The 57671-nt window shown below is 52.7% G+C and carries 50 protein-coding genes and 1 pseudogene (1 of these 51 only partly in view); 22 read left to right on the top strand and 29 right to left on the bottom strand.

Annotated features, from left to right (window positions below; all coding sequences use genetic code 11):
- Positions 1-505, bottom strand: the 5' portion of a protein-coding gene (dsbB, locus tag ACLJQJ_RS07880; protein ID WP_000943475.1) for a disulfide bond formation protein DsbB. 26 nt of this gene lie to the left of the window's left edge; only the first 505 of its 531 coding nucleotides appear in the window; it begins with the start codon at positions 503-505; its stop codon lies off the left edge, out of view.
- A 141-nt stretch (positions 506-646) separates the two neighbouring features.
- Positions 647-2191, bottom strand: coding sequence for a Na(+)/H(+) antiporter NhaB (gene nhaB / locus ACLJQJ_RS07875; protein ID WP_063809176.1), 1545 nt, complete (start codon positions 2189-2191; stop codon positions 647-649).
- Positions 2192-2410: 219 nt separating this feature from the next.
- Between nhaB and fadR the strand changes: the two genes are divergently transcribed.
- A complete protein-coding gene (gene fadR / locus ACLJQJ_RS07870) occupies positions 2411-3130 on the top strand; it encodes a fatty acid metabolism transcriptional regulator FadR (protein ID WP_000234826.1) in 720 nt (239 codons plus the stop codon).
- A 46-nt stretch (positions 3131-3176) separates the two neighbouring features.
- On the opposite strand, the gene ACLJQJ_RS07865 is transcribed toward fadR, so the two are convergent.
- Positions 3177-4709 (bottom strand): SpoVR family protein, encoded by a 1533-nt coding sequence (locus tag ACLJQJ_RS07865; protein ID WP_000190831.1) that lies wholly within the window; start codon positions 4707-4709, stop codon positions 3177-3179.
- Positions 4710-5031: 322 nt separating this feature from the next.
- Between ACLJQJ_RS07865 and ACLJQJ_RS07860 the strand changes: the two genes are divergently transcribed.
- Together ACLJQJ_RS07860 and dadX are read left to right on the top strand one after the other, a co-directional pair.
- Complete coding sequence (locus ACLJQJ_RS07860) at positions 5032-6330, top strand: D-amino acid dehydrogenase (RefSeq protein ID WP_001266935.1); 1299 nt, start codon at positions 5032-5034, stop codon at positions 6328-6330.
- A 13-nt stretch (positions 6331-6343) separates the two neighbouring features.
- Positions 6344-7414: a catabolic alanine racemase DadX gene (dadX, locus tag ACLJQJ_RS07855; protein ID WP_000197903.1), complete on the top strand. Its 1071-nt coding sequence runs from the start codon at positions 6344-6346 to the stop codon at positions 7412-7414.
- Positions 7415-7475: 61 nt separating this feature from the next.
- On the opposite strand, the gene ACLJQJ_RS07850 is transcribed toward dadX, so the two are convergent.
- Positions 7476-9209, bottom strand: coding sequence for a potassium/proton antiporter (locus ACLJQJ_RS07850; protein WP_000338376.1), 1734 nt, complete (start codon positions 9207-9209; stop codon positions 7476-7478).
- A gap of 96 nt (positions 9210-9305) precedes the next feature.
- Positions 9306-10220 (bottom strand): muramoyltetrapeptide carboxypeptidase, encoded by a 915-nt coding sequence (gene ldcA / locus ACLJQJ_RS07845; protein WP_001728659.1) that lies wholly within the window; start codon positions 10218-10220, stop codon positions 9306-9308.
- Positions 10221-10390: 170 nt separating this feature from the next.
- On the opposite strand from ldcA, the gene emtA reads away from it, so the two are divergent.
- Positions 10391-11002 carry a membrane-bound lytic murein transglycosylase EmtA gene (emtA, locus tag ACLJQJ_RS07840; RefSeq protein ID WP_000776974.1) on the top strand — a complete coding sequence of 204 codons (612 nt, stop codon included), beginning with the start codon at positions 10391-10393 and terminating at the stop codon, positions 11000-11002.
- A 13-nt stretch (positions 11003-11015) separates the two neighbouring features.
- Here the strand turns inward: emtA and ycgR are convergent, their stop codons facing one another.
- Positions 11016-11750: a flagellar brake protein YcgR gene (gene ycgR, locus ACLJQJ_RS07835; RefSeq protein ID WP_000017418.1), complete on the bottom strand. Its 735-nt coding sequence runs from the start codon at positions 11748-11750 to the stop codon at positions 11016-11018.
- Between the two features lie 168 nt (positions 11751-11918).
- Between ycgR and ACLJQJ_RS07830 the strand changes: the two genes are divergently transcribed.
- Complete coding sequence (locus ACLJQJ_RS07830; protein ID WP_000511320.1) at positions 11919-12173, top strand: GlsB/YeaQ/YmgE family stress response membrane protein; 255 nt, start codon at positions 11919-11921, stop codon at positions 12171-12173.
- Positions 12174-12235: 62 nt separating this feature from the next.
- On the opposite strand, the gene ACLJQJ_RS07825 is transcribed toward ACLJQJ_RS07830, so the two are convergent.
- From ACLJQJ_RS07825 to hyaA, 11 genes are all read right to left on the bottom strand, one after another.
- Positions 12236-13948, bottom strand: a complete 1713-nt coding sequence (locus ACLJQJ_RS07825) for an alpha,alpha-trehalase (protein WP_000612829.1) — start codon at positions 13946-13948, stop codon at positions 12236-12238.
- A gap of 213 nt (positions 13949-14161) precedes the next feature.
- Complete coding sequence (locus tag ACLJQJ_RS07820; protein ID WP_001526439.1) at positions 14162-15436, bottom strand: Glu/Leu/Phe/Val family dehydrogenase; 1275 nt, start codon at positions 15434-15436, stop codon at positions 14162-14164.
- A 394-nt stretch (positions 15437-15830) separates the two neighbouring features.
- A complete protein-coding gene (gene cbdX, locus ACLJQJ_RS07815; protein WP_000270301.1) occupies positions 15831-15920 on the bottom strand; it encodes a cytochrome bd-II oxidase subunit CbdX in 90 nt (29 codons plus the stop codon).
- A 12-nt stretch (positions 15921-15932) separates the two neighbouring features.
- Positions 15933-17069, bottom strand: coding sequence for a cytochrome d ubiquinol oxidase subunit II (gene appB / locus ACLJQJ_RS07810; RefSeq protein WP_000888110.1), 1137 nt, complete (start codon positions 17067-17069; stop codon positions 15933-15935).
- An 11-nt stretch (positions 17070-17080) separates the two neighbouring features.
- Positions 17081-18625 (bottom strand): cytochrome bd-II oxidase subunit 1, encoded by a 1545-nt coding sequence (appC, locus tag ACLJQJ_RS07805; protein WP_000263613.1) that lies wholly within the window; start codon positions 18623-18625, stop codon positions 17081-17083.
- A gap of 74 nt (positions 18626-18699) precedes the next feature.
- Positions 18700-19548, bottom strand: a complete 849-nt coding sequence (locus ACLJQJ_RS07800) for a hydrogenase expression/formation protein (RefSeq protein WP_000063377.1) — start codon at positions 19546-19548, stop codon at positions 18700-18702.
- A complete protein-coding gene (gene hyaE / locus ACLJQJ_RS07795; RefSeq protein ID WP_001262580.1) occupies positions 19545-19949 on the bottom strand; it encodes a hydrogenase-1 operon protein HyaE in 405 nt (134 codons plus the stop codon). Before hyaE ends, ACLJQJ_RS07800 begins: the two co-directional genes overlap by 4 nt.
- Complete coding sequence (hyaD, locus tag ACLJQJ_RS07790) at positions 19939-20535, bottom strand: hydrogenase 1 maturation protease (RefSeq protein ID WP_063809178.1); 597 nt, start codon at positions 20533-20535, stop codon at positions 19939-19941. Before hyaD ends, hyaE begins: the two co-directional genes overlap by 11 nt.
- Entirely contained in the window at positions 20532-21263 is a 732-nt protein-coding gene (gene hyaC / locus ACLJQJ_RS07785) for a Ni/Fe-hydrogenase b-type cytochrome subunit (RefSeq protein WP_000147036.1), read from the bottom strand. The genes hyaD and hyaC overlap by 4 nt, the downstream gene beginning before the upstream one ends.
- Before the next feature lie 18 nt (positions 21264-21281).
- Positions 21282-23075, bottom strand: coding sequence for a Ni/Fe-hydrogenase large subunit (gene hyaB / locus ACLJQJ_RS07780; RefSeq protein ID WP_063809179.1), 1794 nt, complete (start codon positions 23073-23075; stop codon positions 21282-21284).
- On the bottom strand, positions 23072-24190 hold the full coding sequence (hyaA, locus tag ACLJQJ_RS07775; protein WP_001058311.1) for a hydrogenase 1 small subunit: 1119 nt from the start codon (positions 24188-24190) through the stop codon (positions 23072-23074). Before hyaA ends, hyaB begins: the two co-directional genes overlap by 4 nt.
- A gap of 494 nt (positions 24191-24684) precedes the next feature.
- Between hyaA and ACLJQJ_RS07770 the strand changes: the two genes are divergently transcribed.
- On the top strand, positions 24685-25950 hold the full coding sequence (locus ACLJQJ_RS07770; RefSeq protein ID WP_063809180.1) for a DUF4427 domain-containing protein: 1266 nt from the start codon (positions 24685-24687) through the stop codon (positions 25948-25950).
- Positions 25951-26433: 483 nt separating this feature from the next.
- On the opposite strand, the gene ACLJQJ_RS07765 is transcribed toward ACLJQJ_RS07770, so the two are convergent.
- The 4 genes from ACLJQJ_RS07765 to pth form a co-directional block, all read right to left on the bottom strand.
- On the bottom strand, positions 26434-26889 hold the full coding sequence (locus tag ACLJQJ_RS07765) for a hypothetical protein (RefSeq protein ID WP_023231892.1): 456 nt from the start codon (positions 26887-26889) through the stop codon (positions 26434-26436).
- 38 nt (positions 26890-26927) lie between these two features.
- Positions 26928-27548 (bottom strand): hypothetical protein, encoded by a 621-nt coding sequence (locus ACLJQJ_RS07760; RefSeq protein WP_024147397.1) that lies wholly within the window; start codon positions 27546-27548, stop codon positions 26928-26930.
- 758 nt (positions 27549-28306) lie between these two features.
- On the bottom strand, positions 28307-29398 hold the full coding sequence (gene ychF / locus ACLJQJ_RS07755; protein WP_000505850.1) for a redox-regulated ATPase YchF: 1092 nt from the start codon (positions 29396-29398) through the stop codon (positions 28307-28309).
- A 116-nt stretch (positions 29399-29514) separates the two neighbouring features.
- Entirely contained in the window at positions 29515-30099 is a 585-nt protein-coding gene (pth, locus tag ACLJQJ_RS07750) for an aminoacyl-tRNA hydrolase (RefSeq protein ID WP_000985595.1), read from the bottom strand.
- A 275-nt stretch (positions 30100-30374) separates the two neighbouring features.
- Between pth and ychH the strand changes: the two genes are divergently transcribed.
- The gene (gene ychH, locus ACLJQJ_RS07745; protein ID WP_000823878.1) at positions 30375-30653 is read left to right on the top strand and encodes a stress-induced protein YchH; all 279 of its coding nucleotides are present in this window, start codon (positions 30375-30377) and stop codon (positions 30651-30653) included.
- Between the two features lie 44 nt (positions 30654-30697).
- Here ychH and dauA read toward each other — a convergent pair whose 3' ends face one another.
- The 4 genes from dauA to lolB form a co-directional block, all read right to left on the bottom strand.
- Positions 30698-32383, bottom strand: a complete 1686-nt coding sequence (gene dauA, locus ACLJQJ_RS07740) for a C4-dicarboxylic acid transporter DauA (protein ID WP_001037181.1) — start codon at positions 32381-32383, stop codon at positions 30698-30700.
- A gap of 124 nt (positions 32384-32507) precedes the next feature.
- Complete coding sequence (gene prs, locus ACLJQJ_RS07735; protein WP_001518537.1) at positions 32508-33455, bottom strand: ribose-phosphate diphosphokinase; 948 nt, start codon at positions 33453-33455, stop codon at positions 32508-32510.
- Positions 33456-33720: 265 nt separating this feature from the next.
- Positions 33721-34572 carry a 4-(cytidine 5'-diphospho)-2-C-methyl-D-erythritol kinase gene (gene ispE, locus ACLJQJ_RS07730; RefSeq protein ID WP_000988253.1) on the bottom strand — a complete coding sequence of 284 codons (852 nt, stop codon included), beginning with the start codon at positions 34570-34572 and terminating at the stop codon, positions 33721-33723.
- Positions 34569-35192, bottom strand: a complete 624-nt coding sequence (lolB, locus tag ACLJQJ_RS07725) for a lipoprotein insertase outer membrane protein LolB (RefSeq protein WP_000174484.1) — start codon at positions 35190-35192, stop codon at positions 34569-34571. The genes ispE and lolB overlap by 4 nt, the downstream gene beginning before the upstream one ends.
- Positions 35193-35505: 313 nt before the next feature.
- On the opposite strand from lolB, the gene hemA reads away from it, so the two are divergent.
- From hemA to kdsA, 6 genes are read left to right on the top strand one after another with little or no spacing between them, the layout of a single operon-like run.
- On the top strand, positions 35506-36762 hold the full coding sequence (gene hemA, locus ACLJQJ_RS07720) for a glutamyl-tRNA reductase (RefSeq protein ID WP_000173208.1): 1257 nt from the start codon (positions 35506-35508) through the stop codon (positions 36760-36762).
- A gap of 40 nt (positions 36763-36802) precedes the next feature.
- Complete coding sequence (gene prfA, locus ACLJQJ_RS07715) at positions 36803-37885, top strand: peptide chain release factor 1 (RefSeq protein ID WP_000804703.1); 1083 nt, start codon at positions 36803-36805, stop codon at positions 37883-37885.
- Complete coding sequence (prmC, locus tag ACLJQJ_RS07710; RefSeq protein ID WP_023258912.1) at positions 37885-38718, top strand: peptide chain release factor N(5)-glutamine methyltransferase; 834 nt, start codon at positions 37885-37887, stop codon at positions 38716-38718. The genes prfA and prmC overlap by 1 nt, the downstream gene beginning before the upstream one ends.
- Positions 38715-39104: an invasion regulator SirB2 gene (gene sirB2, locus ACLJQJ_RS07705; RefSeq protein ID WP_063809706.1), complete on the top strand. Its 390-nt coding sequence runs from the start codon at positions 38715-38717 to the stop codon at positions 39102-39104. Before prmC ends, sirB2 begins: the two co-directional genes overlap by 4 nt.
- A 3-nt stretch (positions 39105-39107) precedes the next feature.
- Positions 39108-39917, top strand: coding sequence for an invasion regulator SirB1 (sirB1, locus tag ACLJQJ_RS07700; RefSeq protein ID WP_001257065.1), 810 nt, complete (start codon positions 39108-39110; stop codon positions 39915-39917).
- Positions 39918-39954: 37 nt separating this feature from the next.
- Complete coding sequence (gene kdsA / locus ACLJQJ_RS07695; protein ID WP_000811046.1) at positions 39955-40809, top strand: 3-deoxy-8-phosphooctulonate synthase; 855 nt, start codon at positions 39955-39957, stop codon at positions 40807-40809.
- A 53-nt stretch (positions 40810-40862) separates the two neighbouring features.
- Here kdsA and chaA read toward each other — a convergent pair whose 3' ends face one another.
- Positions 40863-41963: a sodium-potassium/proton antiporter ChaA gene (chaA, locus tag ACLJQJ_RS07690; protein WP_000148418.1), complete on the bottom strand. Its 1101-nt coding sequence runs from the start codon at positions 41961-41963 to the stop codon at positions 40863-40865.
- Between the two features lie 266 nt (positions 41964-42229).
- Between chaA and chaB the strand changes: the two genes are divergently transcribed.
- On the top strand, positions 42230-42460 hold the full coding sequence (chaB, locus tag ACLJQJ_RS07685) for a putative cation transport regulator ChaB (protein WP_001146392.1): 231 nt from the start codon (positions 42230-42232) through the stop codon (positions 42458-42460).
- Between the two features lie 79 nt (positions 42461-42539).
- On the opposite strand, the gene ACLJQJ_RS07680 is transcribed toward chaB, so the two are convergent.
- Positions 42540-42893: a DsrE/DsrF/TusD sulfur relay family protein gene (locus ACLJQJ_RS07680; protein WP_001179791.1), complete on the bottom strand. Its 354-nt coding sequence runs from the start codon at positions 42891-42893 to the stop codon at positions 42540-42542.
- A gap of 176 nt (positions 42894-43069) precedes the next feature.
- Between ACLJQJ_RS07680 and ACLJQJ_RS07675 the strand changes: the two genes are divergently transcribed.
- On the top strand, positions 43070-44494 hold the full coding sequence (locus ACLJQJ_RS07675) for a YchO/YchP family invasin (protein ID WP_001116352.1): 1425 nt from the start codon (positions 43070-43072) through the stop codon (positions 44492-44494).
- On the opposite strand, the gene narL is transcribed toward ACLJQJ_RS07675, so the two are convergent.
- Both narL and narX read right to left on the bottom strand, forming a co-directional pair.
- Positions 44495-45145, bottom strand: coding sequence for a two-component system response regulator NarL (narL, locus tag ACLJQJ_RS07670; protein ID WP_001064598.1), 651 nt, complete (start codon positions 45143-45145; stop codon positions 44495-44497).
- Entirely contained in the window at positions 45138-46934 is a 1797-nt protein-coding gene (narX, locus tag ACLJQJ_RS07665; protein ID WP_063809705.1) for a nitrate/nitrite two-component system sensor histidine kinase NarX, read from the bottom strand. The genes narL and narX overlap by 8 nt, the downstream gene beginning before the upstream one ends.
- A gap of 340 nt (positions 46935-47274) precedes the next feature.
- Here narX and narK point away from each other — a divergent pair, with 340 nt between their 5' ends.
- The 7 genes and pseudogenes from narK to ACLJQJ_RS07630 all read left to right on the top strand — a co-directional run.
- Entirely contained in the window at positions 47275-48672 is a 1398-nt protein-coding gene (narK, locus tag ACLJQJ_RS07660; protein WP_000019848.1) for a nitrate transporter NarK, read from the top strand.
- A gap of 387 nt (positions 48673-49059) precedes the next feature.
- Positions 49060-52803 (top strand): nitrate reductase subunit alpha, encoded by a 3744-nt coding sequence (locus ACLJQJ_RS07655; RefSeq protein WP_000032890.1) that lies wholly within the window; start codon positions 49060-49062, stop codon positions 52801-52803.
- Positions 52800-54335 (top strand): nitrate reductase subunit beta, encoded by a 1536-nt coding sequence (narH, locus tag ACLJQJ_RS07650; protein ID WP_063809704.1) that lies wholly within the window; start codon positions 52800-52802, stop codon positions 54333-54335. The genes ACLJQJ_RS07655 and narH overlap by 4 nt, the downstream gene beginning before the upstream one ends.
- Positions 54332-55042 carry a nitrate reductase molybdenum cofactor assembly chaperone gene (narJ, locus tag ACLJQJ_RS07645; RefSeq protein WP_000571668.1) on the top strand — a complete coding sequence of 237 codons (711 nt, stop codon included), beginning with the start codon at positions 54332-54334 and terminating at the stop codon, positions 55040-55042. Before narH ends, narJ begins: the two co-directional genes overlap by 4 nt.
- On the top strand, positions 55042-55719 hold the full coding sequence (gene narI, locus ACLJQJ_RS07640; protein ID WP_000545594.1) for a respiratory nitrate reductase subunit gamma: 678 nt from the start codon (positions 55042-55044) through the stop codon (positions 55717-55719). The genes narJ and narI overlap by 1 nt, the downstream gene beginning before the upstream one ends.
- Before the next feature lie 241 nt (positions 55720-55960).
- A complete protein-coding gene (locus ACLJQJ_RS07635) occupies positions 55961-57490 on the top strand; it encodes a tetratricopeptide repeat protein (protein WP_063809703.1) in 1530 nt (509 codons plus the stop codon).
- A gap of 101 nt (positions 57491-57591) precedes the next feature.
- Positions 57592-57671 (top strand): annotated as a pseudogene (locus ACLJQJ_RS07630) (hypothetical protein); the annotation flags it as partial.

Genomic DNA, 57671 nt, shown 5'->3' with positions numbered 1-57671 from the left:
TAGGCTTAAATGCCTGGGCTATGACGACGGCTATCGCCACCACAAGGTAAGCGGCAAAGATCCCCAACAGCCATTGCGGCATCTCCAGCGTTAAAAACGACCACTGGCGCTCGGCGCAATCACCGGATGCCACAAACACCTGCGGCAGCCATTTACCCAACGGCAACCAGTCTGGAAAGCGCGCCATAAAGTCACAGGTCATGAACGGCGAGGGATGCAACTGAATCATCGTATGTTCATACGCCAGTTGTAGACCCCGCCAGGCGCTGTAAATCCAGATAACCATTGCCACGTATCGCAGCGGCGTTTTCGGCGCTATAGCGCCGACCAGACCCGCGCCCATCACGCCAAACAGGGCGCAACGTTCGTAAATACATAGCACGCAAGGTTTAAGTAACATGACGTGCTGGAACCACAGCGCCACCATTTCCAGCGCCAGGGCGGTAAACGCCATCAGTAACCATGCGCCCCGACCCCGTGAGCACTGGTTTAAAAATCGCAACATAATAATTTCCCTGCAACATGCGTAGAGACCGCAGTGTAAACCAATTCAATTCGTGCGCCACTAGCGGGAAATGAAATAATGTGTAATTGGATAATTATCAGGCAAAAATCGGAGCCGGGCGGTGTATTGCCCGGCCAAACGTTACGAAAGCGTTGCTAACCATCCTGCCTGAGTCATCCATTCGGTGACCGGCGCAAGAGTGAATTCGACGCACAGTAGCCCTATCAGGGTCAGTACGATAGTGTACGGTAACGCCATCCAGACCATACGGCCATAGGAGAGACGGATTAACGGCGCCAGCGCGGAGGTCAGCAGGAATAAGAATGCCGCCTGACCATTTGGCGTCGCTACCGATGGCAGGTTAGTACCGGTATTGATGGCCACGGCTAATAGCTCAAACTGTTTTAAGCTGATAGCGCCGTTTTCCATTGCCGCCTTCGCTTCGTTGATATAAATGGTGCCGACAAAGACGTTATCCGAGATGGAAGACAACAGGCCGTTAAAGAGATAGAACAGCGTTAGCTGCGCGTGTTCAGAGGCTTGCAAGACAAACTGAATAATCGGCGCGAAAAGATGTTGATCGATAATAACCGCCACAATGGAGAAGAAAACGGTTAACAGCGCAGTAAACGGCAGCGACTCGGTAAACGCTTTGCCGATGGCGTGTTCATCGGTTACACCCGTTAACGCGGTGGCCAGAATAATAACCGACAGACCAATCAGCCCCACCTCCGCGAGATGGAGGGCGAGGGCGGTAACCAGCCAGACGCCAATAATTGCCTGGACTATTAGTTTAATTTTATCCTGGCGGGTGCGCTTCTTACGGCTTTGATCGTCGAATTGCTGCAAGACGTCGCGGACTTTTTCGGGCAACGTTTCGCCATAGCCAAACCAGCGCATTTTCTCGACCAGCATACAGGTTAACAGTCCACATATCAGTACCGGGACGGTGACAGGCGACATCCGTAAAAAGAAGTCGCCGAAATGCCAGCCAGCCGCTTTAGCGATGATCAGGTTTTGCGGCTCCCCGACCATGGTCATGACGCCGCCCAGCGCCGTCCCCACACCCGCATGCATCATCAGGCTGCGCAAGAATCCGCGGAATTGCTCCAGCACCGTTTTGTAATGCGGATCGATATGGCTATCGTCCAGCATATCGTTCTCTTCGCCGCGCGATGAGGCCACACGATGGTAAATCCCGTAAAAACCGACGGCGACGCTGATCACCACCGCAACGACGGTAAGCGCGTCAAGAAAAGCCGACAAGAACGCGGCGGCGACGCAAAAGGCCAGCGACAGAACCATCTTCGAGCGGATACTGAGTAACAGACGGGTAAAAATAAACAGCAATAACTGCTTCATAAAGTAGATGCCTGCCACCATAAACATCAGCAGCAGCAAGACTTCCAGGTTGGCGGCAACCTCTTCACGTACATGAGCGGCGCTGGTCATGCCGATGATGACGGCTTCGATGGCCAGTAACCCGCCGGGCAGCAGGGGGTAACACTTTAACGCCATCGCCAGAGTGAAGATAAACTCTGCCACCAGCAGCCAACCGGCAATAAAGGGATTAGCTAAGAAAATGAATGGGTTAACAATTAAAAAGACAAGTAGTGCCAGTTTGTACCAGTCGGGCGACTGGCCTAAAAAGTTGCGCCACATGGCGCGACCCCATGAGATCTCCATGAAATTTTTCCTTACCTAGAAAAATGAAATAGCGTTTTTATGTTTAAACACAGAGAGTAGCGAGCGCGACGAATGCAAGCAAGTCCTTAACGATATTGGCAGGCGATATCAGAAATGGTGCCTTGATCCCCTTTTTCTTCATTGCGTCCGCTATCAGGTGTTACGCCCGTCTGGTATGATGAGTACAACTATGTTTTGCTGTGTAATGGAAATCTCACTATGGTCATTAAGGCGCAGAGCCCGGCGGGTTTCGCGGAAGAGTATATTATTGAAAGTATCTGGAATAACCGCTTTCCTCCTGGCACGATCTTACCGGCAGAACGAGAACTCTCCGAACTGATCGGCGTAACGCGCACGACATTACGCGAGGTGTTACAGCGGCTGGCGCGAGATGGCTGGCTGACCATTCAGCATGGCAAACCGACAAAGGTTAATAATTTTTGGGAAACGTCAGGGCTGAATATCCTTGAAACGCTGGCCCGCCTTGATCATGAAAGCGTTCCGCAACTGATCGACAATTTGTTGTCGGTGCGTACCAATATTTCTACTATCTTTATTCGTACCGCATTGCGTCAACACCCGGATAAGGCGCAGGAAGTGCTGGCCACTGCCCACGAAGTGGCCGACCATGCCGATGCATTCGCCGATCTGGACTATAACATCTTTCGTGGTCTGGCATTTGCCTCCGGCAATCCTATTTACGGCTTGATCCTGAACGGCATGAAAGGGTTATACACCCGCATTGGTCGCCACTATTTCGCCAATCCGGAAGCGCGCAGTCTGGCACTGGGTTTCTATCATAAATTATCGTCGTTATGCGAGCAGGGCGCGCACGACCAGGTATATGAAACGGTGCGACGTTACGGGCATGACAGCGGCGAGATTTGGCATCGGATGCAGAAAAATCTGCCCGGCGATTTAGCGATTCAGGGACGATAATCCCGCGATGCCCGGTAAGCGCAAACACTACCGGGCAGCATCTCGATTACAGCATGTTCATGCGCGGCGGACAACGCTCCAGCAGTTCTACGCTGCCATCCTCATTTTGTTGCTCCAGCATCACATCAAAGCCCCATAACCGATGCACATGTTTCAGCACCTCTTTGCGGCCTTTATCCAGCGGCGCGCGGTTATGCGGGATATAACGCAACGTCAGCGATCTGTCGCCGCGTAAATCCACATTCCAGACCTGAATATTCGGCTCCAGGTTGCTCAGGTTATACTGTGACGACAGTTTTGATCGAATCTCCCGATAACCTTCTTCGTTATGAATGGCGGAGATCTCCAGATAATTATGCCTGTCATCATCAAGTACCGTGAAGAAACGGAAATCACGCATCACTTTTGGCGACAGGAACTGGCTGATAAAGCTTTCATCTTTAAAATCGCGCATGGCGAAGTGCAGCGTTTCCAGCCAGTCGGAACCGGCAATATCCGGAAACCAGTATTTATCTTCATCCGTGGGCGACTGACAAATACGTTTGATATCCTGGAACATGGCAAAGCCGAGCGCATAGGGGTTAATTCCGCTATACCAGGGGCTATTATAGGGCGGCTGAAATACGACATTGGTATGGCTGTGTAAAAACTCCAGCATAAAGCGTTCCGTCACTTTGCCTTCATCATACAGATGGTTCAGGATGGTGTAGTGCCAGAAGGTCGCCCAGCCCTCGTTCATGACCTGCGTCTGTTTCTGCGGATAAAAATACTGGCTGACTTTACGCACGATGCGCAGAATTTCGCGCTGCCACGGCTCGAGCAACGGGGCGTTTTTCTCCATAAAATAGAGCAGGTTTTCCTGCGGTTCAGCGGGAAAGCGGCGTGCTTCGGCGACAGTTTTTTCTTCCTCGCGTTTTGGCAGCGTGCGCCACAGCATATTCACCTGGCTTTGTAGATACTCTTCCCGGCTTTTTTGTCGCGCTTTCTCTTCCTGCAACGAGATTTTCTGCGGGCGCTTATAGCGATCGACGCCGTAATTCATCAGCGCGTGGCAGGAGTCGAGCAGTTTTTCTACTTCATCCACTCCGTAGCGTTCTTCACAGCGGGTAATGTAATTTCGGGCGAAAATCAGGTAGTCGACGATAGAGCTGGCATCCGTCCAGCTCCGGAAGAGATAATTATTTTTAAAAAAGGAGTTGTGGCCGTAACAGGCGTGCGCCATGACCAGCGCTTGCATGGTGATGGTGTTTTCTTCCATCAGGTAGGCAATGCAGGGATTAGAGTTGATCACAATTTCATAAGCCAGTCCTTGTTGACCATGCTTATACAGACGTTCCGTCTCAATGAACTTTTTGCCAAACGACCAGTGCGGATAGTTGATCGGCATCCCGACGCTGGAGTAGGCGTCCATCATCTGTTCGGAAGTGATGACTTCAATTTGGTGCGGGTAAGTATCCAGTTGGTAGAGTTTCGCCACGCGGTCTATCTCTGCCAGATAGACATCCAGCAGATCAAATGTCCAGTCGGGTCCATCGCTCAAACGTGTGGTGTCCTTGTTCATGGAATCAATCGTTGCCATTCGCGCACCCTCATTGTTGGCGACGCTCTCTGTATGGAGCGCCTCCTTTCAAGCATAGAACACCATGTTAAAAAACGACTTGATCGTGAAAACTTTTCTTTGCGATTTCCTCCACTCTGAACGGCAAAAAAACGGGTATTGGCATCATTTTATGCTGTATAGCCATGCCGCGTAGCAGGAGATCCCAAACCAGTGGGATCGCTTGTCTTTAGGGTATATGTGAAGCACGTCACCATAAAAAAGTCATATGTTGAATAATATTTTCATCTGGGTTATCAAGATGTAATCAGAAGATTGTTCTTTTACTATTAACGGAGTGGCTATGCGAGTTGTCATCCTGGGGAGTGGCGTAGTTGGCGTGACCAGCGCCTGGTACTTGAGTCAGGCGGGGCATGATGTCACCGTCATCGATCGCGAATCCGGCCCGGCGCAAGAAACCAGCGCGGCGAATGCCGGACAAATTTCACCGGGATATGCGGCGCCCTGGGCGGCCCCTGGCGTACCGCTGAAGGCGATAAAATGGATGTTCCAGCGCCATGCGCCGCTGGCGGTGCGTCTGGATGGCACCCCGTTTCAACTGAAGTGGATGTGGCAAATGCTGCGTAACTGCGATACCCGGCATTATATGGAAAATAAAGGCCGCATGGTGCGTCTGGCGGAATATAGTCGCGACTGTCTGAAAACGCTACGCGCCGCGACCGGTATCGAATATGAAGGTCGCCAGGGGGGAACGCTGCAACTCTTTCGCACCGCGCAACAGTATGAGAACGCCACCCGTGATATCGCCGTGCTGGAAGATGCCGGGGTGCCGTATCAGCTCCTGGAAGCCAGCCGACTGGCGGAAGTTGAACCCGCTCTGGCTGAGGTTGCGCATAAATTAACCGGCGGGCTGCGCTTACCGAATGATGAAACCGGGGACTGCCAGCTCTTTACCCAGCGTCTGGCGCGCATGGCGGAGCAGGCGGGCGTAACCTTTCGCTTTAATACTCCCGTGGAAAAATTACTGTACGAAAATGATCAGATTTACGGCGTGAAATGCGCCGATGAGATCATTAAAGCCGATGCGTATGTCATGGCGTTTGGATCGTATTCGACGGCGATGCTTAAAGGCATTGTTGATATCCCGGTGTATCCGCTGAAAGGCTATTCATTAACCATCCCAATCGTCGAGCCAGACGGCGCGCCGGTATCGACGATTCTTGATGAAACCTACAAAATCGCTATTACGCGTTTTGATAAGCGTATTCGCGTGGGGGGAATGGCGGAAATCGTGGGCTTTAATACCGACTTACTGCAACCACGCCGCGAGACGCTGGAGATGGTTGTGCGCGATCTTTTTCCGCGCGGCGGTCATATTGAGCAGGCCACATTCTGGACCGGCCTGCGCCCCATGACGCCGGACGGCACGCCGGTAGTAGGACGTACCCGTTATAAAAATCTGTGGCTTAATACTGGACACGGCACCTTAGGCTGGACGATGGCCTGCGGTTCAGGCCAGTTGTTAAGCGATATCTTGTCGGGTCGTACGCCAGCGATACCCTACGACGATCTGAGCGTGGCGCGATACCGTTCCGATTTTACGCCCACCCGCCCGCAACGTTTGCATAGCGCGCATAACTGATAAAGGAAGTGAAATGACCCGCCCTATACAGGCCAGCCTTGATTTACAGGTAATGAAACAAAATTTGGCTATTGTGCGCCGGGCGGCCCCAGAGGCGCGCGTCTGGTCGGTAGTGAAAGCCAACGCCTACGGCCACGGTATTGAACGCGTCTGGAGCGCGCTGGGCGCCACAGATGGTTTCGCTATGCTCAACCTTGAAGAGGCGATTACCCTGCGTGAGCGCGGGTGGAAAGGGCCGATATTGATGCTGGAGGGGTTTTTCCATGCGCAAGACCTGGAGGCGTATGACACTTATCGGCTGACCACCTGCATCCACAGTAACTGGCAGTTGAAAGCGCTGCAAAATGCGCGGCTTAACGCGCCGCTGGATATCTATGTCAAAGTCAACAGCGGCATGAACCGACTCGGTTTTCAGCCTGAGCGGGCGCAGACCGTCTGGCAGCAATTGCGGGCAATGCGCAATGTCGGTGAAATGACCCTGATGTCACATTTTGCTCAGGCCGATCATCCGGAAGGTATCGGGGAGGCGATGAGGCGTATTGCGCTGGCGACAGAAGGCCTGCAGTGTGCATACTCGTTATCAAATTCGGCAGCGACGCTGTGGCATCCCCAGGCGCATTATGACTGGGTCAGGCCGGGCATTATTTTGTACGGCGCGTCGCCGTCAGGACAGTGGCGGGATATTGCCGATACCGGACTAAAACCCGTGATGACGCTGAGTAGCGAAATTATTGGCGTGCAGACGCTGAGCGCAGGTGAAAGAGTAGGCTATGGCGGAGGGTATTCTGTGACTCAGGAACAACGCATTGGCATCGTCGCGGCGGGTTATGCCGATGGCTATCCACGCCATGCGCCGACCGGGACGCCTGTGCTGGTGGACGGTATCCGTACCAGAACAGTAGGCACCGTTTCAATGGATATGCTGGCGGTGGATTTGACGCCGTGTCCGCAGGCGGGAATCGGCACGCCGGTTGAATTATGGGGCAAAGAAATTAAGGTCGATGATGTCGCCTCTGCGGCAGGCACGCTGGGCTATGAGCTACTGTGCGCCGTAGCGCCGCGCGTGCCGTTTGTGACAACGTAACCTAACTCAGGCTAAGGCGTCGACCGGTCCACCGGGGGCGGGTCGACGTTGTCCGGCGACCTTATTCTGCTTCGTCTTCGGCGACGCGTACCCCAATCTTGCGTACCACGTTATCTTCTTTTTCAGCTACCGTCCAAATCATGCCGCCAAACTCCACCTGATCGCCAACGACCGGCGCAGCGCCCAGCAGTTGCTGTATGATTTCACCCAGGGTTTGTTGTTTATCCCGGTATTCCGTTCCTTCTTCCAGCCCGTAGATAAGCGCCACGTCGGCGAATTTCGCATTCGCTTCGAGGATAAAATCGCCAAAGAAACGCTGATCTAACGAAACCGGCGGCGACTGGCTAAACAATTTGCCCAGCGCTGGCAGATCGCGCTCCCGGCCAATCACGCAGAGTACGTCGCCTTCCTGCAGGCGAGTGCTACCCGTGGGGTGAAACAGTTCATTATTGCGAAATAGCGCGGCAATGCGGGTTTCGTTCGGCATATGCAGGTCGCGCAACGCCGCGCCGACGCACCATTTGTCGGCGCTCAACTGATAGATGAATTGCTCCCACGGATTATCAGGATGGATGTCAAGCCCCACGCGCGATACTGGCCAGCCAACCGGAGGCACGACCACTTTGGCTCTCTTCGCCGCCCATGACAGCGATGTTCCCTGCAGGAGCAGCGACACCAGTACCACAAAGAAAGCGACATTAAAGAACAGGCGAGCGTTTTCAAGCCCGGCCATCATCGGGAAAACGGCGAGAATAATCGGCACCGCGCCGCGCAGTCCGACCCAACTGATGAAAATGCGCTCCCGAAGATTGAAGCCGCGAAATGGCAGCAGGCCGGTAAACACCGACAGAGGGCGGGCGAAGAAAATCATCCAGATAGAGAGAATAAGCGCAGGGACGGCAATCGGCCACAGATCGGAAGGCGTCACCAGCAGCCCCAGGACCAGGAACATCGCGATCTGCGCCAGCCAGGCCAGTCCGTCAAAGTTTTGCAGGATGCCGTAACGGTTGCGAATCGGACGGTTTCCTAACAGGAATCCGCACAGATAGACCGCGAGAATGCCGCTGCCTTCAAGCGCGGTTGTCAAAGCAAAAATCAGAATACCGCCGCTGAGCGCCAGCATCGGATACAGGCCGCTGGGCAGAGAAATACGGTTGATCATCTGCTGTAGCAGGTAACCGCCGCCGAGACCAAAAACAATACCGAGACCGAACTGCTGGATAATATGGACGGCAAACATCCAGTCCAGGCCGGTTTCATGTTTCTGGATCATCTCAATTAATGTAATGGTCAGAAAAACGGCCATCGGGTCGTTACTTCCCGATTCGATCTCCAGCGTGGAGCCTACACGTTCGTTTAGCCCTTTGCCGCCAAGCAGAGAAAAGACCGCTGCGGCGTCAGTGGAACCGACTATCGCGCCGATAAGCAGACCTTCGATAAGATCCAGATGAAACAGCCAGGCGGCCATCATACCTGTTAACCCCGACGTGATCAGCACGCCGAGCGTCGCCAGCGACAGCGCGGGGCCCAGCGCTACCCGGAAAGAGCTGGCCTGGGTGCGCATGCCGCCATCGAGTAAAATAATCGCCAGCGCCAGGTTACTGACCATATAAGCGAAAGGATAATTATCGAAAGGAATACCGCCAATGCCATCCACACCCGCTAACATCCCAATGGCGAGGAAAATGACCAGAATCGGGATACCCAGTCGCGATGAGAATGAACTTAACAGGATACTGCTGGTTACAAGGATGGAACCTAAAATAAATAGACTAATAATTGTTGCAGCATCCAACGTTTTATATCTCCTGACTCACACGACTTCGTATTATTTAACATTAACATAATAACGGCCAGGGCAGCGTTTTACTTAGCCTGTCGGGGACTTTTTTTACAATTGCAGCGTAGGATGGCCAGATAAAGTGAGTTGAGTCCCCTGGCGCGTATTTTTAAGCGTCGCGTTTGCCCCGATAGGGAGCGTCACCGTACGCTGTTCATGCCCGAAGTCGAGACCGGTAATCAGCGGAACGGACAGACGGGAACGTAAAAACGCGTAGACGCTCTCCAGAGAATAGCCGGCGTCATACTCGTTGGGCGCCGCGCCGCTAAAGCTGCCGAGAACGATGGCGCTCTGGCGGTTTAAAATTCCGGCGTACTCCAGTTGCAAAAGCATACGCTCCACCCGGAAAGGATGCTCATTGACATCTTCCAGCACTAAAATTCCTTTATCGATAGTCGGCATCCAGGGCGTACCGATAAGGGAAATCAACATCGCCAGATTTCCGCCCCATAAGGTGCCCTGTGCGTCGCACTGAGGGCCGTCGCCTTGCCACTCTACGGTAAATTGCGCCTTGCGTAGCGCCAGCCAGAAATGTTGCTCGGTGAACGTATTCAGCGTTTCGGCGCCAAAATTTGCCGCCAGCATAGGACCGCTAAAGGTGATGATATTGGCCTGCGCCAGGAGTCCAGCCTGAATCGCCGTAAAATCGCTATGACCGCAAATCAGTAAGGGATCACGCTGTTGCCGGGAGGCGAGCGCCTGCCAGTCGATACGATCCAGCAAGCGGCTGGCGCCATAGCCGCCGCGAACCGGCATGACAATCGTATCCGGCGAAGTTAGCGAGGCCAGCGAATTAACATCGGCCAGCCGTTCCGCGTCCGTACCGGCAAAACGCTGATAGCGGCGACGAATCACCTCGTCATTCTCCACCTGATGACCCGCGTCAGTCAGGCGCTGAACGCCGCGTAACGCGGCCTGTTGGTTAATACAGTAGCCCGAGGGGGCGATTAAATGAAACAGAGACATGGTAATTCCTTGCTGACAATAGAATGCAAATGTATATCATGCCGCATATATTAGGCGATGTCCCTCGTTGTGCGACGTTTCTGGATGCGCACCAGGGAGGCAACCTAAGTGCCTGGCCGGGGCGGTATGACCTCTTCGGCAGATAAGTTACGGCTATAAGGATAGATGACGTGAAATTAAGATGGTTTGCTTTTTTGGTAGTAATACTGGCTGGCTGTAGCTCAAAACAGGATTACAGGAATCCGCCGTGGAATGCCGAAGTGCCTGTAAAGCGTGCGATGCAGTGGATGCCCATCAGTGAAAAAGCCGGGGCGGCATGGGGGGTTGATCCGCATTTAATCACCGCGATTATCGCCATTGAATCTGGCGGCAACCCTAACGCGGTCAGTAAATCCAATGCGATTGGCCTGATGCAGTTAAAGGCGTCGACCTCCGGGCGCGACGTTTACCGTCGTATGGGCTGGCGTGGCGAACCGACCACCAGCGAGCTGAAAAACCCTGAGCGTAACATCTCAATGGGCGCGGCGTATCTGAGCATTCTGGAAAATGGGCCGCTGGCCGGCATCAAAGATCCGCAGGTGATGCAATATGCGCTGGTCGTCTCTTATGCTAACGGCGCAGGCGCGTTATTGCGTACTTTTTCATCCGACAGGAAGAAGGCGATAGAAAAAATTAACGATCTGGATGCGGACGAGTTTTTTGAGCATGTTGTTGATAATCATCCCGCGCCGCAGGCGCCGCGCTATATCTGGAAGCTTCAGCAGGCGCTGGACGCCATGTAGTTTAGCGTGAAGATTATTCTCGTACTTTATTCGCTCTTTCTCGGGCCTCGCGCTCAAGCGAAAAAATAATCCGCTGCAACTCCCGCTCCACCGCCGGGCTAACGTTAAGGAAACGAAAGCTCAGGCGGGGAGTGGTGATCGTTTCATTTTTCCCATCAATCACTTTACGCTCGCTGATGGCGATAAGCTGGGCGTCAACGTGAAGAATCCCCCATGGCCCCATGTTCAGTTCAACCTGCGAAAAGCGCGCGCCTTCGATTAGTCCGTCGGGGATGGCGGATTCCAGTAGCGCGCCCATGCCGCCCAGGGAAAGATCAAACAGGCGAAAACGTAACGTACGGGTGTCCGGTAGCGTGGTGACGCCGTAATAAGGTGGATACAGCGGCGCGCCAATACGAAAATACTCCCGGCGCTGGACAAACCACAGTGACGACGGCAGGGGCGTGATAAAGGCCGGCAGCCGCTGATATTCACCTGTAACGAGTTGCGGCAACGTGAACTCGACTTTTGCGCCCTGCGTTTCTGCGATAATGGCTACCTGCCCGGCACGTAATACGGCGCTATTTTCATATTCCTGGCTGCCGTAATCCACGATGAGTTTTTCCGGGTCTACCGCCAAAATTTTACTGATGAATTGACCATGCGCCCATGAAATACGCAGTGGAACCTGATTTTTATTTAAATCCCGTAGCACGCCTAATATCGCTAATGGATTTTTTTTCAGGAACTGCTCATTGTAACCACTCACACGAAATAACCCCTGATACGCAGACTATCTTTGGGTTATCGGCATCGGTAGAAAGAACTTAATAGCGATAAATAAATTTTTATGTCCGCGAGATAAATCAGTGTTCAGAAATGCGACGCTCGACTTTGCCTATACTTAAAACGTTTTTACTGGAAAGAGGGTTTGCAAATGGGAATTATCGCCTGGATTATTTTTGGTTTGATTGCCGGCGTTATCGCCAAATTGCTTATGCCGGGGCGCGATGGCGGGGGATTTATCCTGACCTGTATTCTCGGTATCGTCGGGGCGGTCGTTGGCGGATGGCTGGCGACGATGTTTGGTATTGGCGGCAGTATCAGCGGCTTTAATCTGCACAGTTTCCTGGTCGCCGTGGTGGGCGCGATTGTGGTGCTGGTGATTTTCCGCCTTCTGCGACGCGGCTAACCGCTGCAAAACGTTTAAGCGTTGACCCGGTCAGCGCCGGGTCAACCTATTATAAACACGCGTTACTGCGTCGCTGCAGACGGCGTTTTTGTCGGCGTTGCGCTTAACGATGCCGGACGAGTAGACGGTACGCTATCGCACGGTTTTTCCTGCGGACAAATCAGATCGAGCATTTTCAGCGTCACGCCGTTGGTCCAGCCAAAGCCGTCCTGAAGGGGATATTCGCCGCCGCCACCGCCGGTTCCGGTACTGCTGACGTCATATTTTTCGACCAGTTTTTTCTCGCGATCGTAGGTGTGCTGCACATTGGTTAAAAAGCGCCAGGTGACTTCCATTGCCACGTCATCCTGCCCATAATTTTGTAATCCTTCGGCAGCGACCCATTGTAACGGCGCCCAGCCGTTTGGCGCATCCCACTGCTGTCCGCTTTTAACCGAGGTGGTAGCCAGCCCGCCAGGCTGTAGCAGATGCGCCTGGGCCGCCGCCGCCACTTTCGCGGCGCGATCTTTCGCGGCGGCGTTTACATAGAGCGGGAACAGTGCGGCAGCGGTGAGTTGGTCACGGATTTTATTGTTCTGCAGATCGTAGTCGGCATACCAACCCTCTTTGTTATTCCACAGATGCATTTCAATGGCTTTTTGCCGCGCGTTGGCTAGCGCGTCATATTGCGAGGCTTTGGCCCGATCGCCCGCCGCAGCGCTGGCGCGGGCGAGGGTTTTCTCCAGCTGATACAGCAGAGCGTTAAGATCGACAGGGACAATAGTGGTGGTACGAATGGTACTGAGCTGCTGCGGATTATCCATCCAGCGGGAGCTGAAATCCCAGCCGGAGGCGGCGGCAGATCGGAGGTCTCGATAGATCTCCGTTGCCGGGCGGTTGGGGTTGCTTTTGGCGGTAGCGATATCTTCAACCCAGGATTCAGGGCGGGGGGTATCCCGATCGTCCCAGTAGCGGTTGAGAACGCTGCCGTCCTCCAGTTTGACGACGCGTTGGTTTTGTTGCCCTGGCTGCAATGTCTCAACGCCCTCCATCCAGTAGGCGTACTCTTTTTGCAGTTGCGGCAGGTATTCTTTCAGCGCATCGTCACCTTCATGTTGCGCCAGTAACTCAACCATAAACGCAAAGAAAGGCGGCTGCGAACGACTCAGGTAGTAGGTACGGTTGCCGTTAGGAATATGCCCCCAGGCGTCAATTTCGTAACCAAAGTTCGCTACCATATCCGCCACCTTATCCCAGTGCCCGCTTTCCGCCAGCCCCAGCATCGTAAAGTAGCTGTCCCAGTAGTAAATCTCTCTGAATCGCCCACCCGGTACGACATAGGATTCAGGCAACGGCAAGAGCGAGTCCCACTTTTCGACGTTTTTAGTTGAACGGGTCAGCACCGGCCACAGGCCATCAATATGTTCACGCAATGACTGCCCGGCAGGCGGGACATATTTTTCACCCGCTTTCGGCAGGGTGAAGTTAACATCAACAAAATGACGCAAATCGAAGCCGGACTGGTTCCGCTGCATACGATAATCCGCAAGAATCATGAGCGGATCGCTATTAGGTATGGCGTCAGCAAAGGTTTTCTGATCGGGGAAGAGTTTTGCATTCTGGACATCATTAAAGAGCGGGCCAAGCAAAATATCCGGCGGCTGCGGAGTTTCAGTGTCGGAAGACGGGTCTGCGGCAGTCGCCGAAAACGATGCAAACGTCAGCAGCGTCCCTGCCAGCGCCAGTTTTATGGCTTTCTGCAGTAGAACAGAACGGCGAATCTCTGGGGGTATCATCAAGTTATCTCCTTAGCGGTGAGCCAAAGCCAACGGCATTTACCATGACAAAACCTTAGTCTACGATGACCAGATACGCGTGATTGAACCGCTATTTTGCGAACAAACAGACATTTTATTCAGACAGAGTTTATCGGCGCGCGCGTGGAAAACGGGGGATACAGACAAAAAATCCACGCCGGGACGTGGATTTTAGCGCAATAACTTGTAGCCTTAACCCGGATATATACCGCGATCTTTACGGGCCAACAGAATGCGCTCACAGGCGACAATATAGGCTGCGGTGCGCAGAGAACAGGATTTCTCAGCCGCTTTCTCCCAGACATGGACGATCGCGTCGGTCATGATTTTGTCCATGCGCGCGTTGATCTCTTCTTCGCTCCAGAAGAAGCTGGCCATATCTTGTACCCATTCGAAGTAGCTGACGGTTACGCCGCCTGCGTTACAGACCACGTCAGGCACCACAAGGATACCACGGCTGGCCAGAACATCATCAGCATCCGGATAGGTCGGGCCGTTAGCCCCTTCCAGCACCAGCTTACACGTCAGGGCTTCCGCGCGCTGACGAGTTATCTGACCTTCAAGCGCCGCCGGGATCAGAATATCCATCTCCAGACGCCAGAACGCATCGCTGGCGATAGTTTCCGCGCCCGGGAAACCGGCAATCTGTTTGTGTTCTGTCTGCCATGCTGTGAGCGCTTTCATGTCAATACCGGTGGCGTTAAACAGCGTTGCGGTATGATCCTGAATCGCCACGACACGGGCGCCAGCGCCTGCAAACAGACGCGCGGCTTCGCTGCCGACGTTACCAAAACCCTGAACCGCAACGCGAGCGCCTTCAACGGCGATATTCGCCCGACGCGCGGCTTCCAGCCCGCTGACGAAAACGCCGCGCCCCGTCGCTTTTTCACGACCCAGCGAACCGCCAAGATGGATAGGCTTACCGGTGACGACGCCAGTGACCGTCGTGCCATGATTCATGGAATACGTATCCATCATCCAGGCCATCACTTTACCGTTGGTGCCGACATCCGGCGCAGGAATATCTTTCTGCGGCCCGATGATAATGCCGATCTCGCTGGTATAGCGGCGGGTCAAACGCTCCAGTTCACCTTCCGACAGCGAGAACGGATCGACGCGGATGCCGCCTTTGGCGCCGCCGTACGGCAGGTTCAGCGCGGCACATTTGATGGTCATCCATGCTGACAGGGCCATCACTTCATTGAGATCAACGTCAGGATGGTAGCGAACACCGCCTTTACCCGGACCTCGGGAGAGGTTGTGCTGCACGCGATATCCTTCGAAATGACGAATAGTGCCATCATCCATTTGTACCGGAATATCGACGATCAGAGCGCGTTTTGGGTGGCGCAGAGTATCCACCCAGGGGGATAACTCGCCCAGATAAGGGGCCACACGCTCGATTTGTTGCAGGTAGGTATTCCAGGCAGATGTGCTGCTATCTGAAGCGTAAGATAACTTATCCATGATAAACCTTAGTGATAAAAGTAATATGTTCTTTAATTGACCGTGGTACATAGTAGATCACACCATGTAGCGATAAATTTAACACTTTTTTAAACAATTAACTCAGATCAAAAATGGCAGGCAGTTGGATTTTCGTTATGATTTTGGATGGGAAGTGGTTAACTATCCGATATAAGAGGTAATATATCGCTAATTATGCAATTAATTGCTTAAATATGCGTAATATGTGCAAGGCGGCTATTTGTCATAATTATGACGCACCTCTAAAAGTAAACATTATGATAACGACATGTATCAATGTTATGTCGTCCTGTCGGCGGGGAAACGTCTTCGCCAGGCGCGTAAAAAGATAAAAATAACCGGAGTCAGACGGCGCTGGCCCCGGTTTACCTCTTTATTGTTGACGCGACTCAAGCCATACCAGCGCCAGCGTCGACAGTGAGCACATCAGCAGAATGCCGACAAACCACAGTAAATACCACATCGCTCCCGCTCCCTAATAAAGTTCATGATCGTTGCGGCGGAGGGTCTCCAGGTTGATACGCCCCAACATTTTGTAATAGCTCCATAGCGTATAGAGCAGTACGATCGGCAGAAAAATCAGCACAATCACCAGCATGATTTCGAGCGTCATCTGGCTGGAGGTGCTGTCCCACACCGTCAGGCTGGAGAGAGGACTAACACTCGACGGCATCACAAAAGGAAATAGCGTTATGCCGGCGGTAAAGATGACGCAGGCCTGGGTCAGGGAAGCGAACAGAAATCCACGAATAGTCTGACCGCGAAGGCAGGCATAGAAAGCCAGAATCGGCAGGATCATACCGAGCAACGGGATGATGAGCAGTAGCGGCGAGCGTATAAAGTGGTTCATCCATGCGCCAGGGAGTATCGCCACGCCTTTTAAGAGCGGATTGGAAGGGCCGTTGGCATCCTGCGTGAGCAAGACAAAGCCATCAACGCCGGCCCACAGCCAGTAACCGGCCAGCAGGAAGCAGATCACGATCAGCAGTGCGCTGTGGCGGGTGGCCGACAGAGCCCGTTGACGAATAACGCCCTCCGTTTTCAACTGTAACCAGACGCCTCCTTGCATAATCACCAACGACAGGCTCAATAATCCACACAGTAGTGCAAAGGGCGAGAGTAACTGCCAGAAGGTACCAAAATAGTCAACATGAAGCTGCGGCGTGAAGGCAAACGGCACGCCTAAAAACAGGTTGCCGAACGCGATGCCGAATACAACGGGGGGAACCAGGCTGCCGATAACCAGACCGGTATCCCACAGCGCGCGCCAGCGGGCATTGGCGATTTTTCCCCGATAATCAAAGGCCAGCGGGCGAAAGAAGAGGGCACACAGCACCAGGATCATCGCCACATAAAAACCGGAAAACGCGGCGGCATAGACCCGTGGCCAGGCGGCGAATAATGCCCCGCCCGCGAGAATCAACCATACCTGGTTTCCTTCCCAGTGGGCGCCGACGCTATTGATCAATACCCGGCGTTCGTCATCGTTGCGCGCTATCAGCGGGAGCAGGCAACCGACACCCATATCAAACCCGTCAGTTACCATAAAGGCCACCAGGATGACGCCGATCAGCAGCCACCAAATGAACCGCAACGTTTCATAATCCAACATGATTGTCTCCTTTATCCCTGTTGTTGCGCTTGTTGTTGATGTTGCATGGCGCTCGGCCCAAGACGCGCGTACTTCTGCATCAGATAGACTTCCGCGATTAAAAACAGGGTGTAAAGTCCGAGGATAAGCCCCATTGAGAAGGCCAACTGGCCCGGCGTCAGCGCGGAGTGAGCGTACCAGGTCGGCAGAATGTCCTGAATCGCCCAGGGCTGACGGCCAAACTCCGTCATAAACCAACCGGCTTCAATGGCAATCCACGGTAACGGCAGGCTCCACAGCGTCATACGCAATACCCAGCGATGCTGGTCGATACGCATTCGCAGCGTCTGTATCAACGCAATCAACATCACCACTAACAGCAGCGAACCGCAGCCGACCATAATACGGAAACTCCAGAACACCGGCGCCACCTGAGGAATAGCGCCACGCTGGGCCGCACGATATTGCTCCGGCGTCACATGGTTCATATCCGGGGCATATTTCGCCAGCAGAATGCCGTACCCCAGATCGCCCTCAACGGCGTGAAACGCATTCAGTACCTGCGGCGAGCGATTGCCTTGCGCTATCTCCTGCATGAGTAACCAGGCCTCCCGGCCACGCTTCAGGCGCGGCAGAGCGTCGTCCATCAGGTTTTTTAACCCCGGAACCGGCGTATCCAGCGAATGGGTGGCCAGAATACCCAGCAGAGCAGGGATCTTCACGGCAAATGCATTACGCTCCTGTTCCTGCTGCGGCCAGGCAATCAGATGAAACGGCGCGGGCGCGGGTTCGGTTTGCCATTCGCCTTCCATCGCCGCCAGTTTCACCGGCTGAATTTGGGCGACCTCGTAGGCCGAACTGTCGCCCAGTTGCAGGGTTCCCAGAATGGCCAGGGTGCCGAATACTGAGCCGATAGCAAACGAGCGCAAGGCCACCTCACGCTCGCGGCCACGTAGCAGATACCAGGCGCTGATAGACATAATAAACATGGCGCCGGTGACATAACCGGACATGACGGTATGGACGAATTTCACCTGGCTCACCGGGTTAAAGACCAGATCGCTGAAGCTGCTCATTTCCATCCGTAACGTATCGATGTTGAAATGAGCGCCGGTAGGATACTGCATCCAGCCATTGGCATTCAGAATCCATAATGCTGAAATATTGGAGCCGAAGGCCACCAGCCAGGTGACCAGCAGGTGTTGGTATTTATTCAGCCGCTGCCAGCCGAAAAAGAACAGGCCGACAAAAGTGGATTCGAGAAAAAAGGCCAGTAACGCTTCCATCGCCAGCGGCGCGCCGAAGATATCGCCCACATAGTTGGAATAGAGCGACCAGTTAGTCCCGAACTGAAACTCCATGGTCAGGCCGGTAGCCACACCGAGAGCAAAATTGATCCCGAAGAGCTTGCCCCAGAAACGCGTCATATCGCGGTAGACGGTTTTCCCCGTCACCACATAGATCGTCTCCATGACGGCCAGCAAAAAAATCAGCCCAAGCGTAAGAGGAACAAATAAAAAGTGATACAGCGCGGTCAGCGCAAACTGCCAGCGCGATAAGTCAATGACATCCCACATGCTAACTCCTGTAGGCAGAAAGAGAGTAAAAAGCTAATCAGTACCGGACACCGGTGACGTTCCTGTTGAGAGCGCTAGCGCGTCTCCAGCCATCGGCAGACTTCATCCAGGCGCTGGCGCGAATCGGCCAGATCTTCCGGGGCCGCCAGTACCAGCTCCGGCAAAGGACAAATCTCATAGCTATCGAGCAACGGCCCTTTAAGGGCGTCCAGACAGCGCACATGCCAGAGATGGCGCAATGCTGTGGCGTTGATTTGGCTTTCGCCATACCCGGAGATGCGAATCTGGATGTTCCCGTGTCCGCATAAACGCGCCAGAAAAAGACGATCGGCCTCGCTGAGCGGCAGTTGGGTCAAATTGATGCTGTGAGGTTGCAACGCCGGATCGCGTACGTGCGCCAATAATTCATGGGCCAGCGGCAGTCCATTCATCAGGCCAGCGACAGGCGGAGGCAGTAGAGAGTCGTCAGGCAGCGTATCGGCGGTAGCCGCTTGCCATAATGTCAGGGGCGCGCTACCTGCTTCCAGACGATCCGTCAGCAGACGTCGGTTATGCAGATGGCGTACCCGCCACAGGCCGCAGAAGATGGTCTCCTGGATCTCGCTTTCACTCCCGTCCGGATGCTGAATGCGTACCGAGACTTCGCCTTCGCCCAATAGCGTATTGAGGAATGAGAGATCATCGGCATTCAGGGGAGATAACTCCCATCCCAGCACGTCGCCGACTTCCGGGATGCGCCGGGCAAGCTGACCTCGCAGATCGGTCAACAATGCCATCACCGCCGGGCTGTGAGCGCAGCGCTCCAGCGCCGCCATACTTGGGTCGCCATTGACCTGACAGGTGAGCGGTAAGGGATTCATCGAGAAACTGGCGTCATCAGGCTGCGTACCTGGCCCCAGCAGATGAAAAAAGGCGTTGCTCATTGTACTGTCTCCTGCGCTGCGGGAGTGTCAACCATCGAACGCATCAGCGTGAGCAGTTCAGCCCAGGGATGAATGCCGCTGAGCGCGCCGCGTAGCTCGCCGTCTGTAAAAACTAACGTCGCCGGAAACCGACGAACATTAAAGCGATCGCCGATAGCTTCGCTTTGTTCAAGGTCGGCCACCGCCACCTGCCAGTCAAACTGCGGGAACTCACGCAGGAGTTCGGCAATCATCACCGGGTTATCGCTGACTTCCGGCGTACGCCGCGGATCGCTACTTAACAGGATGACGCCATCTCCAACCCGTTTGATCCAGTCGTCTACCGTGGAAGCCTCTACCGGTTGCCATCCACGGGTTAACAGGCGTTGCCATAGCGCAGAGAACGGGGTGTCATTCGCCACTTCTTTTGCCCTCCAGACGTGTCTGATACTGACGTATGCGCACTCCCTCATAATTTTCCATCGACAGGCATTTATAGTTCAGGCAGCGTGCGACCTCGTTTGCCTGCGGTACGATCCCCCAGGCGGCCAGTTGCGCCAGGGCGGCCTGTTCCGCCGCCGGTAGCTGGCCGCGAGCTATTTCGCTCAGGCTACCGCCATAGTCGTCCAGTTGCGCCGGTTGCAGACCGACCAGCGCTATGTGACAGGGCAGATGCCCGCGGATGTCGGCCAGCGCCAGAACTTCGGAAAAACTGTTTTGATGCAGACTCATTTTTTTGGCGCTGAGATACGCGGGGATTTTCTCGCCGGCATAGGTTCGCAGGCTGCCCGGCGTCAGGCCGTAATCGATCGCGTCAAGGAGCAGGAGATGGCTGGCTTGCTCAACATAACCTAACAGGTTTAGCCCTTGTGTACCGCCGTCCACAATTTCTACCTCTTCAGGCCAGTGATATCGGGCATACAAACGCTCCGCGACCCGGATACCGAATCCTTCATCGGCCCACAGCAGGTTTCCTAACCCCATCACCACTACGCGTTGCGCATTCATGAGGGCTCCTTGTCGTGCGGTTTGGGGAATTTATGGCTGCGATAGCCATTGATCATGGTGGAGATCACCGTATCGTCGGACATAATGTCTTCCCGGATAGCGAGGTAAACGTGCCCGACGATGAAGGCGGCGATCAGCCACATGCCCAGTCGGTGCCAACTGTGAATATCGATGGAGTTGCCGCCGGTCCAGTAGAAAAATTCAACCACATAGCGGAACGGCGCAAAGATGGCGTACTGGCTATGCTCGCCAAACAGAGCGAAACCGGTGAGGATCATAAATACCGACAACAGGAAATAGCCGAACATCGCGGCCTGCGCGACAGGGTTATGTCCGATGTCGCTCCCCGGTTTTTTCTCCAGAAACAGATACCAGCGGACCACGGTGAAAGCGCCTTGCCACCAACTACGACGCCAGACCGGGACGATAAACAGCTCTCGTGAATAGCGGTTGCCGACACAGGCCCAATAAATTCGCCCCAGCAGTAACACGGTAAAGATCATCGCGGCGGCAAAGTGGATCAGCCGGATATAGCCCATGTAAAACAGATAGGTCGCCTCGCCACTCACCGACGGCAGCGGTCGGCCAATGAAGTAGCCTGTTACCATCAGTACCAACATGCAGGCGACCGTTAGCCAGTGCCACAGGCGTACCGGCGCTTCAAACACATAGTGGCTGACGGCAGTATCACGCGCCTCCCCGACGCGTGGAGATAGCTTTCCAGTCATCGTTCTTTTCCTTAACGCTTAGCGTACCTGGACGGCAATCAGTTCGCTGCCGTCGTCGCCGAGCACGTGGGTTGAGCAGGCGAGGCAGGGGTCGAAGCTGTGCAGCGTCCTCAGGATTTCTAACGGTTGGTCGGGAATCGCCATTTGCGTTCCCATCAATGCCGCTTCATAGGCGCCGATCTGTTTTTTAGGATCGCGCGGGCTGGCGTTCCAGGTGGTGGGAACCACGCACTGATAGAGTTCAATCTTCTGATCGCGTATTGACGCCCAGTGTCCCAACGCTCCGCGAGGCGCTTCGGTAAAACCGATGCCGCGGCAGTGCTGCGGCCAACTGGCCGGTTCCCATTTCTCGGTATTGGCGGTGGCCAGGTCGCCGTTTTTCAGGTTGGTCATAAGCCTGTCGAAAAAATACTGCAGCTTACCGACGGCCCATTGCGCTTCGTGCGCGCGGCATAAAATACGGCCAAGCGTAGACTGGATACCGGAGAGCGGCAGTTTAAGGGCGGACATCATGCGATCTACCGACTCTATAGTGGCGGCATCCCCTTTGTGGTACGCGATAAGCGTTCGGGCAAGCGGGCCGACTTCCATGGCATGACCCCGCCAGCGCGGCGCTTTAATCCAGGAGTAACGTTCCTGCTCGTTGAGCTGCTGGATATGCGTATCGCTGCCTTTGACATCACCCGGGTTGTACCAGGGATCGGTAATGCCGTCAAAAGGATGACGCCCCAGCCGATCGTCCGGATAACGGTACCAGGCGTGATCCACAAACTCCTGTATCTGCTGCGGATCGGCCAAATCTACCGGCATGACATTTTTAAAATCGCCATTGACCACCGCGCCGCCCGGCATTAACAGGCTTTGCTGGCTGAAGTCGTTGGCAATGTCCGGAAATGCGCCGTAACTCAGCACGCATTTATCCGACAGACCGGTGCCAATTTGACTCCATGCTTTATTGAACTGGCCGATAGCCAGCGCGTCCGGAACCATCACGTTGTTAATGAAGTCGGCGGTGCGGGTGATGATCGACTGCACCAGGTTGAGGCGCTCCATATTGATAGCCCCGACCGCGCCGCTTTGATCGAGATTGATCGCGCACGGCATTCCGCCGACGATCCAGTTAGGATGGGGGTTCTTACCGCCAAATATGGTATGGATTTTGACGATCTCGCGCTGGAAGTCGAGGGCTTCAAGATAGTGGGCAAAGCCCATCAGATTAGCCTCTGGCGACAGTTTGTACTGTGGATGTCCCCAATAGCCGTTACGGAATATCCCAAGCTGGCCACCATCGACAAATTTCTTTAATCGATTTTGTACGTCAAAGAAGTAGCCCGGCGATGACATCGGCCAGGCGGAAAGGCTTTGCGCCAACTGCGAGGTGGCGCGTGGATCGGCTTTCAGCGCATTCAGAACATCAATCCAGTCCATACCGGCTAACTGATAAAAATGGACCAGATGATCGTGACACCACAACGTAGCCAGCATGATGTTACGTATAATATTGGCGTTATCCGGCACCTGGATACCAATCGCATCTTCGATAGCGTACACCGATGCCAGAGCATGTACCCCGGTACATACACCACAAATACGTTCAACAAACGCCCAGGCGTCACGCGGGTCACGGCCTTGCAGAATGATCTCCAGCCCGCGGAACATTGTGCCGCAGGAAACGGCATTGGTAATGACGTTTTGCTCATCAATGTTCACTTCGCAGCGCATATGCCCTTCGATGCGGGTAATCGGGTCCACGATCAGACGACGGCCGGCGTCGTTAATGGTATAACCCTGTGTTTGATACTGGTTACTCATGCCTGTTTATCCTCATTGTCCGGCTGTTGTTCGGCTTGCGCTAACTGTTGTTTGTGGCGTTTACGTTGGTTGAGCGCGCTGGCGATAGCGTGACCGCCAACGCCCGCCGCGACCACGCCCAGCGCGGTCAGCCCCACCGTATCGGCGGTTGAATGGGTACCCATCTGGGGAATATCCACCACGCGGCTATAAAACGAGCCGCGATCCCAGAAACCATTTTCTGAACATCCCAGACATCCGTGACCGGACTGGATAGGAAAGGAGACGCCGTCATTCCAGCGAGTGGAGGAGCAGGCGTTATAGGTGGTTGGCCCTTTACAGCCCATCTTGTACAGACAGTATCCCTTGCGGGCGGCGTCATCATCCCAGCTCTCGACAAATTCACCGGCGTCAAAATGGGCGCGGCGGTAGCATTTATCGTGGATACGCTGACCATAGAACATCAGTGGACGGCCCATGCGATCGAGTTCCGGCAGACGATCAAACGTCACCATATAGGTGATAATGGCGCTCATGACATCCGGGATTGGCGGACATCCAGGGACTTTCACGATCGGCTTGTCGGTGATCACTTTATCGATAGGCGTTGCCTGGGTCGGATTGGGGCGGGCGGCCTGGACGCAACCCCAGGAGGCGCAGTTTCCCCAGGCGATAATAGCGCTGGCGCCCGCGGCGGCTTTCTTCAGTTTTTCAATAAACGGGCGGCCGCCGCTGATACAGAACATTCCTTGCTCTCCTAACGGCGGATTGCCTTCCACCGCCAGAATGTATTTCCCGGCGTAGCGAGTGGTAATATCGTCAAAGACTTCTTCGGCCTGTGCGCCGGCGGCGGCCATCAGGGTGTCGTCATAATCAAGGGAAATCAGCGAGAGGATCACATCTTTGGCTAGCGGGTGCGAGGAACGGATAAAGGATTCGGTACAGCAGGTGCATTCCAGTCCATGAATCCAGACCACCGGAATCCGCGGTTTATTCTCCAGCGCCCAGGCGATCTTTGGCGTCATTCCGGCGCCCAGTCCCAGCGATGTGGCGGCAAGGCTACAGAATTTGAGAAAGCTGCGTCGGGTCACTCCCTTACGACGCATGGCTTGATAAAAGGTCTCCTCGTTATTCATAACGCGTATTTTTTCTCCTTTTTGCACCACGCTCCGCCAGGGGCATAAGGCGCTTTTGCGGGTCCGTTGACGTTCCGCCAGCAAGGTAAATCATTGTGTTACGCGTGAGCGCGGAAACGAGCCCGATTCACTTTGCACCGGCGTATACCGCCAGAAATAATGTGAAAAAAGCGTATCGGATTAACGATAAGAAACAATGTGAAGTGTGTGGGTATAGCTTATAGCGGTATATTTATACCCATTATCGGTTTTTCGGCGAAAGGGCCGTGGCGGGGAAGGACGGTTGAGCTTGTTCCGGAATGAGGTTTTCAGCGAGCCACCTCGGGTAGATTTAGCCTGGTCTCGCCATTTCAGGGATACGTAAGTTGATGCAAAGGGAGGGAAGGTTTGATGTCATCGTTAAAAGAAGCATACTTCGTGATGATTTTTATATAAAATAGTGGTGCTGGTTTTAAAGGAATGCAAAAAAGAGACGGTTTGAAAGAGGGCGTCCCATGAAAAATAACATCAGATTTGACTTATCCGATTATTTGATTCATTTTTTTCGGGACGTTAATCTAGAGACCGGTAGCCATATTTATTTGCCTGAGCACTGTGGTTTTAATAATCAGCACCACGCATGTTCCATTGATGCTAAATATTTACTTAGATTATCTTTACGCAGTCATAAAATTTTCTCGTCCTGGTCATACCGAAATGGGCAACGAACCGTATATGGTGATTCCCCGGTGGTATGCTTTACAGATATGCCGATTGCAGCTTATTTAGAAACTGGTGTTCGCCGATTAGAACGAAATGAAAATATTGGTTTATATGCAATCGTTTTACCTAAAGAGCAAATGTTTAATTATGGGGCAAGGCCAGTCATATATGGGTTGGATCAGCATAACAATGCTCGATGCTCGCAAGGCAGATATGGGGAACGTATTCTTGATGAAACGGCTCTTCCTTTGATTGAACAATATAGATATGTTACTTATGTTCCAGGTAAGATTGACTGGACACATGAACGTGAATGGCGATGGCCATATCGTGGCGATATTAAAAGTTTCCTTAATCATATTAAAGAGTATGGTATTCCGGAAAACATTGAAAGTACCCCAGGGTTTGATTTTAGATCAAGCGAAATAAGTGGTGCGGGAATAATCGTCCCGTTTGTAGAAGATATCCCTACCGTAGCTCATGATATTTTAACTTTAATTGACCGGGGTATCATTGGAAGAAACACTTTCAAATTCATTATAGCTGTAGAGAGTTTACAATCATGGACCCAGCTCTCGGAACCGGGCGCGTTACTGTCTTGTATTAATGATAATACTTTCGGATTTGAATCTTTTTTTGATTTATCTGCATCTAAAGTAAAAAATTATGCTGATTCTATCAATGATTATGTAAATGAATTATACTCAAAAAAAGATTTTCTAAATGATAGTTATGCAATGGAATTTGGAAATGCTTGGGTCTGGATTCATGATAACCAATCCCAGGTGGTACGGGCGTTACTGCAGGCTGGAATGATCAAGGTTAATAAAGAAGGGCGGTACTTATTAGATGTTAATTTGGCTTCTGTCGATTGGCCATTAAGAAGAAAAGAGGCTTTCGCAAGTCATGTTGCGGGATGGCTCAAACATCGTTTTGATATCGAAGCGGGAAGGTATTCCGTTCGGGGAAAAGATGATTATGATGCGATCCCAAGTTATGAGACGCCGCTAAAGGATCAGCATCCTTTTTATAACCATACAGTGAATGTCGACTGGTAATTAAGAAAAGAACTTACTGTAAATAGACTCGTTTTAGCTCCATGCATTTTTGAGATCCCGGCCAGATTGATCCTGGCCCGATCTCTGACGAAAACTCTGAATCTTCGATGTTTCCAATTATGAATTTCTACACCAGTCTTTAAGTATCAATGCATTGTACCTGGTGCGCTGCTATAACTGTGTAAGAGGGATTGACGCTTAGAGCCTATCCCATTAGGGCTATTTTACTTGCCATTTTGGACCTGGGCAGTGCTCGCCAAAACGCGTTAGCGTTTTGAACGCCGCTAGCGGCGGCCCGAAGGGCGAGCGTAGCGAGTCAAACCTCACGTACTACGTGTACGCTCCGGTTTTTGCGCGCTGTCCGTGTCCAAACTGGCTGCGCCAATAACGCCTGGTGGGATAGGCTCTTAGTGTTAATGTACACCAATACACCAAAGGTCGATGTGTTTACCGCACTTGTGGCTTGGTATGCAGTGTGTATAATTATTGTGTGAATGTTTTCATAAATTGATTTGTCTCTTCTTTGGCCTCTTCTATTGATTTATGTTTATATATTTTTGATTGGTATGTGTATTTTTCTAACGCAGGTAAGTACTTAGAGACGTCGTTACCTTTTTTGAAATCTATAGGCATATGAATACTCGCATATAATATATTTATCCTCTGCGATGGCGTTAGCTCAGAATAATTTATACCTTGTTCATAATAAGAAAGCATCACATCATTGCAGATCCTGTCTTTATACGACTGCCCTATGTATGCGATGATAAGTCCATATATAAGTAGCAATCCAAAAGAGACACCTGCTTTGTGGCTATGAAGGAAATTATATTGTAGCCCCACAAAAAAAAGTACTTTTCTAATTAAAACAAGGATGAATGGTAAGGAGAATAAAAAACAACCGAAGTACATAATCACTTCGCCTGAATTCTGAAACATTTTATACCTTCCTGATAAATAATGGGTTAATTATCTGGTTAATATTCGTTGCCTATTATTTCTTTTATAAAAATAGACGATTCATTGAAATTTTTTTTGAAACTGGAGTAATTGCTAAGTGTTTTCGGTATGCAAAAGATGACTCGTCCATTTTTTACTATGGCATAATATCTTGGATACATTAGCGCTTCTTCTTTTGTGTTTGGAACACCGTCATAGTCTATTTTTTCATCAATAGAGTCAAGTTGGCTAAATAAAAAGACTCTTTTCCTTAGCAAAGTATTATGAACAATAGCATTTTCATATATATCAAGTGACATTGTAAGACTCAATGCAGCAAATGAAAGTAATGCAATGATGGAAATTGTTAATATTGCTAATGACAAGCCTTCCAGGCAATATAAAACAAGACAAAAGAGTGGGATTGCAGGGAGGTAAGTGACCAACGGGTAAAAACGATCGATTTTTAAATGTGATATGATATTCTGAGGAGATGTGACATGGTCCTGAACGCCCTTGTTAAAGATAATGCTGTAAAGCGTCAAACTATTGTCAATTTTATTTATTGCTTTAGCTTTTATTCTTTGTATGAATATAAAATATGCTATCAAAAAGGCAATAAATAAGAAAATGATTAAATTATAAATAAAACTATCCACGGCATCATCCTGTATATCTACCGAAATTTCTATGGTCACTATTCTACTATTGTTAATGAATGTCAATATAAATTTGATGATGGTGCGTCCAGCCGGTTGGATTTGATCAAAAATAAAACTTTCGGTATTTCTTTATAGTCACAGAGCAAACAGAGTTGATTCTTTGTTAAAAAATCATCTCAATATTTTAATATGAATTCCTTCACGAGACTCTTAGAATATTACAGTCTACGATTTTAATGATTTTTTATTCATTCATTATGCGTATTAAATTAATGGCAGTGCAATCGCAAATTATATTTAGTTTCAGAATTGCAAAATGATTATAATTTTGTAGTTCATGCAGTTGGCCTAAGATCCTCGGTGGCGAGTGTAGGGGGAACGCCTGAACAAGATCTGAGGCTATGTGCGATACTGTGATATGAGTTAACCCAAACAGGCCATACGGTATCTATACCTTTCTAAAAAGCTTTTCGCTGGTATAGAGTCAAAACCTTAGACGAAACAACATTCACACTATGGCCCGGGCAGTGCGGCATTGCGTATCGGTGAGCATAACGGGGCCTTGTTTATTTATTATACCGTTCTTGTACTTACTTAAAATGAAGATGGAAAAATGTTGTACTCATTTTTGACAGCATTGTTACGAGATGAGTTGAGACATTATGAAATGAAAAATCCACGCAATGGCGTGGATTTTATAGAGTTTTACCGTTGTTCTGAGATTCAATGAAACCTCATAAGACAACGAATGTTATTTAGACGTTGAACAGGAAGTTCATTATATCGCCATCTTTAACGATGTAATCTTTGCCTTCCGCTCGCATCTTACCGGCTTCTTTCGCGCCTTGTTCACCTTTATAGGTAATAAAGTCGTCAAAAGCGATAGTTTGGGCGCGGATAAAGCCTTTTTCGAAGTCGGTATGGATTTTACCTGCTGCCTGCGGCGCGGTTGCGCCAACCGGAATGGTCCATGCGCGAACTTCTTTCACCCCGGCGGTGAAGTAGGTCTGGAGGTTCAGCAGGCGATAACCCGCGCGAATAACGCGGTTCAGCCCCGGCTCTTCCAGACCCAGTTCAGCCATAAATTCGTCGCGCTCGTCATCATCCAGCTCAGCAATATCAGCTTCGACGGCGGCACACACCGGAACCACGACCGAACCTTCTTTGGCGGCGATTTCGCGAACCTGGTCCAGATACGGGTTATTTTCAAAACCGTCTTCATTGACGTTAGCGATATACATCGTCGGCTTCAGCGTCAGGAAGCTTAAATAACGGATAGCCGCTTTATCTTCGTCCGTCAGGTCCAGCGAACGCAGCATCCCCGCTTCGGCCAGGTGCGGCAGGCATTTTTCCAGCGCGGCCAGTTCCGCTTTGGCGTCTTTATCGCCGCCTTTGGCTTTCTTCTGTACGCGATGGATCGCGCGCTCGCAGGTATCGAGGTCAGCCAGCGCCAGTTCGGTATTGATAACATCAATATCTTCTGCCGGATTTACTTTACCCGCCACGTGGATGATATTGTCGTTCTCAAAGCAGCGAACCACGTGACCGATAGCTTCGGTTTCACGGATATTGGTCAGGAACTGGTTACCCAACCCTTCGCCTTTGGATGCGCCTTTTACCAGACCGGCGATATCCACGAACTCCATCGTGGTTGGTAGAATGCGTTGCGGTTTAACAATCTCAGCCAACTGGTCCAGACGCGGATCGGGCATCGGCACGACACCGGTATTCGGTTCGATAGTGCAGAACGGAAAGTTTGCCGCTTCAATACCGGCTTTTGTCAGCGCGTTGAACAGGGTGGATTTCCCGACGTTGGGCAGACCGACGATACCGCATTTGAATCCCATGATTTAACTCACCTTAATATCTTAATAATCAATCTGTTATAGAAAACAGATTGCAGAAATGGAAATAACTTCGCCTATTATACACGGCGTGCGGCAAAAATGCCGCACATCACTGGTTATTGCGCCTTAAAGGTATGCAAACGGCTTGTTGCTTTGGCCAGACCCTCTTTGAACCACAATTCCGTACAGCGTGCCGCTTCGTCAATGGCCTCATCAATTAATTTTTGTTCAGAAACAGGGGGTTTACCCAGCACGAAACCAACAACTTTATTTTTATCGCCTGGATGACCAATTCCAACGCGTAAGCGGTGAAAGTTGGGATTATTGCCCAGCTTGCTGATGATGTCTTTCAGACCATTGTGGCCGCCGTGGCCGCCGCCAAGTTTAAATTTCGCGACGCCCGGCGGGAGATCCAGCTCGTCGTGAGCGACCAGAATTTCGTCCGGCTGAATACGGTAAAAACTGGCCATTGCGCCAACTGCTTTACCACTGAGATTCATGAACGTGGTGGGTACCAGCAGGCGAACATCTTCCCCTTCCAGCGTGATGCGTGAGGTATAGCCAAAGAATTTAGGCTCTTCACGCAACGGCGCGCGCAGGCGCTCCGCCAGTAAATCGACGTACCATGCGCCTGCATTGTGTCGCGTCGCGGCATATTCCGCGCCGGGATTCGCCAGACCAACAATCAATTTAATTGCCACGTTTTTTGTCCTGAGTAGATCCATAACTGGCGCGTAGTTTACTGTCTGTCTGCCCGCTTGACAAAACACAGCGACACTCTGAAGTAAATTAAATAATTGCCAGCATTGATTATTAAAAATGTAAACTGTTCAGAGTGTTATTTGTAAAGTTTTGTTAAATGAAACTTTACATTTGTGATCACACCCGCACTTACAAATGGAAGTGTTGTCTATACTTTACACATAAAGTTTAGGGGGATTTCCTAAAAACAACCCAAAAGTTCCGGAGGTGACATATGAAACGCAAAAACGCTTCGTTATTCGGTAACGTGCTGATGGGGTTGGGGCTGGTCGTGATGGTTGTCGGCGTGGGTTACTCTATTTTAAACCAACTGCCGCAGTTTAATTTGCCGCAATTTTTTGCGCATGGCGCAATACTGAGTATTTTTGTCGGTGCAGTTCTTTGGTTGGCAGGGGCTCGTGTAGGGGGGCATGAGCAGGTGAGCGACAAATATTGGTGGGTACGTCACTATGACAAACGTTGCCGCCGTAACGACAATCGTCGTCATAGCTAACCGGTTCAGGCCCGGTAAGCGTTATCGCCACCGGGCATTGTCCATTAACTGAGTAAATCCGCTAACGCCTCCGTCCTGTTCGGGAAGAAGGTCAGACGCCCAGGAATAGGTTTGATACCGGCACGCGCCATTGTGCGCAGCGGTTGGAACTCCAGATTACTGATACGCAATTCGCAACCCTCCGGCAGACGCTTCACAAAACGCTGAAAAGCATCAAGCCCGCCTGCATCCAGCACTGGTACTGCGTCCCATTTCAGAACGACGATACGTTTGCCCTTAATACGTGACTCAAGGTCAGTAAACAGCCCTTCCGCCGCGGCGAAAAAGAGCGGACCGATAACACGCAGCACCAGCACATCATCAGGCACATCGACATTGACCGGCGCAAGTCGAGTCATTCGCGCAATACGGCGCATAAACAGCAGGGAAGCAAGGACAATCCCCACGCTGATGGCGATGACCATATCAAACAGAACCGTTAATGACATGCACAGCAGCATAACGATGATGTCGTCTTTCGGCGCATGGCGTAACAGATCTACCACTTTATGGGCTTCACTCATATTCCATGCCACCATCAGCAGTAGCGCCGCCATCGCGGAAAGCGGCAGCCAGGAGAGTAGCGGGGCCAAGACCAGTAGCGCCAGAATGACCAGGATAGCGTGAATTACCGCCGAGATGGGAGAGGTCGCGCCAGCGCGGACGTTGGCGGCAGAGCGGGCAATCGCGGCGGTGGCGGTGATGCCGCCAAAGAACGGCGCGACCATATTCCCCAGCCCCTGGCCGATAAGTTCGCTGTTAGCTTTATGTTTGGTGCCGGTCATGCCGTCCAGCACGACGGCGCAGAGCAATGATTCGATTGCCCCCAGCATTGCCATCGAGAAGGCCGCTGGCAGCAGCGCGCGCAGTGAATCCCAGCTTAGCGTGAAATCGGAGCCAGGAAGACTCCACGGCAGCATCAGTTGCGGCAGGAGCTGCGGGATGCCGTTGCCCTGAGTGCCGTCAGCCAGAACGTAATGGAACTGTGAGCCGATAGTCGCCACATTGCCGCCCAGCAGATTAACGATCCCCATCACGGCGCAACCGGCCAGCAGCGCGGGAAGATGTCCTGGCAGACGAATACCGAGACGCGGCCAGAAAATCAACGTTCCCAGCGTTACCACGCCAATGGCGGCATCGCCAATATTGACGGTGGGCAACGCCATAAACAGCGCGCCGACTTTCTGCAAATAGTGCTCTGGCACATGGGCCATCTGCAGACCAAGAAAATCTTTAATCTGCATGGTACCGATGGTAATACCAATCCCTGAGGTAAAACCCAACGTGACCGACACCGGGATATATTCAATCAATCGCCCCAGTCTCGCCAGGCCGAAAAGGATCAGGAAGAAGCCCGACATCAGCGTGGCGACCAGTAGGCCCGCCAGACCAAACTGTTGCGACACCGGATACAAAATCACCACAAACGCGGCGGTAGGGCCGGAAACGCTAAAGCGCGAGCCGCCGGTTAGCGCGATCACGATCCCGGCGACAGCGGAGGTATAGAGGCCATACTGCGGCGCAACGCCACTGCCAATTGCCAGCGCCATCGCCAGCGGGATAGCAATAATCCCGACGGTGATCCCGGCTATCACATCACGGGTGAACCGGGAGGCGGTATATTTTTCTTTCCAGCAAGCATCGATGAGAGCGCGGAAAGGCATCACATGTGAGGAAAATAATTTGTTCACAATAATGTTTCATCCATGAGCGCATCATCTGTCAACTAAATGGCAGGTGAAGGAGGCATAAGTCATACAAAAGGGTGTTACAGACAAAAAAACCCGCCGCAGCGGGTTTCAGATCCGGGTTCGATCAATGCTCGAACATGGCGGAAATCGATTCTTCGTTGCTGATACGGCGAATCGCTTCGGCCAGCATACCTGACAGGGTCAAGGTACGCACGTTCGGCAGCGCTTTGATTTCGTCGGTCAGCGGAATGGTGTCGCAGACAACGACTTCATCAATGACGGAGTTGCGCAGGTTGTTTGCCGCATTGCCTGAGAAGATCGGGTGCGTCGCGTAGGCAAACACGCGTTTAGCGCCACGTTCTTTCAATGCTTCTGCTGCTTTGCACAGAGTACCGCCGGTATCGATCATATCATCAACCAGGACGCAGTCACGGCCAGCGACGTCGCCGATGATGTGCATCACCTGAGAAACGTTCGCGCGCGGACGACGTTTATCAATGATAGCCATATCGGTATCGTTCAGCAGCTTAGCGATAGCGCGGGCACGAACCACACCGCCAATATCCGGGGAAACCACGATCGGGTTATCCAGATTCAGTTGCAGCATATCTTCGAGCAGGATTGGGCTACCGAACACGTTATCAACCGGAACGTCAAAGAAGCCCTGGATCTGTTCAGCATGCAGATCTACGGTGAGAACGCGGTCAACGCCGACGCTGGACAGGAAGTCAGCGACAACTTTTGCGGTAATCGGCACACGGGCGGAACGTACGCGACGGTCCTGACGTGCATAGCCAAAGTAGGGGATAACGGCGGTGATACGACCTGCGGAAGCACGACGCAGGGCATCAACCATAACGACCAATTCCATCAGGTTGTCGTTGGTTGGGGCACAAGTGGACTGGATGATGAAAATATCACCACCGCGTACATTTTCGTTGATTTGTACGCTGACTTCGCCGTCGCTAAAGCGACCTACGGCGGCGTCGCCGAGAGAAGTGTACAGGCGGTTGGCAATACGTTGTGCTAGTTCCGGGGTGGCGTTACCAGCAAAAAGCTTCATATCAGGCACGAGAAGAACCTCAGGCATGCGTCCATTGGTGGAAAGAATCTGCCGAAAACTGTGCGGGCCAGGCAAAATCCTATCCAGGCGGTGTATTAAAGAGCGCGATGCAACGTCTGGAACAAGGTGACGTTGTCACCGAAGCTCAGCTTGCCCGGCTTACTCGTCTTCATTCACGTTTCATGTGCGCTGGTATCGATGCCTCACACCGGTCAAATACGGCATATATGACCGGCGACTCGTCATTTCGCCATCTTCCTGAAACCCGAATGCGTTAGAGTAACTCTCGATGCAATGGGGAGAGGTTGACACCCTTCGCCACAAAAGCATTGAGCCATTCCGGGGCTTGCTCAAGCACCTGGCGAGCACAAGACTCTGTATCGAATTCAGCAAAGACACAGGCCCCTGTCCCAGTCAGGCGCGACGGCGCGTATTCTAACAGCCAGGAAAGCGCCGCATCAACCTCGCGAAAACGTTTTCTTGCGATAACCTCGCAATCATTGCTGAATTCACATTTTAGTAACGTATCTATTGACCTTTTTGGCGTATTACGCGGCAATTGAGGATCTTTAAAGATAACCGGCGTCGGAATGCTTACGCCAGGGTGCGCGACCAGATACCATTTTTCCGGCGGATTCACCGGCGTTAATATTTCGCCTACGCCTTCGGCAAACGCGGCGTGGCCACGAACAAAGACCGGGACGTCGGCGCCGAGCGTCAGGCCGAGCGTCGCCAGTTCATCAATGGAAAGCCCGCATTGCCAAAGATGATTGAGCGCCACCAGAACGGTCGCGGCGTTAGACGAGCCGCCGCCCAGACCGCCGCCCATGGGAAGGCGCTTCTCAATGCTGATATCCGCACCGCTTCCGGCGGGCAGGCGTCCACTCTCCGAGGCGACTTTCATCAACAGCCGCGCGGCGCGGACGATCAGATTGTCTTCATTTTCAACGCCGGTAACCGGCGTTAATAAATGGATTTCGCCATCGTGACGCGGTTCGATGTGGAGTGTGTCGCCATAATCCAGAAACTGAAACAGCGTCTGCAGCGTGTGGTAGCCGTCTGCACGCTGTCCGGTGATATATAAAAACAGGTTTAATTTTGCCGGAGAAGGCCAATGGGTCATCATTTCACAATCCAGTTATCCATTTTCAGCTTAATGCGCTGACTGCCGTCTGAAAGCTCCATATTGGCAGGCATGGCAGGCTGCGTTTTGCTGTCATAGCCACCGTAAACCACTTTCCAGTTTTTACCATCCTGGCGGTAGTTCACTTCGCTCAGGCGGTACTGGTCGTCCAGTTTGTAGTCGGTGGCATCGCCAGGCAGACCGAGGATCCACTGCCGCAGGCTGTTTAACGGAATCGGCATCCCGGTGAGTTTGCCGATCATCTCTTCGGCGTCATCGGCGGTATAACGCTGGCCTTTGTTATCCACCAACTGAACGTTGCCCGGCTGGGCGTTAAGCTCCAGCTCGGTGCTGCCCAGCGGATTGGTGAGCAGCAGGCGATAGCGATCCTGTCCGGTCTGTTGCCAGAAGAAACGCGCATAGACTTTCTGATCATCTGAGATGTAAGCAAAGGCGCCGCGCGTCTGGTATTGATTCAGATGACGCACCTCTTGCTGATGCTGGCGCCACTGAGGGGAGTCCGGGCTCTTGCCCGGGCCTTTATGCCCAGGAAGCGTACAGGCGGTGAGAACCAGGCTTGCTAACGGCAGTAGACGAATCAGGCGAAAATCGGGCAGGGTCATAGTGATGACGAATCCTTGTGATACGGTGCAATAATTGCCTGATGGCGTTACGCTTATCAGGCCTGAAAACTGAACCTGCAGGCTGTAAAAACGTTCGCGCCGCGATTCGGCAAATTTTTGCTATCGGTTACAGTTATAGCCTTTAATGCTAGCGCCGCCTGGTGACATCGTCTACTTTCAAGTTGTCTTAAATCATCAAATTAGCGAGCGCTGCCAATTACTCCAAAAGGGGGCTCTCTCTTTTATTGACCACGCGCATCCTGTATGATGCAAGCAGACTAACCATATCAACGCTGGTACTACTCCCGCAGACATGACCCTTTTAGCGCTCGGTATTAACCATAAAACGGCACCTGTATCGCTGCGAGAACGCGTAACGTTTTCGCCGGACACGCTTGATCAGGCGCTGGACAGCCTGCTTGCGCAGCCAATGGTGCAGGGCGGGGTCGTGCTGTCAACCTGTAACCGTACAGAACTGTATTTGAGCGTGGAAGAGCAGGATAACCTGCAAGAAGCGCTGATCCGCTGGTTATGCGATTACCATAACCTGAACGAGGACGATCTGCGCAACAGTCTGTACTGGCATCAGGACAATGACGCCGTCAGCCACCTGATGCGCGTCGCCAGCGGTCTGGATTCACTGGTGCTGGGCGAACCGCAAATCCTCGGTCAGGTGAAAAAAGCGTTTGCGGATTCGCAAAAAGGCCACCTTAACGCCAGCGCGCTGGAGCGAATGTTTCAGAAGTCTTTTTCCGTCGCCAAGCGAGTGCGGACTGAAACCGATATCGGCGCCAGCGCCGTCTCCGTCGCGTTTGCCGCCTGTACGCTCGCCCGCCAAATCTTCGAATCGCTCTCGACGGTCACTGTACTGTTAGTTGGTGCGGGCGAAACTATTGAACTGGTGGCGCGTCACCTGCGCGAGCATAAAGTACAAAAGATGATTATCGCCAACCGAACCCGCGAGCGCGCGCAAGCCCTGGCGGATGAGGTTGGCGCTGAGGTTATCTCGCTCAGCGATATCGACGCCCGCTTGCAGGATGCCGATATTATCATCAGTTCGACCGCCAGCCCGCTGCCGATTATCGGTAAAGGCATGGTGGAGCGCGCATTAAAAAGCCGTCGCAACCAGCCGATGCTGCTGGTAGATATCGCCGTACCGCGCGACGTTGAGCCGGAAGTCGGCAAACTGGCGAACGCTTATCTTTATAGCGTCGATGATTTACAGAGCATCATTTCGCATAATCTGGCGCAGCGTCAGGCTGCGGCGGTAGAAGCGGAAACGATTGTTGAGCAGGAAGCCAGCGAGTTTATGGCCTGGCTACGCGCCCAGGGGGCTAGCGAGACCATTCGGGAATACCGTAGTCAGTCGGAGCAGATTCGTGACGAACTGACTACCAAAGCGCTGTCGGCCCTTCAACAGGGCGGTGATGCGCAAGCCATCTTGCAGGATCTGGCATGGAAACTGACCAACCGCCTGATTCATGCGCCAACGAAATCACTTCAACAGGCTGCCCGTGACGGGGATGACGAACGCCTGAATATTCTGCGCGACAGCCTCGGGCTGGAGTAGCAGCACACACCACACTTTTTTACAGGGTGAATTTACGCCTATGAAGCCTTCTATCGTTGCCAAACTGGAAGCCCTGCACGAACGCCATGAGGAAGTTCAGGCGTTGCTGGGCGATGCGGGAATTATCGCCGACCAGGACCGCTTTCGCGCATTGTCGCGCGAATATGCGCAATTAAGCGACGTTTCTCGCTGTTTTACGGACTGGCAACAGGTTCAGGACGATATCGAGACGGCTCAGATGATGCTCGACGATCCTGAAATGCGAGAAATGGCGCAGGAAGAACTGCGCGAAGCGAAAGAAAAAAGCGAACAACTGGAGCAACAGTTACAGGTACTGCTGCTGCCGAAAGATCCGGACGATGAACGAAACGCGTTCCTTGAGGTTCGCGCCGGCACCGGCGGCGACGAAGCCGCGCTGTTTGCCGGCGATCTGTTCCGCATGTACAGCCGTTATGCCGAAGCGCGCCGCTGGCGCGTGGAGATCATGAGCATGAGCGAAGGCGAGCATGGCGGTTATAAAGAGATCATCGCCAAAATCAGCGGCGACGGCGTGTATGGCCGACTGAAATTTGAGTCCGGTGGACACCGCGTACAGCGTGTTCCGGCGACCGAGTCGCAGGGGCGTATCCATACCTCCGCCTGTACCGTCGCCGTGATGCCGGAGCTGCCGGAAGCCGAGCTGCCGGATATTAACCCGGCGGATCTGCGCATTGATACGTTTCGTTCTTCCGGCGCGGGCGGTCAGCACGTTAACACCACCGACTCCGCTATCCGTATTACCCACTTGCCGACCGGCATCGTGGTGGAATGCCAGGACGAGCGTTCGCAGCATAAAAACAAAGCGAAAGCGCTCTCGGTGCTCGGGGCGCGCATTCACGCCGCCGAAACGGCAAAACGCCAGCAGGCCGAGGCGTCAACGCGCCGCAACCTGCTTGGCAGCGGCGATCGCAGCGATCGTAACCGGACCTATAATTTCCCGCAGGGGCGCGTGACCGATCATCGTATTAATCTGACGTTATATCGCCTTGATGAAACGATGGAAGGTAAGCTGGATATGCTGATTGAGCCGATTGTTCAGGAACACCAGGCTGACCTGTTAGCCGCGTTGTCCGAGCAGGAATAATGGATTTTCAGCACTGGCTGCATGAGGCGGTAAACCAGCTCCGGGACAGCGACAGCCCCCGGCGCGACGCCGAGATCCTGCTAGAGTACGTTACGGGCAAGGGGCGGACGTATATCATGGCCTTTGGCGAAACGCCGCTTACCGACGTCCAGCAACAACAGCTCGCGGACCTGCTGCAGCGGCGTAAACAGGGCGAACCTATTGCGTACCTGACGGGCTTACGCGAATTCTGGTCGCTGCCGCTCTTCGTTTCTCCCGCCACGCTAATCCCGCGCCCGGATACCGAATGTCTGGTTGAACAGGCGTTGGCGCGATTGCCGGTCAAAACCTGTCGTATTCTGGATTTAGGCACCGGAACCGGCGCGATTGCGCTGGCGCTGGCCTGCGAGCGACCGGATTGCGAGGTGACTGCGGTCGATCGTATGCCTGATGCGGTTGCGCTGGCGATACGCAATGCGGAACATTTGGCTATCCGGAATGTGCGTATACTGCAAAGTTGTTGGTTCAGCGCGCTATCGGGGCAGCAGTTCGACATGATTGTCAGCAATCCGCCCTACATTGATGCGCAGGACCCGCACCTTAGCGAAGGCGATGTACGCTTTGAACCGCGCTCGGCGTTGGTGGCGGACGAAAACGGTATGGCGGATCTTACGCATATTATCGATAATGCCCGCCAGATGTTAACGCCCGGCGGCTTCCTGCTGCTGGAACACGGTTGGCGGCAGGGCGAAGCGGTAAGAGCGGTTTTCAGGCGGTCTGGTTACACGGATGTAGAAACGTGTCGTGATTATGGCGGTAATGAACGCGTAACCTGCGGGCGTTTTACGCCATGACAATTGCAATGTTGCTCACGCTTCATCTTATTTGTGTTGCGCTCTCCGTCAGTTTGTTTGTCGCTTGTTACTGGTGGCGCTATTGCGGCCATGCGTTGGCCGCCGCGCGCTGGACACGAATCGTGCCTCCCGTCATAGATACCCTGTTACTGCTTAGCGGTATTGGGTTAATCGTTAAAACGCACATCCTGCCATTCACGGAGTCGGGCTCATGGCTGACTGAAAAACTGTTTGGCGTTATCATCTACATCGTTTTGGGTTTTATTGCGCTTGATTATCGTCAGGCGCGCAGCCAGCAGGCGCGTTTTATCGCTTTCCCGCTGGCGCTGGTGGTGCTGTACATCATCATTAAACTCGCCACCACAAAAATACCGTTACTGGGGTAAGTCATGAGGTCGTTAGCTGATTTCGAATTTAACAATGCGCCGCTGTGTGATGGCATGATCCTGGCATCAGAGATGATTCGCCTGGATTTTCCCACGCAGTTTGTCTACGACGAACTGGAACGTCTGGTCAGTCTGGCGCAGGAAGAAATTAGCCAGCTCCTGTCTCAGGATGAGCAACTGGAAAAATTGCTGGCACTTTTTTACGGCGAGTGGGGGTTCACGGATTCCCGCGGCGTCTACCGTCTTTCTGATGCTTTATGGCTCGATAAAGTCCTGAAAAAACGCCAGGGGAGCGCGGTATCGTTGGGCGCTATTTTATTATGGATAGCAAACCGTCTTGATTTGCCGTTGGTGCCCGTTATCTTCCCAACGCAGTTGATTTTGCGTATTGAATCGCTGGAAGGGGAAATGTGGCTGATTAACCCGTTCAACGGTGAAACGCTTGATGAACATACTCTGGAAGTCTGGTTAAAAGGCAATATTAGTCCGGTCGCCGAGTTGTTTAATGAAGATTTGGACGAAGCGGATAACGCCGAAGTGATTCGTAAGCTACTGGATACGCTGAAATCCTCGCTGATGGAGGAACGGCAAATGGAGCTGGCGCTGCGCGTTAGCGAAGCATTGTTGCAATTTAACCCGGAAGATCCTTACGAAATCCGTGACCGCGGGTTGATCTACGCGCAGCTTGAGTGTGAACACGTTGCGCTGACTGATTTAAGCTACTTCGTTGAACAGTGTCCGGAAGACCCGATCAGCGAAATGATTCGTGCGCAGATCAACACCATTGCGCACAAGCAAATTGTTCTACATTAATTAACCGACATTTTACCTATAAGTGTAAGGCGATCCTATGAAACAAAAAGTGGTTAACATTGGCGACATTAAGGTGGCAAATGACCTGCCGTTTGTGCTGTTTGGCGGTATGAACGTGCTGGAGTCACGCGATCTGGCAATGCGCATTTGTGAGCACTACGTAACCGTTACCCAGAAGCTGGGTATTCCTTACGTGTTCAAGGCCTCTTTTGATAAAGCCAACCGTTCCTCTATTCACTCTTACCGTGGGCCGGGTCTGGAAGAAGGGATGAAAATCTTCCAGGAACTCAAGCAGACATTTGGCGTAAAAGTGATCACTGACGTCCACGAAGCCAGCCAGGCGCAGCCTGTGGCTGATGTGGTTGACGTGATTCAGCTCCCGGCGTTTCTGGCGCGCCAGACCGACCTGGTGGAAGCGATGGCGAAAACCGGCGCTGTGATTAACGTGAAAAAGCCGCAGTTCGTAAGCCCGGGTCAGATGGGCAATATCGTGGATAAGTTCCATGAGGGCGGTAACGATAAGGTGATTCTGTGCGATCGCGGCGCGAACTTCGGCTATGACAACCTGGTGGTGGATATGCTGGGCTTTAGCGTGATGAAAAAGGTCTCCGGCAACTCGCCGGTGATTTTCGACGTTACCCATGCGCTGCAATGCCGCGACCCATTTGGCGCCGCCTCGGGCGGTCGTCGTGGTCAGGTGACCGAGCTGGCGCGCGCCGGTATGGCTGTCGGTCTGGCGGGCCTGTTCCTGGAGTCGCATCCGGACCCGGCTAACGCGAAGTGCGACGGTCCTTCCGCGCTGCCGCTGGCGAAACTGGAGCAGTTCCTGACCCAGATAAAAGCGATTGATGATTTGGTGAAAAGCTTCGACGAGCTGGATACCGAGAACTGATTGCGGTTTTTAGCTTGTGTAGGCCGGATAAGATACTATCCGGCTTTTTTATATCAGGCAAAAATCGTCATCAGATAGGCGGCAAATAAAGCCAGATGCGCCGCGCCGTTTAGCACGTTGGTGCGTCCGGTAGAGAACGAAATATGGCACAGCACTAACGAGGCCACCATCACTACCATTTCCGGCGCGCCTAAACCAAACACCAGATCATTACCTGTCGCCCAGGCGATGAGCGTGACGACCGGCACGGTTAATGAAATCGTCGCCAACACCGATCCGAAGAACAGATTCATTGCCCGCTGAACCTGATTATTCAGTACCGCCTTCAGCGCGCCCAGTCCTTCCGGCGAGAGAATTAACAACGCGACCAGGAAACCGGTAAAGGCGACCGGGGCGTTCATGCTGGTCAGCAACGCCTCCAGCGGGCTGGCATTCATTTTGGTAACGGCAATGACCGCAATTAAATGAATGAGTAACCAGACCGTATGCCAGCCGCTACTGTGCGCGGAGGGTTTACCGTGGTGTGGATTGTCATCATCGCCTTCATCTTCATGTTCATAGATAAATAAGCTCTGGTGCGTTTTGGTTTGAATCAACAAAAATACGCCGTACATCGCGGCGGAAATTAACGCGACCAATAATGCCTGACCGGTAGAGAAATTGGCTTGCGGCAATGCCATTGGAAAAACCAGCACAATAATCGCCAGCGGAAACAGCGCGATAAGATACTGCTTAATCCCGAATAAATTCATATATTGCGTTGCGAATTTACGCCCGCCCAACAACAACGAGAAACCGACCAGTCCCCCGGTGACAATCATAATAATAGAGTAGAGCGTATCGCGCATAAGCGTTGGCGCAGCATCGCCGGTAGCCATCAGCGCGGAAATTAAACTCACCTCAAGAATAACGACGGACAGGCTTAAAATAAGCGATCCATAGGGTTCGCCGAGTCGGTGCGCTAATACATCGGCATGACGGACCACGCTAAATGCGCTGCTTAAAATACCAATAAGTGCAAGGATATTGATGCCAATAACCACTGGTAGTGACTGGCTGCTTCCCCAAAGGAACAGCACTACCAGCGCAAGAACCGGGAAAATAAGCGAAGTCTCCTTATGGCGGGTTTTCACCGCCTCACAGGCATGTGTCATGAGGGTCTCCCTTGTGCAGGTGTTAATATTTTGGAAAGAGTAAAGAAGGTAAAAATAGCAGAAATTTGTATTTTTTTAGTGGTTTTTTACGTAGTTTTACGGCGTAGACGATTTTTTTCTTTCAAGGTCAGTAAAACAAGCATCTTGTTTTAACAGTGTTTAAATAACAAAAAGTTAATTTCCGTAAAAAGCAAAAATCCTCCTCGACTGGCGTAATAACGCATTGTTTACCACACTTAATGTTTTCCCTGAAGACGGAGGCGCTGATGCCGTATAAAGCCAAAAGTGATTTACCCGATAATGTGCGGAATGTTCTTCCAGCCCATGCCCAGGACATTTACAAAGAAGCGTTTAATAGCGCCTGGGAGCAATATAAAGATAAAGCCGATCGTCGTGATGACGCCAGCCGCGAGGAAACCGCACATAAAGTCGCCTGGGCGGCGGTTAAAAACGATTATGAAAAAGGCGAGGATGATAAATGGCATAAGAAAAAATAAACGCGGTATTACTCGCGTGTTGGCCTGATTTTCTTGCCGGAAGTCTATCCTGACGCGGGAGCTTTTCCCGCGTACAGATTCAAAATGTCAGCACTTTGTCCGCCGCCAGCGTCCATTGCGCCAGCTCGACCAGCGTTCCGATTTCCACACCGTCAATCAGCGGCAGGGGAGTGATACCACGTCCGTCCGCACAGGTTTTGCATAATTTTACCGGTACGTTTTGCGCGGTTAGAATTTCCAGCATTTGCTGAATATTGTAGCCTTCGGCTGGTTTTTGACCGCGTAACCCTGCGGTTACGGCATCTGACATCAAAAACAGGCGTAAATCGAGATGGCTTTCCTGCTCGCACAGCGCAATGGCCAGACGCAGGCTATTAAATAATGATTCGCTGCCGTAGGCGGCGCCGTTAGCGATAATGACGATATTTTGCATGGATAACCCTTCTCCTTGAGAAATTTTGTCGGCAATGGCGTTATGTTACCTCGGGAACCGGGTACCGCCAAATGCGTGGATAAAATCCCGGGACGCTCTGCGGAAAAAATAAGGATATTCCTGGAAGCACGAGAAAAGGCTGCAAAACCTGTCCGGACACGTTATGGTTTACTCTGATGCCATTCCTCTTATCTTTTGTTGTAGAAGTTGCCGACACGTTGAGCCGTATTGTTTTTCGTTCATTCTCACTCTCGCTTCTCTTGCTGGCTGCCAGCGGTACGATCCGTGCGCAGGCGCAAGACCCTTTCACGCAAAACCGTCTGCCGGATTTAGGCATGATGCCGGAATCCCACGAAGGGGAAAAGCATTTTGCCGAGATGGCCAAAGCGTTTGGCGAAGCCAGCATGAAAAATAACGATCTGGATACCGGTGAACAGGCGCGGCAATTCGCTTTCGGACAGGTACGCGATGTGGTCAGCGAGCAGGTTAACCAGCAGCTTGAAAGCTGGCTATCAGCCTGGGGCAGCGCCAGCGTGGATATTAACGTCGATAACGAAGGTCATTTTAACGGCAGTCGCGGAAGCTGGTTTATCCCTTTACAGGATAAACAGCGCTATCTGACCTGGAGCCAGCTTGGTCTTACGCAACAGACTGACGGACTGGTAAGCAACGTTGGCATAGGACAGCGCTGGGCGCAGGATGGCTGGCTTCTTGGCTATAATACCTTTTACGATAATCTGCTGGATGAAAATCTACAGCGCGCCGGCTTTGGCGCGGAGGCGTGGGGAGAATATTTGCGTTTATCCGCCAACTATTATCAGCCTTTTGCCGACTGGCAGACGCATACGGCGACCTTAGAACAGCGAATGGCGCGCGGATATGATATCAACGCGCAAATGCGCCTGCCGTTTTACCAGCATATCAATACCAGCGTTAGTCTGGAGCAGTACTTTGGCGATAGCGTGGATCTGTTTGACTCCGGAACGGGGTATCACAATCCTGTCGCGTTAAAACTGGGTCTCAACTATACGCCAGTACCTTTGCTTACCATGACCGCCCAGCACAAACAGGGCGAGAGCGGGGTCAGTCAGAATAACCTGGGGCTGACGCTTAACTACCGCTTCGGCGTGCCGCTCAAAAAGCAGCTTGCCGCCAGTGAAGTGGCGCAAAGCCAGTCATTACGCGGTAGCCGCTATGATACGCCGCAACGTAACTCGCTGCCGACAATGGAGTATCGGCAGCGTAAAACGTTAACGGTTTTTCTGGCGACGCCGCCCTGGGATCTTACGCCTGGTGAGACGGTTGCGTTAAAATTGCAGGTGCGCAGCGTGCACGGTATTCGTCATTTGAGCTGGCAGGGCGATACACAGGCCTTAAGTTTGACGGCAGGAACGGACACCCGCAGTACCGAGGGCTGGACAATCATTATGCCGGCCTGGGATCACCGCGAAGGCGCGGCAAATCGCTGGCGTTTATCGGTGGTGGTTGAGGATGAAAAAGGTCAGCGTGTCTCTTCCAATGAGATCACGCTCGCGCTGACTGAACCGTTTATCACGATGCCGGACGATAATCCGCATTGGCAACCGTTCCAGGAGCAATAATTAAAAGATGCGTTCCTGATGTACCCAGACGGCGGCCTCCACGCGCGATTTCAGCTTCATTTTCTTGAGCATATGTTTCACGTGCACTTTGACCGTACTTTCGGTGATATCCAGACGTCGGGCAATCATCTTATTCGGCAATCCCTGCGCAATGAGCTTCAGAATATCGCGCTCACGCGGGGTGAGTTGCGTTACATCGCGATCGGTGGTAGCGCGGTTGGCCCGCAGGCTGGCCGCCAGTACCGGCGTTAACGCTTCACTTAATACCATTTCGCCGGCGGCGGCCTGTTGTAACGCTTTGAGCAAGTCCTCCGGCTCCATGTCTTTCAACAGATAACCATCCGCGCCGCGCTTTAGCGCCGTGACGACATCTTCTTCATGGTTGGATACGCTGAAAACGACAATACGTCCTGACAGCGCTTTTTCGCGTAATTTATCCAGCGTTTCGAGACCATTCATTCCCGGCATATTCAAATCAAGGAGGATCAGATCGGGATCGAGCGATTCCGCCAGGTCAATACCCTGCTCACCGTTGCTGGCTTCTCCGACCACGCTGATATCGGGCGCCATACTCACAAGCTGCTTTACACCCGTGCGTAGCATCGGATGGTCGTCGATTAACAGGATGGTTGCCGGTTCCTGATTATTCATGGGTATCTCCCTGGGTTTCTGTGAAGTTTGTTTCTGGAATAAAAGTAACAGTGACCTCTGTTCCGCCAGTCTCGCGTCGGCGTACCTGGCAATCGCCGCGCAGACTTTGCGCCCGATCGCGCATGATGATCATGCCGTAGTGATTACTGCGTTCGGCGTTTTCCGGGACGCCGCAGCCATTATCCTGCACTTTTAGTTTGACCTGTTTGCCACATTGCGTCACTGTCACCAGCACATCGTCGGCATGAGAGTGTTTAAGGGCGTTGCTGAGGGCTTCCCTGGCAATTTGCAACAGGTGTATCGCCTGGTGTGACGGCACCAGGCGGGGGGGAAGCTGATAATCCAGTTTTACCGTAAAGCCAAACCGGGCGCTGAACTCCTGGCAGCTTGCCTCCAGCGCCGGACGTAGCCCGGGTTCCGTCAACTGTAACCGGAAAGTGGTTAACAGTTCGCGCAGTTGCGCCCAGGAGCAGTTTAGCTCATTGCGAATTTGGCTGAGTAACTCACGGCTGCTTTCCGGTAACACGTCGCCCTGCATTTGCAGGCAGCTCACCTGCATCTTCATACAAGAGAGCGACTGGGCAATAGAATCATGCAGTTCGCGGGCAATGGTGGCACGCTCTTCCATGACAATCAACTGCTGCTGGCGCTCCTGATGCCTGTCGAGCGCCAGAGTCGCGGTAAGCTGTTCAACCAGCGTGTCCACCAACTGTTGCTGATCGTGGCTGAGATGGCGTCCATAGGGCAGCGTTGCCAGCAAAATACCGTATTGGGTGTGAGAGTCGGTGAGCCGCCATTTTAAGGTGGTGCCGCCGTTAATCATCGGCAGGGCGCTACGTGGGCAAAGGTGGCAGCCTTTATCATCGCAACTGATGTCCGACTGACAGGTAAATTCCTGGTGATTATCTTCATCTTCCAGGTCATAGACCCGCAGCTCAATATCATGCAACTGGGTTAAATTTTGCAGGCCATTCAGTACCGGTGAAAGACGCTCACATAGCGGAGCCTGTGAATGCAGTCGGCGGTTGGCTTGCCACAAAAACGAGAGAATCTGGTTTTTATGTTCCAGACCGGCTGTTTTTTCCTGTACGCGCTGTTCCAGTACCGCATAACTTTCGGCCAGCTCTTCAGACATATTATTGAGCGCAGAACCCAACGCGGCCATCTCATTGCGTCCACTGATATTGGCACGTTGGGTAAAGTCGCGCTGACTGACGGCGCGCGCCATTGATAATAACTGTTTCCAGGGCTGCAAAAGGCGAACACGTAGCCAGATAATCGTAAATACCAGCAATAGCGCCATAAAGATCGCCATTACCCGGTGAACTAATACCACGCGTTCGATACGCAATTCAGTAGTATGGTCGAACGACGTCACCAGGCGATCCAGGCCCGCGACAAACTGCGTGACATCTTCTGCGACCGCGTGCGCGTTTTGCGCGTGCTGTAGCCCTGGCGAGAGTTCGTTATGCCAGTAATCCTGCAACGCTTTAAGCTGCTTCTGCTGCCCGTCTCGCTCAGCGGCGCGGGTCAGTTCAGGGCTGAATGCCGTTTGCTCCATCTCATCCAGCAGCTTTTGATCTTTAGCATCCAGCGGGACAGCGGCCAGTAGTCGATAGCTTTGCATACGCAATGAGCCCGCTTTATTAATCGCATGAGCGCTACCCTGTACGCCCTGAACCAGCCAGCCGGAAACCGCCATCCCCGCCACGCCGATAGCGGTAGAGAGCATGACAATCAGCGCCAGTTGGTTAACCAGCGTAAGAGGAGAGAAACACCGTTTAAACATGTTACCTTCTTTCTTCGGGGTAATGTCGCCGAAAAAACGTAGCAAAAAAGAGGGGCGTCAATCGGCTGTGCCGCTATTCTCAACGATACAGCGGAGTATACCCATACCTATAACGAGTTACTCCTTAATTGCCGCCGTAGAGAGGTATCTGCGACGGGAAGGAGTAGACAGACACAGCATGGTGAAAAACCACAGCTTTTTTACCAAAATAGCCTACTCATTAAGGGTAATAACGCTTTTTAGTCGCCGGTGATGACGACTTTTCCTTTGATTTATATCAACTTACCTTCGGCAGTAAACCCTAATGTGGCAGACATCAAATCAAGAATCAGAGGTGTCTATGAGTCACTCATCCGCCCCGGAAAGGGCAACTGGCGCTGTTATCACGGAATGGCGTCCGGAAGATCCGGCGTTCTGGCAGCAGCGCGGCCATCGTGTCGCCAGCCGTAATTTGTGGATTTCTGTGCCGTGTTTACTGCTGGCGTTTTGCGTCTGGATGCTATTCAGCGCAGTGGCGGTGAACCTGCCGAAAGTGGGATTTAATTTTACGACCGATCAGCTCTTTATGTTGACTGCGCTGCCATCTGTTTCCGGCGCGCTGCTACGGGTGCCTTACTCCTTTATGGTGCCGCTATTTGGCGGACGTCGCTGGACAGCGTTCAGTACCGGTATCCTCATCGTGCCTTGCGTATGGTTAGGCTTTGCGGTTCAGGATACCAGTACGCCATTTAGCACTTTCATTATTATTTCCTTGCTGTGTGGTTTTGCCGGCGCGAACTTTGCCTCCAGTATGGCGAACATCAGCTTTTTCTTTCCTAAACAAAAGCAGGGCGGCGCGCTGGGTCTGAACGGTGGTCTGGGCAATATGGGCGTGAGCGTGATGCAGCTGGTTGCGCCGCTGGTGGTTTCGCTCTCTATCTTTGCCGCCTTTGGCAGCCACGGTGTAGAGCAGCCGGACGGTTCTCAGCTCTATCTGGCGAACGCAGCCTGGATTTGGGTGCCTTTCCTGGCCATTTTTACGCTGGCGGCGTGGTTCGGCATGAACGAACTGGCGACGTCTAAGGCCTCGCTAAAAGAGCAACTGCCGGTGCTCAAACGTGGTCATCTGTGGATCATGAGTCTGCTGTATCTGGCGACCTTCGGATCGTTTATCGGTTTCTCTGCGGGGTTCGCGATGCTGTCTAAAACGCAATTCCCGGATGTGCAGATCCTGCATTATGCGTTTTTCGGTCCGTTTATCGGCGCGCTGGCGCGTTCGGCAGGCGGCGCAATTTCTGACCGTCTGGGGGGGACCCGCGTCACGCTTATCAACTTTGTCCTGATGGCGATTTTCAGCGGTCTGCTGTTCCTGACATTACCTACTGGCGGCGTTGGCGGTAGCTTTATCGCGTTCTACGGGGTATTTCTGGCGCTGTTCCTGACGGCGGGGCTGGGGAGTGGTTCTACCTTCCAGATGATCTCCGTTATCTTCCGTAAACTGACGATGGACCGGGTTAAAGCGGAAGGCGGGTCGGACGAAAGAGCCATGCGTGAAGCGGCGACCGATACGGCGGCGGCGCTGGGCTTTATTTCCGCGATTGGCGCGATTGGCGGCTTTTTTATTCCGAAAGCGTTTGGTTCATCTTTAGCATTAACCGGTTCTCCAGTCGGCGCGATGAAGGTCTTTCTTATTTTCTATATCGCCTGCGTCGTTATTACCTGGGCGGTATATGGACGTCATTCTAAAAATAAAAAGTAACTTTTGATTATCCTTTGCGCGGCGTTAGACCGCGCTTTTTTTTACCTGCATTTAGTTACAACATACTTATAGTCAAAAAGAGAGGCTCGACAGGGCTGACCACGCACATCTTTATCGGTCATCCAGGGGGATACCCCTTAATACCCACTTGTTGAAAATTTAACATTCATGTCGTGCGTAAATTTAATTTTATGCAATTAAATCAGTAATATATATAAATAAAACTCCTCCTCCAAAAGGAGTATGCAGGAGGTTTGCGCGCCATTTGCATCCCTGTCCGCCTTGATCGTTATCAATTCTCACGCCCATTCAGCGCGTTACCTTCGCCCTTAGTTAAGCAATGTCGATTTATCAGAGAGCCGTAAGGTTCCATACAGGAGAAACCCGATGAGTAAATTCCTGGACCGGTTTCGCTACTTCAAGCAGAAGGGCGAAACCTTTGCCGATGGGCACGGCCAGCTTCTCGAAACAAACCGGGACTGGGAGGACGGATACCGCCAACGTTGGCAGCATGACAAAATTGTGCGCTCAACCCATGGGGTGAACTGCACCGGTTCTTGTAGCTGGAAAATTTATGTCAAAAATGGTCTGGTGACCTGGGAAACACAGCAAACCGATTACCCGCGCACCCGTCCTGATATGCCAAACCATGAACCTCGCGGCTGCCCGCGCGGGGCAAGTTACTCCTGGTATCTCTACAGCGCTAACCGACTGAAATATCCGCTAATGCGCAAACGTCTGATGAAGATGTGGCGCGAGGCGAAAAAACTGCATCGCGATCCGGTAGAGGCATGGGCCTCCATCATTGAAGATGCCGATAAAGCCAAAAGCTTCAAACAGGCGCGAGGTCGTGGCGGCTTTGTTCGCTCCTCATGGCAGGAAGTGAACGAGCTGATCGCCGCTTCCAACGTGTACACCGTGAAAACCTATGGCCCTGACCGCGTCGCGGGCTTCTCACCCATCCCGGCGATGTCGATGGTTTCCTACGCTTCCGGCGCACGTTATCTTTCACTGATTGGCGGTACCTGCCTGAGCTTCTACGACTGGTACTGCGACCTGCCGCCAGCCTCCCCGCAAACCTGGGGCGAGCAGACCGACGTGCCGGAATCCGCTGACTGGTACAACTCCAGCTATATTATCGCCTGGGGCTCTAACGTGCCGCAAACCCGTACGCCGGATGCCCACTTCTTTACCGAAGTACGTTACAAAGGCACTAAAACCGTCGCGGTGACGCCGGACTATGCCGAAATCGCCAAACTGTGCGATCTGTGGCTGGCACCGAAGCAGGGGACCGATGCGGCGATGGCGCTGGCGATGGGCCACGTCATGCTGCGTGAATTCCACCTCGACAACCCGCGCCAGTACTTCACCGATTATGTCCGTCGCTATACCGACATGCCAATGCTGGTGATGCTTGAAGAGCGTGATGGTTATTATGCCGCAGGTCGTATGCTGCGCGCTGCCGATCTCGTTGATTCGCTGGGGCAGGAAAATAACCCGGAATGGAAAACCGTCGCCATTAACAGCAACGGTGAAATGGTGGCGCCAAACGGTTCAATTGGTTTCCGCTGGGGCGAAAAAGGCAAATGGAACCTCGAACAGCGCGACGGGACTACCGGTGCAGAAACTGAATTGCAGCTCAGCTTGCTGGGCAGCCAGGATGAGATTGCTGACGTGGGCTTCCCGTATTTCGGCGGCGAAGGTTCAGAGTACTTTAATCATGTGGCGCTGGATAACGTCCTGCTGCATAAATTGCCGGTTAAACGTCTGCAACTGGCCGATGGTTCTTCAGCATTAGTCACTACCGTGTATGACCTGACCATGGCGAACTATGGTCTGGAACGCGGCCTGAACGATGAAAATTGTGCCGCCAGTTATGACGATACCAAAGCATATACGCCAGCATGGGCCGAGCAGATCACCGGCGTGCCGCGGGCGCAGATCATCCGTATCGCACGGGAATTCGCCGATAACGCGGACAAAACGCACGGGCGTTCAATGATTATCGTTGGCGCCGGTCTGAACCACTGGTATCACCTCGATATGAACTATCGCGGGCTGATCAATATGTTGGTGTTCTGTGGTTGCGTTGGTCAGAGCGGTGGCGGTTGGGCGCACTACGTCGGCCAGGAAAAACTGCGTCCGCAGACCGGCTGGCAGCCGCTGGCGTTTGCCCTTGACTGGCAGCGTCCGGCGCGTCACATGAACAGCACCTCTTACTTCTATAACCACTCCAGCCAGTGGCGCTACGAGACGGTGACCGCCGAGGAATTACTGTCGCCGATGGCGGACAAATCCCGCTATAGCGGTCATCTGATTGACTTCAATGTGCGCGCCGAGCGTATGGGCTGGTTGCCGTCGGCGCCGCAGTTAGGCACCAACCCGCTGTATATTGCGCGTGAAGCGGAAAAAGCCGGTATGACGCCGGTAGATTATACCGTCAAATCCCTGAAAGAGGGTTCGATTCGCTTTGCCGCCGAGCAGCCGGAAAACGGTAAAAACCACCCGCGTAACCTGTTCATCTGGCGTTCTAACCTGCTTGGGTCTTCCGGTAAAGGCCATGAGTACATGCTGAAGTATCTGCTGGGTACTGAGCATGGTATTCAGGGGCTGGATCTGGGTAAACAGGGCGGTGTGAAGCCGGAAGAAGTGGAGTGGCGTGACAATGGTCTGGACGGCAAACTGGATCTGGTGGTGACGCTGGACTTCCGCCTGTCGAGCACCTGCCTGTACTCCGATATCGTACTGCCGACCGCCACCTGGTATGAAAAAGACGATATGAATACCTCGGATATGCATCCGTTTATTCATCCGCTGTCTGCCGCCGTAGATCCGGCCTGGGAATCGAAAAGCGACTGGGAAATCTACAAAGGCATTGCGAAGAAATTCTCCGAAGTCTGTGTAGGCCACCTGGGTAAAGAGACTGACGTCGTGACGCTGCCGATCCAGCACGATTCTGCCGCTGAACTGGCGCAGCCGCTGGACGTGAAAGACTGGAAAAAAGGCGAATGCGATCTGATTCCAGGGAAAACCGCGCCGCACATCATGACCGTTGAGCGCGATTACCCGGCGACTTACGAACGCTTTACCTCTATCGGCCCGCTGATGGAGAAAATCGGCAACGGCGGGAAAGGGATTGCCTGGAACACGCAAAGCGAAATGGACTTGCTGCGTAAGCTCAATTACACCAAAGCGGACGGTCCGGCGAAAGGTCAGCCGATGCTCAACACGGCGATTGACGCGGCAGAGATGATCCTGACGTTAGCGCCGGAAACCAACGGTCAGGTGGCGGTGAAAGCCTGGGCGGCGCTGAGCGAGTTTACCGGTCGCGACCATACGCATCTGGCGACCAATAAAGAAGAAGAGAAAATCCGCTTCCGCGATATTCAGGCCCAGCCGCGCAAAATTATCTCCAGCCCGACCTGGTCTGGTCTGGAAGATGAGCACGTTTCTTATAACGCCGGTTATACCAACGTTCACGAGCTGATCCCATGGCGTACGCTGTCTGGTCGCCAACAGTTGTATCAGGATCATCAGTGGATGCGCGACTTTGGCGAAAGTCTGCTGGTGTATCGCCCACCGATCGACACCCGCTCGGTGAAAGCGGTGATGGGGCGTAAATCCAACGGTAATCCGGAGAAGGCGCTCAACTTCCTGACGCCGCACCAGAAATGGGGTATCCACTCGACCTACAGCGATAACCTGTTGATGCTGACCTTGTCGCGTGGCGGCCCGATTGTATGGATGAGCGAAACCGACGCCAAAGATCTGGGCATTGAAGATAACGACTGGATCGAAGTCTTCAACAGCAACGGCGCATTGACCGCACGCGCAGTGGTCAGCCAGCGTGTACCGGCGGGCATGACCATGATGTACCACGCGCAGGAACGTATCGTAAACCTGCCGGGGTCGGAAATTACCCAGCAGCGCGGCGGTATTCATAACTCGGTGACGCGCATTACGCCGAAACCGACCCATATGATCGGCGGCTATGCGCAGTTAGCTTACGGCTTTAACTACTACGGTACCGTCGGCTCCAACCGCGATGAGTTTGTGGTGGTACGTAAGATGAAGAACATTAACTGGTTGGATGGCGAAGGCAATGACCAGGTACAGGAGAGCGTAAAATGAAAATTCGTTCACAAGTCGGCATGGTGCTGAATCTCGATAAGTGCATCGGCTGTCATACCTGTTCAGTCACCTGTAAAAACGTCTGGACCAGTCGCGAAGGTATGGAATACGCCTGGTTCAACAACGTAGAAAGTAAGCCTGGCGTTGGTTTTCCGAATGACTGGGAAAATCAGGAAAAATGGAAAGGCGGCTGGATCCGCAAAATCAACGGCAAACTACAGCCGCGCATGGGCAACCGGGCGCTGCTGCTGGGTAAAATCTTCGCTAACCCGCATCTGCCGGGCATCGACGACTACTACGAGCCGTTTGATTACGACTACCAGAACCTGCATACCGCGCCGGAAAGCAAACATCAGCCAATCGCGCGTCCGCGCTCGCTGATTACCGGCCAGCGGATGGACAAAATTACCAGCGGGCCAAACTGGGAAGAGATTCTGGGCGGCGAGTTCGAAAAACGCGCTAAAGACCAGAACTTCGAAAACATGCAGAAGGCGATGTACGGCCAGTTCGAAAACACCTTCATGATGTACCTGCCGCGCCTGTGCGAGCACTGCCTTAACCCGGCGTGCGTGGCGACCTGCCCGAGCGGTGCTATCTACAAGCGTGAAGAAGACGGCATCGTGCTGATCGACCAGGACAAGTGCCGCGGCTGGCGGATGTGCATCACCGGTTGCCCGTACAAGAAAATTTACTTCAACTGGAAGAGCGGCAAGTCCGAGAAGTGCATCTTCTGCTACCCGCGTATCGAAGCCGGTCAGCCGACTGTTTGCTCGGAAACCTGCGTGGGCCGTATCCGTTATCTTGGCGTACTGCTGTATGACGCAGATGCCATTGAAAGCGCCGCCAGTACGGAAAACGAAAAAGATCTGTACCAGCGTCAACTGGACGTGTTCCTCGATCCGAACGATCCGGCTGTCATTGAGCAGGCGCTGAAGGACGGCGTGCCGCAGAGCGTGATCGATGCGGCGCAGCAATCGCCAGTGTACAAAATGGCGATGGACTGGAAGTTGGCGCTGCCGCTGCATCCGGAATACCGCACGCTGCCGATGGTCTGGTACGTGCCGCCTTTGTCACCGATTCAGTCTGCCGCCGACGCGGGTGAACTGGGCAGCAACGGTATTCTGCCGGATGTAGGCAGTCTGCGTATCCCGGTGCAGTACCTGGCGAACCTGTTGACCGCTGGCGACACCCAACCGGTACTGTTGGCGCTGAAACGGATGCTGGCGATGCGTCACTACAAACGTGCGGAAACCGTAGACGGTAAAGTGGATACCCGCGCGCTGGAAGAGGTGGGTTTAAGCGAAGCCCAGGCGCAGGAAATGTATCGTTACCTGGCAATTGCTAATTATGAAGATCGCTTTGTGGTGCCGAGCAGCCATCGTGAACTGGCGCGTGAGGCATTCCCGGAGAAAAGCGGTTGTGGTTTTACCTTCGGCGATGGTTGCCACGGGTCTGATACCAAATTCAATCTGTTCAACAGCCGCCGCATCGACGCTGTTGATGTGACCAGCAAAACGGAGCCGCACGCATGATTGAACTCGTCATTGTTTCGCGTCTGCTCGAGTACCCGGATGCTGCCCTGTGGCAGCATCAGCAGGAGTTGTTCGATGCGCTCGCGTCATCTGAGAACCTGGATAAAGAGGATGCCCAGACTCTGGGCGTTTTCCTGCGCGATTTAACCGCGCAGGACATGCTGGATGTACAGGCCGCTTATAGTGAACTGTTTGACCGTGGTCGCGCCACATCGCTGCTGCTGTTTGAACATGTACACGGGGAATCCCGCGATCGCGGTCAGGCGATGGTTGACCTAATGGCACAGTATGAGCAGCACGGTTTGCAGCTCGACAGTCGCGAACTTCCCGATCATCTGCCGCTGTATCTGGAATACCTTGCGCAATTGCCGAAAAGCGAAGCGTTAGGGGGTTTACAGGATATCGCGCCGATTCTGGCGCTGCTCAGCGCACGTTTGCAACAGCGTGACAGCCGTTATGCGGTGCTGTTCGATCTGCTGTTAAAACTGGCGAATACCGTTATCGACAGCGACAAAGTGGCTGAAAAAATTGCGAATGAAGCACGTGATGATACCCCACAGGCGTTGGATGCGGTCTGGGAAGAAGAGCAGGTGAAATTCTTCGCCGATCAAGGGTGTGGCGAGTCGGAAATCTCCGCTCACCAGCGTCGTTTTGCCGGTGCCGTGGCGCCGCAATATCTGAATATCACCACCGGAGGACAGCACTAATGCACTTCCTGAATATGTTCTTCTTTGATATCTACCCGTACATTGCCGGATCGGTATTTCTGATCGGTAGCTGGTTACGTTACGACTACGGCCAGTACACCTGGCGGGCGGCTTCCAGTCAGATGCTGGATCGCAAAGGAATGAACCTGGCGTCAAACCTGTTCCACATTGGGATTCTGGGTATTTTCGCCGGTCACTTCCTGGGCATGTTAACGCCGCACTGGATGTATGAAGCTTTTCTGCCGGTCGACGTGAAGCAGAAGATGGCGATGATTGCCGGCGGCGCCTGCGGCGTGCTGACGCTGGTTGGCGGTATTTTACTGCTCAAGCGTCGTCTGTTTAGCCCACGTGTCCGCGCCACCACTACCGGCGCAGATATTTTGATTCTCTCGCTGCTGGTGATTCAGTGCGCGCTGGGCCTGCTGACCATTCCGTTCTCCGCCCAGCATATGGACGGGAGTGAAATGATGAAGCTGGTCGGGTGGGCGCAGTCAGTTGTGACCTTCCACGGTGGCGCATCCGCACATCTGGACGGTGTGGCCTTTATCTTCCGTATGCACCTGGTACTGGGGATGACGCTGTTCCTGCTATTCCCATTCTCGCGCCTGGTGCATATCTGGAGCGTGCCGGTCGAGTATCTGACCCGCAAATACCAGATTGTACGTGCGCGTCACTGATTTTCTCTCGATGCCCTAAACTCCGCTTCGGCGGAGTTTTTTTATGGCTGTTTGCCGGAGTGCGGCATAAATGCCTTATCGACCGCCGCCCGGTTTCGTTTATAGCGGGTCTGCCATATCTGGCATCTGAATCCGTACTCTTTGTTTCTGGGTTTATTCAGCATCTGTGCGAGTTTTTTGTAAGCAGAAAAAGGATGATGCAGCATATAATCACGCCATAAACGACAATAAGGATAGTTGTATGCGTTTTTTATCAATTTTCAAAATAATAATATTAAATATATTTATTTCAAAAATGGCTCACGCTGCTGTCTGCGAGGAGCGCTATCCCGCCGACTCAGAAGAATGCCAGTACGTTCAGGAATTAGAGCAAAAAGCGGAACAAGGGGATGAAAGCGCGCAGTTCGCGCTTGGAAGCTGGTATGCGGAGGGGCGATATGTTAAGCCTGATTATAAACTAGCCATAAAATGGCTGGAGAAAGCGGGTAAACAAGGTTCTGATTTTTCCTATTTTATCCTTGGCTATCATTACAACTATGGTGAAAATTTTCCACTTAGTCGACAAAAAGCGCTGGAGTGGTATCGCAAGGCGGCAGAACTAGGGGATAGTAGTACGCAAGAAATCCTCGGTGACGCCTATATGTATGGCGATGGGTTTCCCCAAAATACCCAGCTAGCGCTGGAGTGGTATCGAAAAGCCGCCTCTCCAACCAATGATGCGGGCGTTGTCCGCGGCCAGGGTTCAGCTTCGTCAGCACAATTTAAGCTTGGAGTAATGTACGCCCACGGTCAGGGCGTTCCTCAGGATTATCAGCAAACGGCGATCTTGATGCGTAAAGCGGCGGAAAATATGTACTACCCCGCGCAACTTTATCTCGGTGTTGCCTATTTTTATGGTGAAGGCGTGCCTCAGGATTATCGTCAGGCAGTTTACTGGCTTAATGAAGGTATACCAGGCAGCTATACGCCAGGCCACATTCCACTGAATGCGCTCTATGATAAAGCGCATCCCGCTGACCGGGTTCACTCTCAGACGTGGTATCGAAAAACAGCGCAACGCGTGATGGCAAAGGTACAGTACAATTTTGGCGTATGGTATTACAACGGTTATCACTTATTGAAAGATCACAATCTGGCGCTGGAGTGGTATCGCAGAGCCGCAGCGCAAGGATTGGCCGAGGCGCAGGATGCGATCGGCGTGATGTTTATGCAGGGCGAGGGCGTTTCTCAGGACTACCAACAGGCGCTGGCGTGGTATCGCAAAGCCGCTCGCCAGGGGTTGCCTGCTGCGCAAACGCATCTGGGCATCATGTCTGCTTTTGGTCGCGGCGTCGCGCAAAGCGACAGACAGGCTATCGCATGGTATCGAAAAGCAGCAAAACAGGATTTTGCGAAAGCGCAATATCAGCTTGGCGTGGCATATAGCACGGGAAGAGGCGTGCCTGAAAATAGCCGGAATGCGCTGAAGTGGTACCTTAAAGCGGCAGAGCAGGGGTTTACTCCGGCACAATTAGCGCTTGGGGAAATTTATGCTCATGGGCGCCAGGGTGTGCCTAAAGATAATAAGCAGGCCTATATTTGGTATTACATGGCAAGTATATATACGGAAAAATCTAAGGATGATTGTTCAGCGCTCATTGCCGAAAGAAACCGACTCAAGGGAACGCTTACCCCAGATCAACTTAGCGAGACATATGCCGCCTTTGATCTCATCAGGCGAAAAATTGACCAGTCAAAGGAGGCGAAAAAGACAGCCAGGAAGAAGTATTGATAAGATAGCCAATAAGCCATGGCGCCATGGTGTGAAGTCTGCCTGTGGGGTAAGGATACGGGGCAGTGCTGATTGATTTGAAATTGGTGCCTTATGAAGTAATGGTGGTGGGGGAAGGATGACTCAGCGCTGCGCGCTTCGCCCTTCGGGTCGTTGCCTGCGGCAACGCTTTCTCGCTGCG

The organism is Salmonella sp. SAL04202, assembly GCF_046550775.1.
GTDB classification, from domain to species: Bacteria; Pseudomonadota; Gammaproteobacteria; order Enterobacterales; family Enterobacteriaceae; genus Salmonella; species Salmonella enterica.
This window is presented reverse-complemented; position numbering and strand designations above follow the sequence as displayed.

Bases quoted from the DNA above. Each gene is read 5' to 3' on its own strand.
- sirB2 (WP_063809706.1), top strand. From the start codon at position 38,715: ATGACAATTGCAATGTTGCTCACGCTTCATCTTATTTGTGTTGCGCTC.
- dadX (WP_000197903.1), top strand. From the start codon at position 6,344: ATGACCCGCCCTATACAGGCCAGCCTTGATTTACAGGTAATGAAACAA.
- ACLJQJ_RS07820 (WP_001526439.1), bottom strand. From the start codon at position 15,436: ATGGATAAGTTATCTTACGCTTCAGATAGCAGCACATCTGCCTGGAAT.
- ychH (WP_000823878.1), top strand. From the start codon at position 30,375: ATGAAACGCAAAAACGCTTCGTTATTCGGTAACGTGCTGATGGGGTTG.
- narJ (WP_000571668.1), top strand. From the start codon at position 54,332: ATGATTGAACTCGTCATTGTTTCGCGTCTGCTCGAGTACCCGGATGCT.
- narK (WP_000019848.1), top strand. From the start codon at position 47,275: ATGAGTCACTCATCCGCCCCGGAAAGGGCAACTGGCGCTGTTATCACG.
- lolB (WP_000174484.1), bottom strand. From the start codon at position 35,192: ATGACCCTGCCCGATTTTCGCCTGATTCGTCTACTGCCGTTAGCAAGC.
- fadR (WP_000234826.1), top strand. From the start codon at position 2,411: ATGGTCATTAAGGCGCAGAGCCCGGCGGGTTTCGCGGAAGAGTATATT.
- narX (WP_063809705.1), bottom strand. From the start codon at position 46,934: ATGTTTAAACGGTGTTTCTCTCCTCTTACGCTGGTTAACCAACTGGCG.
- prmC (WP_023258912.1), top strand. From the start codon at position 37,885: ATGGATTTTCAGCACTGGCTGCATGAGGCGGTAAACCAGCTCCGGGAC.
- ACLJQJ_RS07865 (WP_000190831.1), bottom strand. From the start codon at position 4,709: ATGGCAACGATTGATTCCATGAACAAGGACACCACACGTTTGAGCGAT.
- chaA (WP_000148418.1), bottom strand. From the start codon at position 41,963: ATGACACATGCCTGTGAGGCGGTGAAAACCCGCCATAAGGAGACTTCG.
- hyaC (WP_000147036.1), bottom strand. From the start codon at position 21,263: ATGACTGGAAAGCTATCTCCACGCGTCGGGGAGGCGCGTGATACTGCC.
- ldcA (WP_001728659.1), bottom strand. From the start codon at position 10,220: ATGTCTCTGTTTCATTTAATCGCCCCCTCGGGCTACTGTATTAACCAA.
- ACLJQJ_RS07635 (WP_063809703.1), top strand. From the start codon at position 55,961: ATGCGTTTTTTATCAATTTTCAAAATAATAATATTAAATATATTTATT.
- ACLJQJ_RS07765 (WP_023231892.1), bottom strand. From the start codon at position 26,889: ATGTTTCAGAATTCAGGCGAAGTGATTATGTACTTCGGTTGTTTTTTA.
- narL (WP_001064598.1), bottom strand. From the start codon at position 45,145: ATGAATAATCAGGAACCGGCAACCATCCTGTTAATCGACGACCATCCG.
- appC (WP_000263613.1), bottom strand. From the start codon at position 18,625: ATGTGGGATGTCATTGACTTATCGCGCTGGCAGTTTGCGCTGACCGCG.
- ACLJQJ_RS07860 (WP_001266935.1), top strand. From the start codon at position 5,032: ATGCGAGTTGTCATCCTGGGGAGTGGCGTAGTTGGCGTGACCAGCGCC.
- narI (WP_000545594.1), top strand. From the start codon at position 55,042: ATGCACTTCCTGAATATGTTCTTCTTTGATATCTACCCGTACATTGCC.
- ispE (WP_000988253.1), bottom strand. From the start codon at position 34,572: ATGATGACCCATTGGCCTTCTCCGGCAAAATTAAACCTGTTTTTATAT.
- hyaD (WP_063809178.1), bottom strand. From the start codon at position 20,535: ATGAATGCGCAACGCGTAGTGGTGATGGGGTTAGGAAACCTGCTGTGG.
- hyaB (WP_063809179.1), bottom strand. From the start codon at position 23,075: ATGAGTAACCAGTATCAAACACAGGGTTATACCATTAACGACGCCGGC.
- appB (WP_000888110.1), bottom strand. From the start codon at position 17,069: ATGTTGGATTATGAAACGTTGCGGTTCATTTGGTGGCTGCTGATCGGC.
- ACLJQJ_RS07680 (WP_001179791.1), bottom strand. From the start codon at position 42,893: ATGCAAAATATCGTCATTATCGCTAACGGCGCCGCCTACGGCAGCGAA.
- ACLJQJ_RS07770 (WP_063809180.1), top strand. From the start codon at position 24,685: ATGAAAAATAACATCAGATTTGACTTATCCGATTATTTGATTCATTTT.
- hemA (WP_000173208.1), top strand. From the start codon at position 35,506: ATGACCCTTTTAGCGCTCGGTATTAACCATAAAACGGCACCTGTATCG.
- ACLJQJ_RS07825 (WP_000612829.1), bottom strand. From the start codon at position 13,948: ATGATACCCCCAGAGATTCGCCGTTCTGTTCTACTGCAGAAAGCCATA.
- ACLJQJ_RS07800 (WP_000063377.1), bottom strand. From the start codon at position 19,548: ATGAGCAACGCCTTTTTTCATCTGCTGGGGCCAGGTACGCAGCCTGAT.
- ACLJQJ_RS07675 (WP_001116352.1), top strand. From the start codon at position 43,070: ATGCCATTCCTCTTATCTTTTGTTGTAGAAGTTGCCGACACGTTGAGC.
- ychF (WP_000505850.1), bottom strand. From the start codon at position 29,398: ATGGGATTCAAATGCGGTATCGTCGGTCTGCCCAACGTCGGGAAATCC.
- prfA (WP_000804703.1), top strand. From the start codon at position 36,803: ATGAAGCCTTCTATCGTTGCCAAACTGGAAGCCCTGCACGAACGCCAT.
- sirB1 (WP_001257065.1), top strand. From the start codon at position 39,108: ATGAGGTCGTTAGCTGATTTCGAATTTAACAATGCGCCGCTGTGTGAT.
- narH (WP_063809704.1), top strand. From the start codon at position 52,800: ATGAAAATTCGTTCACAAGTCGGCATGGTGCTGAATCTCGATAAGTGC.
- kdsA (WP_000811046.1), top strand. From the start codon at position 39,955: ATGAAACAAAAAGTGGTTAACATTGGCGACATTAAGGTGGCAAATGAC.
- chaB (WP_001146392.1), top strand. From the start codon at position 42,230: ATGCCGTATAAAGCCAAAAGTGATTTACCCGATAATGTGCGGAATGTT.
- ACLJQJ_RS07830 (WP_000511320.1), top strand. From the start codon at position 11,919: ATGGGAATTATCGCCTGGATTATTTTTGGTTTGATTGCCGGCGTTATC.
- ACLJQJ_RS07655 (WP_000032890.1), top strand. From the start codon at position 49,060: ATGAGTAAATTCCTGGACCGGTTTCGCTACTTCAAGCAGAAGGGCGAA.
- hyaA (WP_001058311.1), bottom strand. From the start codon at position 24,190: ATGAATAACGAGGAGACCTTTTATCAAGCCATGCGTCGTAAGGGAGTG.
- cbdX (WP_000270301.1), bottom strand. From the start codon at position 15,920: ATGTGGTATTTACTGTGGTTTGTCGGCATTCTGCTGATGTGCTCACTG.
- nhaB (WP_063809176.1), bottom strand. From the start codon at position 2,191: ATGGAGATCTCATGGGGTCGCGCCATGTGGCGCAACTTTTTAGGCCAG.